The organism is Agromyces sp. GQ35 (genome assembly GCF_059758475.1).
Map to the genome: position 1 here is coordinate 2,258,786 of NZ_JCAXEO010000001.1, position 56,913 is coordinate 2,315,698.

The 56,913-nt window shown below is 68.2% G+C and carries 50 protein-coding genes and 2 tRNA genes (1 of these 52 running past the window's edge); 35 read left to right on the top strand and 17 right to left on the bottom strand.

The window, feature by feature from the left end:
• Nucleotides 1–143: 143 nt before the first annotated feature.
• The 7 genes from AC6CH0_RS10435 (at nucleotide 144) to AC6CH0_RS10465 (ending at nucleotide 7,949) form a co-directional block, all read left to right on the top strand.
• Nucleotides 144–1,925, top strand: coding sequence for an ABC-F family ATP-binding cassette domain-containing protein (locus AC6CH0_RS10435; protein ID WP_498100421.1), 1,782 nt, complete (start codon nucleotides 144–146; stop codon nucleotides 1,923–1,925).
• Nucleotides 1,926–2,020: 95 nt separating this feature from the next.
• Nucleotides 2,021–3,130, top strand: coding sequence for an Rv2578c family radical SAM protein (locus tag AC6CH0_RS10440; RefSeq protein ID WP_498100423.1), 1,110 nt, complete (start codon nucleotides 2,021–2,023; stop codon nucleotides 3,128–3,130).
• Nucleotides 3,131–3,220: 90 nt separating this feature from the next.
• Entirely contained in the window at nucleotides 3,221–4,522 is a 1,302-nt protein-coding gene (locus AC6CH0_RS10445) for a sensor histidine kinase (protein ID WP_498100425.1), read from the top strand.
• 8 nt (nucleotides 4,523–4,530) lie between these two features.
• Nucleotides 4,531–5,670: a hypothetical protein gene (locus tag AC6CH0_RS10450; RefSeq protein ID WP_498100427.1), complete on the top strand. Its 1,140-nt coding sequence runs from the start codon at nucleotides 4,531–4,533 to the stop codon at nucleotides 5,668–5,670.
• Complete coding sequence (locus tag AC6CH0_RS10455) at nucleotides 5,657–6,352, top strand: response regulator transcription factor (RefSeq protein ID WP_498100429.1); 696 nt, start codon at nucleotides 5,657–5,659, stop codon at nucleotides 6,350–6,352. The genes AC6CH0_RS10450 and AC6CH0_RS10455 overlap by 14 nt, the downstream gene beginning before the upstream one ends.
• Complete coding sequence (locus AC6CH0_RS10460) at nucleotides 6,353–6,967, top strand: thymidine kinase (protein WP_498100431.1); 615 nt, start codon at nucleotides 6,353–6,355, stop codon at nucleotides 6,965–6,967.
• A gap of 106 nt (nucleotides 6,968–7,073) precedes the next feature.
• On the top strand, nucleotides 7,074–7,949 hold the full coding sequence (locus tag AC6CH0_RS10465) for a universal stress protein (protein WP_498100433.1): 876 nt from the start codon (nucleotides 7,074–7,076) through the stop codon (nucleotides 7,947–7,949).
• An 18-nt stretch (nucleotides 7,950–7,967) separates the two neighbouring features.
• On the opposite strand, the gene AC6CH0_RS10470 is transcribed toward AC6CH0_RS10465, so the two are convergent.
• Nucleotides 7,968–8,624 carry a CPBP family intramembrane glutamic endopeptidase gene (locus tag AC6CH0_RS10470; RefSeq protein ID WP_498100435.1) on the bottom strand — a complete coding sequence of 219 codons (657 nt, stop codon included), beginning with the start codon at nucleotides 8,622–8,624 and terminating at the stop codon, nucleotides 7,968–7,970.
• Between the two features lie 175 nt (nucleotides 8,625–8,799).
• On the opposite strand from AC6CH0_RS10470, the gene AC6CH0_RS10475 reads away from it, so the two are divergent.
• The 3 genes from AC6CH0_RS10475 to AC6CH0_RS10485 all read left to right on the top strand — a co-directional run bounded on the left by AC6CH0_RS10475 (nucleotide 8,800) and on the right by AC6CH0_RS10485 (nucleotide 12,365).
• A complete protein-coding gene (locus tag AC6CH0_RS10475) occupies nucleotides 8,800–10,233 on the top strand; it encodes a tyrosine-protein kinase domain-containing protein (RefSeq protein ID WP_498100437.1) in 1,434 nt (477 codons plus the stop codon).
• The gene (locus AC6CH0_RS10480; protein WP_498100439.1) at nucleotides 10,230–10,841 is read left to right on the top strand and encodes an arsenate reductase/protein-tyrosine-phosphatase family protein; all 612 of its coding nucleotides are present in this window, start codon (nucleotides 10,230–10,232) and stop codon (nucleotides 10,839–10,841) included. The genes AC6CH0_RS10475 and AC6CH0_RS10480 overlap by 4 nt, the downstream gene beginning before the upstream one ends.
• 84 nt (nucleotides 10,842–10,925) lie before the next feature.
• Nucleotides 10,926–12,365 carry a sugar transferase gene (locus AC6CH0_RS10485; RefSeq protein ID WP_498100441.1) on the top strand — a complete coding sequence of 480 codons (1,440 nt, stop codon included), beginning with the start codon at nucleotides 10,926–10,928 and terminating at the stop codon, nucleotides 12,363–12,365.
• A 30-nt stretch (nucleotides 12,366–12,395) separates the two neighbouring features.
• Here AC6CH0_RS10485 and AC6CH0_RS10490 read toward each other — a convergent pair whose 3' ends face one another.
• The 3 genes from AC6CH0_RS10490 to AC6CH0_RS10500 are packed head-to-tail and all read right to left on the bottom strand — an operon-like array spanning nucleotide 12,396 to nucleotide 16,184.
• Nucleotides 12,396–13,910 (bottom strand): lipopolysaccharide biosynthesis protein, encoded by a 1,515-nt coding sequence (locus AC6CH0_RS10490; protein WP_498100443.1) that lies wholly within the window; start codon nucleotides 13,908–13,910, stop codon nucleotides 12,396–12,398.
• Nucleotides 13,870–15,132: a polysaccharide pyruvyl transferase family protein gene (locus AC6CH0_RS10495; protein WP_498100445.1), complete on the bottom strand. Its 1,263-nt coding sequence runs from the start codon at nucleotides 15,130–15,132 to the stop codon at nucleotides 13,870–13,872. Before AC6CH0_RS10495 ends, AC6CH0_RS10490 begins: the two co-directional genes overlap by 41 nt.
• On the bottom strand, nucleotides 15,129–16,184 hold the full coding sequence (locus AC6CH0_RS10500) for a glycosyltransferase (RefSeq protein ID WP_498100447.1): 1,056 nt from the start codon (nucleotides 16,182–16,184) through the stop codon (nucleotides 15,129–15,131). Before AC6CH0_RS10500 ends, AC6CH0_RS10495 begins: the two co-directional genes overlap by 4 nt.
• A gap of 210 nt (nucleotides 16,185–16,394) precedes the next feature.
• On the opposite strand from AC6CH0_RS10500, the gene AC6CH0_RS10505 reads away from it, so the two are divergent.
• The 7 genes from AC6CH0_RS10505 to AC6CH0_RS10535 all read left to right on the top strand — a co-directional run bounded on the left by AC6CH0_RS10505 (nucleotide 16,395) and on the right by AC6CH0_RS10535 (nucleotide 25,193).
• Entirely contained in the window at nucleotides 16,395–17,225 is an 831-nt protein-coding gene (locus AC6CH0_RS10505; RefSeq protein ID WP_498100449.1) for a glycosyltransferase family protein, read from the top strand.
• 74 nt (nucleotides 17,226–17,299) lie between these two features.
• Nucleotides 17,300–18,361, top strand: coding sequence for a glycosyltransferase (locus AC6CH0_RS10510; RefSeq protein WP_498100451.1), 1,062 nt, complete (start codon nucleotides 17,300–17,302; stop codon nucleotides 18,359–18,361).
• Between the two features lie 41 nt (nucleotides 18,362–18,402).
• Entirely contained in the window at nucleotides 18,403–20,184 is a 1,782-nt protein-coding gene (locus tag AC6CH0_RS10515; RefSeq protein WP_498100453.1) for a glycosyltransferase, read from the top strand.
• On the top strand, nucleotides 20,184–21,446 hold the full coding sequence (locus tag AC6CH0_RS10520) for an O-antigen ligase family protein (RefSeq protein WP_498100455.1): 1,263 nt from the start codon (nucleotides 20,184–20,186) through the stop codon (nucleotides 21,444–21,446). Before AC6CH0_RS10515 ends, AC6CH0_RS10520 begins: the two co-directional genes overlap by 1 nt.
• A 245-nt stretch (nucleotides 21,447–21,691) precedes the next feature.
• Complete coding sequence (locus tag AC6CH0_RS10525) at nucleotides 21,692–23,410, top strand: DUF4012 domain-containing protein (protein ID WP_498100457.1); 1,719 nt, start codon at nucleotides 21,692–21,694, stop codon at nucleotides 23,408–23,410.
• Nucleotides 23,411–23,506: 96 nt separating this feature from the next.
• Nucleotides 23,507–23,998: a hypothetical protein gene (locus tag AC6CH0_RS10530; protein ID WP_498100459.1), complete on the top strand. Its 492-nt coding sequence runs from the start codon at nucleotides 23,507–23,509 to the stop codon at nucleotides 23,996–23,998.
• Between the two features lie 109 nt (nucleotides 23,999–24,107).
• Nucleotides 24,108–25,193: a heparan-alpha-glucosaminide N-acetyltransferase domain-containing protein gene (locus AC6CH0_RS10535; protein ID WP_498100461.1), complete on the top strand. Its 1,086-nt coding sequence runs from the start codon at nucleotides 24,108–24,110 to the stop codon at nucleotides 25,191–25,193.
• Here the strand turns inward: AC6CH0_RS10535 and AC6CH0_RS10540 are convergent.
• A complete protein-coding gene (locus tag AC6CH0_RS10540; RefSeq protein ID WP_498100463.1) occupies nucleotides 25,173–25,667 on the bottom strand; it encodes a VanZ family protein in 495 nt (164 codons plus the stop codon). The two genes, AC6CH0_RS10535 and AC6CH0_RS10540, sit on opposite strands and share 21 nt — an antisense overlap.
• 93 nt (nucleotides 25,668–25,760) lie before the next feature.
• On the opposite strand from AC6CH0_RS10540, the gene AC6CH0_RS10545 reads away from it, so the two are divergent.
• On the top strand, nucleotides 25,761–27,071 hold the full coding sequence (locus AC6CH0_RS10545) for a UDP-glucose dehydrogenase family protein (protein ID WP_498100465.1): 1,311 nt from the start codon (nucleotides 25,761–25,763) through the stop codon (nucleotides 27,069–27,071).
• A gap of 70 nt (nucleotides 27,072–27,141) precedes the next feature.
• Here the strand turns inward: AC6CH0_RS10545 and AC6CH0_RS10550 are convergent.
• The 3 genes from AC6CH0_RS10550 to AC6CH0_RS10560 form a co-directional block, all read right to left on the bottom strand.
• Nucleotides 27,142–27,215: transfer RNA gene (locus tag AC6CH0_RS10550), tRNA-Pro, on the bottom strand.
• Nucleotides 27,216–27,284: 69 nt separating this feature from the next.
• On the bottom strand, nucleotides 27,285–28,256 hold the full coding sequence (locus AC6CH0_RS10555) for a metallophosphoesterase (RefSeq protein WP_498100467.1): 972 nt from the start codon (nucleotides 28,254–28,256) through the stop codon (nucleotides 27,285–27,287).
• Between the two features lie 10 nt (nucleotides 28,257–28,266).
• Nucleotides 28,267–30,825, bottom strand: a complete 2,559-nt coding sequence (locus tag AC6CH0_RS10560; protein WP_498100469.1) for a transglycosylase domain-containing protein — start codon at nucleotides 30,823–30,825, stop codon at nucleotides 28,267–28,269.
• Nucleotides 30,826–31,011: 186 nt separating this feature from the next.
• Here AC6CH0_RS10560 and sp36 point away from each other — a divergent pair, with 186 nt between their 5' ends.
• Both sp36 and AC6CH0_RS10570 read left to right on the top strand, forming a co-directional pair.
• Nucleotides 31,012–31,239, top strand: coding sequence for a Sp36 family protein (sp36, locus tag AC6CH0_RS10565; protein ID WP_498100471.1), 228 nt, complete (start codon nucleotides 31,012–31,014; stop codon nucleotides 31,237–31,239).
• Complete coding sequence (locus AC6CH0_RS10570) at nucleotides 31,239–31,709, top strand: RidA family protein (RefSeq protein WP_498100473.1); 471 nt, start codon at nucleotides 31,239–31,241, stop codon at nucleotides 31,707–31,709. The genes sp36 and AC6CH0_RS10570 overlap by 1 nt, the downstream gene beginning before the upstream one ends.
• Nucleotides 31,710–31,803: 94 nt before the next feature.
• On the opposite strand, the gene acs is transcribed toward AC6CH0_RS10570, so the two are convergent.
• Nucleotides 31,804–33,756, bottom strand: coding sequence for an acetate--CoA ligase (acs, locus tag AC6CH0_RS10575; protein WP_498100475.1), 1,953 nt, complete (start codon nucleotides 33,754–33,756; stop codon nucleotides 31,804–31,806).
• 588 nt (nucleotides 33,757–34,344) lie between these two features.
• Between acs and AC6CH0_RS10580 the strand changes: the two genes are divergently transcribed.
• The 5 genes from AC6CH0_RS10580 to AC6CH0_RS10600 all read left to right on the top strand — a co-directional run bounded on the left by AC6CH0_RS10580 (nucleotide 34,345) and on the right by AC6CH0_RS10600 (nucleotide 37,497).
• Nucleotides 34,345–35,472 (top strand): TadA family conjugal transfer-associated ATPase, encoded by a 1,128-nt coding sequence (locus tag AC6CH0_RS10580; protein ID WP_498100477.1) that lies wholly within the window; start codon nucleotides 34,345–34,347, stop codon nucleotides 35,470–35,472.
• Nucleotides 35,473–35,507: 35 nt separating this feature from the next.
• The gene (locus AC6CH0_RS10585) at nucleotides 35,508–36,470 is read left to right on the top strand and encodes a type II secretion system F family protein (protein ID WP_498100479.1); all 963 of its coding nucleotides are present in this window, start codon (nucleotides 35,508–35,510) and stop codon (nucleotides 36,468–36,470) included.
• A gap of 112 nt (nucleotides 36,471–36,582) precedes the next feature.
• Nucleotides 36,583–36,768, top strand: a complete 186-nt coding sequence (locus AC6CH0_RS10590) for a DUF4244 domain-containing protein (RefSeq protein ID WP_498100481.1) — start codon at nucleotides 36,583–36,585, stop codon at nucleotides 36,766–36,768.
• Nucleotides 36,769–36,784: 16 nt separating this feature from the next.
• Nucleotides 36,785–37,093, top strand: coding sequence for a TadE family type IV pilus minor pilin (locus tag AC6CH0_RS10595; RefSeq protein WP_498100483.1), 309 nt, complete (start codon nucleotides 36,785–36,787; stop codon nucleotides 37,091–37,093).
• Complete coding sequence (locus AC6CH0_RS10600) at nucleotides 37,093–37,497, top strand: Rv3654c family TadE-like protein (RefSeq protein ID WP_498100485.1); 405 nt, start codon at nucleotides 37,093–37,095, stop codon at nucleotides 37,495–37,497. The genes AC6CH0_RS10595 and AC6CH0_RS10600 overlap by 1 nt, the downstream gene beginning before the upstream one ends.
• Before the next feature lie 45 nt (nucleotides 37,498–37,542).
• Here AC6CH0_RS10600 and AC6CH0_RS10605 read toward each other — a convergent pair whose 3' ends face one another.
• Nucleotides 37,543–37,779 (bottom strand): hypothetical protein, encoded by a 237-nt coding sequence (locus AC6CH0_RS10605; RefSeq protein ID WP_498100487.1) that lies wholly within the window; start codon nucleotides 37,777–37,779, stop codon nucleotides 37,543–37,545.
• Between the two features lie 210 nt (nucleotides 37,780–37,989).
• Here AC6CH0_RS10605 and topA point away from each other — a divergent pair, with 210 nt between their 5' ends.
• The 6 genes from topA to AC6CH0_RS10635 all read left to right on the top strand — a co-directional run bounded on the left by topA (nucleotide 37,990) and on the right by AC6CH0_RS10635 (nucleotide 45,211).
• The gene (gene topA, locus AC6CH0_RS10610) at nucleotides 37,990–40,788 is read left to right on the top strand and encodes a type I DNA topoisomerase (RefSeq protein ID WP_498100489.1); all 2,799 of its coding nucleotides are present in this window, start codon (nucleotides 37,990–37,992) and stop codon (nucleotides 40,786–40,788) included.
• The gene (gene tmk / locus AC6CH0_RS10615) at nucleotides 40,785–41,405 is read left to right on the top strand and encodes a dTMP kinase (protein WP_498100491.1); all 621 of its coding nucleotides are present in this window, start codon (nucleotides 40,785–40,787) and stop codon (nucleotides 41,403–41,405) included. Before topA ends, tmk begins: the two co-directional genes overlap by 4 nt.
• A 60-nt stretch (nucleotides 41,406–41,465) precedes the next feature.
• Nucleotides 41,466–42,686, top strand: coding sequence for a DNA polymerase III subunit delta' (locus tag AC6CH0_RS10620; protein WP_498100493.1), 1,221 nt, complete (start codon nucleotides 41,466–41,468; stop codon nucleotides 42,684–42,686).
• Nucleotides 42,683–44,239, top strand: a complete 1,557-nt coding sequence (locus AC6CH0_RS10625) for an alpha/beta hydrolase (RefSeq protein WP_498100495.1) — start codon at nucleotides 42,683–42,685, stop codon at nucleotides 44,237–44,239. The genes AC6CH0_RS10620 and AC6CH0_RS10625 overlap by 4 nt, the downstream gene beginning before the upstream one ends.
• An 81-nt stretch (nucleotides 44,240–44,320) precedes the next feature.
• Nucleotides 44,321–44,393: transfer RNA gene (locus tag AC6CH0_RS10630), tRNA-Thr, on the top strand.
• A 146-nt stretch (nucleotides 44,394–44,539) separates the two neighbouring features.
• Nucleotides 44,540–45,211, top strand: a complete 672-nt coding sequence (locus tag AC6CH0_RS10635; RefSeq protein ID WP_498100497.1) for an SGNH/GDSL hydrolase family protein — start codon at nucleotides 44,540–44,542, stop codon at nucleotides 45,209–45,211.
• Between the two features lie 79 nt (nucleotides 45,212–45,290).
• Here AC6CH0_RS10635 and AC6CH0_RS10640 read toward each other — a convergent pair whose 3' ends face one another.
• Nucleotides 45,291–46,109, bottom strand: coding sequence for an SGNH/GDSL hydrolase family protein (locus tag AC6CH0_RS10640; protein ID WP_498100499.1), 819 nt, complete (start codon nucleotides 46,107–46,109; stop codon nucleotides 45,291–45,293).
• 123 nt (nucleotides 46,110–46,232) lie between these two features.
• Here AC6CH0_RS10640 and AC6CH0_RS10645 point away from each other — a divergent pair, with 123 nt between their 5' ends.
• From AC6CH0_RS10645 to AC6CH0_RS10660, 4 genes are all read left to right on the top strand, one after another.
• Entirely contained in the window at nucleotides 46,233–47,216 is a 984-nt protein-coding gene (locus AC6CH0_RS10645; RefSeq protein ID WP_498100501.1) for a Gfo/Idh/MocA family protein, read from the top strand.
• A gap of 67 nt (nucleotides 47,217–47,283) precedes the next feature.
• Nucleotides 47,284–48,792, top strand: a complete 1,509-nt coding sequence (locus AC6CH0_RS10650; RefSeq protein WP_498100503.1) for a D-alanyl-D-alanine carboxypeptidase/D-alanyl-D-alanine-endopeptidase — start codon at nucleotides 47,284–47,286, stop codon at nucleotides 48,790–48,792.
• Between the two features lie 106 nt (nucleotides 48,793–48,898).
• On the top strand, nucleotides 48,899–49,501 hold the full coding sequence (locus tag AC6CH0_RS10655; RefSeq protein WP_498100505.1) for an isochorismatase family protein: 603 nt from the start codon (nucleotides 48,899–48,901) through the stop codon (nucleotides 49,499–49,501).
• A 14-nt stretch (nucleotides 49,502–49,515) separates the two neighbouring features.
• The gene (locus AC6CH0_RS10660; protein ID WP_498100507.1) at nucleotides 49,516–50,283 is read left to right on the top strand and encodes an alpha/beta fold hydrolase; all 768 of its coding nucleotides are present in this window, start codon (nucleotides 49,516–49,518) and stop codon (nucleotides 50,281–50,283) included.
• Between the two features lie 142 nt (nucleotides 50,284–50,425).
• Here the strand turns inward: AC6CH0_RS10660 and AC6CH0_RS10665 are convergent, their stop codons facing one another.
• The 6 genes from AC6CH0_RS10665 to AC6CH0_RS10690 all read right to left on the bottom strand — a co-directional run.
• Nucleotides 50,426–51,628: a metallophosphoesterase family protein gene (locus AC6CH0_RS10665; protein WP_498100509.1), complete on the bottom strand. Its 1,203-nt coding sequence runs from the start codon at nucleotides 51,626–51,628 to the stop codon at nucleotides 50,426–50,428.
• Nucleotides 51,629–51,792: 164 nt separating this feature from the next.
• A complete protein-coding gene (gene hpaD / locus AC6CH0_RS10670) occupies nucleotides 51,793–52,935 on the bottom strand; it encodes a 3,4-dihydroxyphenylacetate 2,3-dioxygenase (RefSeq protein WP_498100511.1) in 1,143 nt (380 codons plus the stop codon).
• A 59-nt stretch (nucleotides 52,936–52,994) separates the two neighbouring features.
• Nucleotides 52,995–54,497, bottom strand: coding sequence for a 5-carboxymethyl-2-hydroxymuconate semialdehyde dehydrogenase (hpaE, locus tag AC6CH0_RS10675; protein ID WP_498100513.1), 1,503 nt, complete (start codon nucleotides 54,495–54,497; stop codon nucleotides 52,995–52,997).
• Entirely contained in the window at nucleotides 54,494–55,222 is a 729-nt protein-coding gene (locus AC6CH0_RS10680; protein WP_498100515.1) for a GntR family transcriptional regulator, read from the bottom strand. The genes hpaE and AC6CH0_RS10680 overlap by 4 nt, the downstream gene beginning before the upstream one ends.
• A complete protein-coding gene (locus AC6CH0_RS10685) occupies nucleotides 55,219–56,781 on the bottom strand; it encodes a fumarylacetoacetate hydrolase family protein (RefSeq protein WP_498100517.1) in 1,563 nt (520 codons plus the stop codon). The genes AC6CH0_RS10680 and AC6CH0_RS10685 overlap by 4 nt, the downstream gene beginning before the upstream one ends.
• A 61-nt stretch (nucleotides 56,782–56,842) precedes the next feature.
• Nucleotides 56,843–56,913 carry the end of an HpcH/HpaI aldolase family protein gene (locus AC6CH0_RS10690; protein ID WP_498100519.1) on the bottom strand. The gene runs 739 nt beyond the window's last position, so only the last 71 of its 810 coding nucleotides appear in the window; its start codon lies off the right edge, out of view — the gene reads right to left on this strand; it ends in the stop codon at nucleotides 56,843–56,845.

The window sequence follows — 56,913 nt, forward strand, 5'->3', positions numbered from 1 at the left end:
TGCCCGGCGGGACTTCTCTCCGCTCCCGGGCGGTCGTCGGCGCCGCGTGCGCCGCGTTCCGCCAGTTCGGTGCATCGTTCGAACGGACGCGCGCCGCGGCATCCGTCGACCGCCCGGGGGCATTCGCGCAAAGGGCGTGCCGTATGGCTGTCTCCGTCACCAACTCCATCCATCTCCGCGTCGACGGGATCTCGGTCTCATTTCCCGACCGACGCGTGTTCACCGACCTCGGCTTCACCGTCGCGCCGGGCCAACGGCTCGGACTGATCGGCGAGAACGGCGCAGGCAAGTCGACGCTGCTTCGACTCGTCGCCGGGGAATTCGAGCGAGCGGATGCCGCGGCATCCGTCGACTCGAACGCCATCACCTCGGGCAGGGTCGCACGACCGCACCGCACCGGCCTGCTCTGGCAGGAGCTGCCCTTCGCCCCGCAGGAGCGCATCGGCGGGGTGCTCGAAGCCGCACTCGCCGAGGTGCGGGTCATCGAGCGCGAACTCGATGATGCCGCGGTGGCGCTCGGAGATGCGACGTCAGCGGATGAGGATGCCGCCGCTGCTGCTCGCTACTCGGCCGCGCTCGACGCCGCCGAACGCGCCGACGTCTGGAGCGCCCACGCGCGTCGTGACGAACTCCTCGACGGCCTCGGCGTCGGCTCGATCGGGCTCGACCGCGGCATCGCCGAGCTCTCGGGCGGTCAGCGTTCGCGGTTCGCACTGGCCGCGCTGCTGCTGCGCGCGCCCGACGCGTTGCTGCTCGACGAACCCACGAACCACCTCGACGACTCGGCGGCGGCGTTTCTCGAGGATCGACTCCGCGCCTGGCGCGGCCCGGTGATCTTCGCGAGCCATGACCGCGAGTTCCTCGATCGCGTGGCGACCGGGCTGCTCGACCTCGACCCGGGGCGCGCGGGTGCAATCGCGCTGGCCGGGCGCGGCACCCCGTCGGATCGCGGCGGGGCGTCGCGGGAGGCGTCGCTCGCGGCGTCCGGCGGTACGGTCTTCGGCGGGAGCTTCTCGGAGTTCCTCGCCGTGAAGGCCGAGGAGGAGGCGCGCTGGCTTCGCCAGTACGAGGACGAGCAGGTCGAGCTGCGGCGGCTACGCAGCGGCATCGCGGGCGCGTCGCGTCGCGTCGCCCATGGCCGGGCGGCGACCGACAACGACAAGTTCATCCGGCACTTCAAGGGCGAGAACGTCGACCAAGCGGTCTCGCGACGGGTGCGCAATGCCGAGCTCCGGCTCGCCACGCTCGAGCGCGAGCAGGTGCGGAAGCCGCCGGCGCGGCTGGAGTTCGCCGGCATCCCGTCGGGCTCGCACGCGCTCGAGGCGACGGCCGGCCTGCTGGTGCAGATGACCGATGTCGCGGTCGACGGCCGGCTCGCGCTCGACGCTTTGCAGGTCGAGCCGCTCACGACGTTGCTCGTGACCGGAGCCAACGGTGCCGGCAAGTCGACGCTGCTGAACGTGCTCGCCGGCACGCAGCGCGTCGATCGCGGCACCGTGCAGCGACACAGAGGGCTTCGGGTGCAACTGCTCGAGCAGGATGTTCGCTTCACGGATGCGGATGCCTCGCCGCGCCGCCTCTACGAGCGGGTGCTCGGCGAGCGGCGTGCCGAGCAGGTGCCGCTCGCCGGTCTCGGGCTCATCGCGCCCCGCGACGAGTCGCGGCCGATCGGGTCGCTCTCGGTGGGGCAGCAGCGACGGCTCGCGCTCGCGCTCGTGATCGCCAGGCCGCCGCACGTGTTCCTGCTCGACGAACCGACGAACCATCTCTCGCTCGCCCTCGCCACCGATCTCGAGGCGGCCCTGGGCTCCTACCCGGGCGCCGTCGTCATCGCGAGTCACGATCGGTGGTTGCGGCGTCGATGGACGGGACGGACCCTCGAACTCGTCGCCGGGCGGGCGGTGCGCGAGGCGGCGGTGCGGTGAGCCGGGCATGAGTCGGAACGAACGGATGCCCCGGTGCGCACGCTGCGCCGGGGCATCCGCTTGCTTCCGAATCGAACATGTGTTCGAATGTCGGTATGCGGTGGAGCGGGCAGGAGCTGGGGGTCGATCAGCTCGGCGCCCTGCCCGGGCTCGCGCGGCTCAACAACCTCGTGCGTTCGGTGCAGACACCCGACTTCGCGGGTGTGACGTTCCACGAGGTGCTCGCGAAGTCCGCGCTCAATCGCGTTCCGGGCCAGTCGGCGATGCCGTTCGGGTGGACCATCAACCCCTATCGAGGGTGCACGCACGCCTGCACCTATTGCTTCGCTCGCCCGACGCACACCTATCTCGATCTCGACGCGGGTGACGATTTCGACCGGCAGATCATCGTGAAGATCAACGTGGCCGACGTGCTGCGGCCCGAGCTCGCGAAGCCGTCGTGGCGGCACGAGCCGGTGGCGCTCGGCACCAACACCGACCCCTACCAGCGCGCCGAGGGGCGATACGCGCTCATGCCGGGCATCATCGAGGCGCTCGCCGAGAGCGGCACGCCGTTCAGCATCCTCACCAAGGGCACCCTGTTGCGACGCGACCTGCCGCTCCTCGCCGATGCCGCGAAGCTGGTGCCGGTCGACCTGGCGATGTCGATCGCGATCTACGACCACGAGCTGCAGCAGTCGGTCGAGCCCGGCACTCCGAGCACCGCAGCCCGCCTTGCGACGGTCACCGCCGTGCGCAACGCCGGGCTCGACTGCTCCGTGTTCCTGATGCCGATCTTGCCGTACCTGACCGATTCGAAGGCCCACCTCGATGCAGCATTGCGCAGTGTGAAGGCGGCGGGGGCGACGAGCGTGCTCTACACGGCGCTGCACCTTCGGGGCGGCGTGAAGCCCTGGTTCATGCAGTGGCTCGAGCAGGCTCACCCCGAATTGGTGCCGAAGTATGCCTCGATGTACTACGGTAACAACGCCTACGCGCCGAAAGCGTACCGCCGGTGGCTCGGCGAGCGTATTCGCCCGTTGATCAGGGCGCACGGTCTCGAACGCGGGCGCGAAGACCCGGTCACCGGGGGAGTCCGTTCCTCAGCGCTCGCGCACGGCCCCGCCACCGGGCGACGGCAGCCGGGGCGGTCGCCCGCGCTCCTCGCCGGCACTGAACTGCCCGACGCGTTCGGTCGCCCATCCGACCCATCGGCCCTGTTCTGATCGAGTCCTCCACGCCGCGGGGCCCGAAACTGGGATAATCCGCAGGAAGCCCGAACCTCGGTTCGCGCGCGGCACGAGCGGAGGACGACGATGACCCTGGGGTTGCCGGGCCACCTCGCGCGGGAATCGCTGAGCCGAGCGCTCGCCAACGCCGGCCACTGCGCTGCGTTCGCCTGCCTCGGCATCGCGCTCGTCCTCGGCGTCGTCATGGCGACTGTCGGCGGCGATTCCGGGGCATGGATCGGCATCGCGCTCGCGGTCGTCATGATCGTGCTGCTCGCATTCGTGGCGCGGTACCCCACGGTCACGCTGACCGTGATCTACCTCGTCGTCGGAACGGGCATCGTCTTCGCACTCACCGTGGTCGTCATGGATCCGAGCGGCATCTTCACGACGACGAACAACTCGGTGCTCGCCCTGCCGCGCATCGCATTGATCCTCGTCGGCGGCGCCGGCAGTGGATCTGCCATCGCGGTCACCTGGGCGGCCCTCGGCTACGGCCTGGGCGAGGCCGCCATGTTCCTCGGAGTCGCACTCGTCGGCGGCGCGTACGCCCCGAATACGGCGACCGCGCTCGCATTCGGCGTGGTGATCCTGGTCCGCGTCTTCGACGGCGTCAGTCGCCGCCCCGACATGCGGCGTGAGACCGGCCTGCACCGGGCGAGCCAGCAGACCCGTGAGCTCGCGATCCGCCACGACTACGAACTGCGCGCCACGGCGCGGCTGCACGACACCGCGCTCAGTCACCTCGTGGCGATCGCCGCCGCCGGTTCGGGGCCGGTCGATGAACGCCTGCGCCTCGGCATCCGCCAAGACCTGGGGCTCATCGTGGGCCGCGACTGGGCGACCGATCACGCGCCGGGTTCCACCGACGCCGTGCCGAGATCGAACACCGACACGGCGCGCGGCCCGCGTCAGTCCGCAGGCCGGCGCGGTCGGCAGCGCGACGCCCATGAGTCGGCTGCCGACTCGACTGCTCCGATCGACGACGCCGCGCAGTCGCCCACGCCCTCGCTCGAACACGCGTTCTCGGCGGCAGCGAACGCCGGTCTCGAAGTGCGTGTGACCGGTGATTTCGCCGTGCTGGCCACTCTCGGTCCCGATCGTGCCGCTGCGCTCGACGCTGCGGTCGCCCAGTGCCTCATCAACGTCGCCCGACACGCCGGCGTCGATGAGGCCGAGCTCGCGGTCGGACTGGGCGGTGGCGAAGTCACGGTCGCCGTGATGGACAGCGGCGTCGGGTTCGACGAGAGTGAAGTTCCGCCCGACCGCATCGGCCTGCGCACCTCCATCCGCGCCCGCATCGAGCAGGAGCAGGGCACGGTGCGCCTATGGTCGACGAAGGGCATCGGCACGACCATCGTGCTGACGGTGCCCGAGGGCGGCGAATGAGCGGGCGCATGCGGCTGACCCAGCAGGAGGCCGACCCGATCGGGGCGATCACCGCGTCGCCCATCGTGACGATCGGCGCCGCTCTGGCCTTCGCCTTGGCGGTCGTCATGACCTGGTCGCACTGGGGCGAGGTCGGGTCGCCGGTGGCGGCCGTGCTGGCGATACTGCTCGTCGCCGCGGCGGGCGTCGTGGCCGCGGTGTCGGCCACACCCGCGCGCGCCCCATTCGCGGCCGAACGTCTCTGGCTCGTCGTCACGCTCTCGGTCGGTGCCGCGATTGCGGAGTACGTCAGCTCGATCGGCAACAATCGCTACCTCTACGATGATTTCGGCCCTGCGGTGATCGGCATGCTGATCCTCTCGCTGGCGCCGTTCAGCACCTGGGTCTCCTCGGCGCTGGCGGGTGTGCTCTCGGCGGCCGTGCTGTCGATCCTGGTCGTCGGAGCTTCGGCCTACACGGTGTCGGATGCCCCGATCGCCGCGCTCATCGCGGTGAACTCCGCCCCGGTACTGGCGATGTCGGCTGCTGCCGCGGGATACTCGTACGGCATCATCGCCGAGACGCTCGCCTGGCAACGGGAGGCCAATCGTGCGGCACTGCAGCGCGATGCCGAACTCCGCGCCGGCATCGCGCGGTCGGTGCAGCAGGGCCGGGTGTCGGTGCTCGGGCGTGAGGTGCTCCCGTTCCTCGCCGGCGTGATGACGGCCGATCGCATCTCGGTCGCCGACGCCGACCGTGCCCGCGAACTCGCTGAGGCGCTCCGGCGAGCGCTTCGTGCGGGCATCGAGTCGACCTGGCTCGACGACCTCGCCGCCAACGTGCGCCTGGGCCACGGCATCGACACCATCATCGACGATCCCTCGGGCGCCGCCGCCGACCTCGGTCCCGATCAACGAGCAGCGCTGACGGCACTCATCTCGTGGCTCGGCGACGCCGCGCGGTCGCGTCTGATCAGGGTCACCTTCACGAGCGAAGGTGAGGAGGGCGAGCGCGGCTCCATCACGCTCGTGACCGAGACCGGAGCCGCCCCGCCCACTCGACGTGAACTCGATCGGTTCGTCGCAGTGGCGCGTGCGGTGGCGTTACGAGCAAATTCGGCGCTGACGCGAGAGAATGTCACTGTGGAGTTGAGCTATGACATCGACTGAGCCGGTTCCGGCACCGGTCGCCCCTGCGCCGCGGCATCGGCTGGCGCTGCTCGACGACCACGAACTCATCGTCGACAGCCTCGCGCGGTGGTTCACCGATTTCGCTCCCGATTTCGACGTCGTCGTGCGTGCGACGAGCTGGATGGAGCTCGTGCGCCACCCCGAATTCCCCGTCGACCTGGTGCTGATGGACCTCCAGCTCGGAGACACCGTATCGATCGAGTCTCGCATCAGGGCGTGCCGCGCCGCCGGCGCGAAAGTGCTGGTCGTCACCGCGATCGACGACGAAGATTCGCGGCAGCGATCACTCGTGGCCGGTGCGGCGGGCTTCGTCTCCAAGACGATGCCCGCTGAAGAGCTCGTCGACAACGCACGACGAGTGATGCGCGGCGAGCGCCTGCAGCGGCATCCGGCGGGTGATGGGGCGCATGGCGGCGATTCCGCAGGCGGGACTGAATCCGGGCCCGAACCGGTGGCGCTGAGCGCCGCCGAAGAGAAGGCGCTTCGGTACTACGCACAGGGTCTCAGCACGGTCGAGGTCGGCCGGCGCATGGAGATCGGCTACGAGACGGCGAAGACCTACCTGCGGCGAGTGCGCGAGAAGTACGCCAAGGCCGGGCGTCCGGCGAGCCGCAAGTCAGAACTGATCCGCCGCGCGGCGGAAGACGGGTATCTCGAATAGATGGCGAAGCTGTACTTCCGCTATGGGGCGATGAACTCCGGCAAATCGACGGCGTTGCTCCAGGCGGCGTTCAACTATGAGGAGCGCGGCCACCAGGTGCTCCTCGCGAAGCCGGCGATCGATACCAAGGGCGATCGCGACATCGTGTCGCGACTCGGGGTCGTGCGAGAGGTCGATTTCACCATCGCGCCCGACACGAGCGTGATCGACCTGTTCCAGTCACTGCGCAATCGGGTCGTCGAGCAGCACGGGCGCGACGTGAGCTGCCTGCTCGTCGACGAAGCGCAGTTCCTGAACTCCGACCAGGTCGACGATCTGCTGCGCATCGCGCTGATCGACGGCGTGCCGGTGCTCGCCTACGGCATCCGCACCGACTTCCAAACCGTCGCCTTCCCCGGCAGTCGCCGTCTGCTCGAAGTGGCGCACAGCCTCGAAGAGCTCAAGACGATCTGCCGCTGCGGTCGCAAGGCCATCTTCAACGCTCGGCTCATCGACGGGCAGTTCGTCTTCGACGGCGATCAGGTCGCGATCGACGGCGAGGCGGTCACCTACGAATCGCTCTGCGGCGTCTGCTATCTCGAAGAGAGCGGCGGGGTGCTGAGCGGTCGGCACTGAGCGACCGGCGCCGTGCCGCGGGATCGTCTCTCGCGATTCCCTCCGGAGGGCTGGCGTCATCGGGTACCGCGCGTGAAAATGGAGGCAGAACCCGCGGAGGTGCGTCATGAACGAGATCGCGGTCGGTGTCAGCACCGGAGGCTCGGCGACGATGCGCGCCGTCCGGTGGGCAGCGGAGCGGGCGTCGGCGCGCGGCATCCCGCTTCGGCTCGTGCATGTCGTCGACGAGTCCGAAGGGCTCGGCGCTGGGGTCCCGGGCGGTGAGGCCTCGGGCGGTGAACTGCTGCGCGCCGCCGACGACCGGGCGCACGCATGTCTCGAGGAGGCATCGTTCGCTGCGACCGGCGTCGATCCCGTGCTCGAGGTCGTGACCACGCTCGAGCGTGGATCACCCGTCGAGGTCTTCGAGCGCATCTCCGAAGGCGTCGCGATGCTCGTCGTCGGCAGCGACTGGCACGGCGGTACGCGAGCCAGCCGTCGTCGCGTGCACAGCCTGCGCATCGCAGCGGCGAGCCACGCACCGGTCGCCGTGATTCCCGACCTCGACCTGGCCGGACGCAGCGGCGTCGTCGTCGGCGTCGACGGCTCGCACATCTCCGACAATGCGCTCGCGTTCGCTGCCGAAGAGGCCGACCGCCTGCACGAAACGCTGATCGCCGTGCACTCGTGGGACGTCGTGGCGATGGTCGGCGGAGAGTACGGCTACGGTGCGCCCGTGATCGCCACCGACGACCTGGCGCAAGCGGAGTCCGAGATCCTCGACGCCGCCCTTGCGCCGGTTGCCGTCGACCATCCGGGGCTCGAGATCAGGCGCATCGTCGTCGCCGGCGATCCGGTGCACGATCTCTCCGATGCGGCAGCCGGTGCCGCGCTGCTCGTGGTCGGCAGTCACGGGCGAGGCGCCCTCGCTCGCTTCCTGCTCGGCTCCGTCAGTCAGGGCGTGCTCGCGAACCTCGAGGCGCCGACGGTCGTCATCAGGTGAGGCCCGGCGGAAGCCGATTCAGAACGCGAGCAGTGCCGCAACGAGCAGGCCGTTGAACACGACATGTGCGACGATGGCCCCGCCGAGACGCCCGGTCGTCACTGCGAGCACGCCCGTGGCGAGGCCGAGCGCGAAGGTGCCGGTGAAGGTCACGGTCGCCGCCGTGGCTGAGAGCCCGACGCTCACCGTGAGGTGGGCGAGCGCGAAGAGGAGCGCGCTGACGATGACGGCCACGGATGCCGCAACGCGTCGCCCCCCACCGGTGCGCCGTGCGAGTGCCCGAAGTACGAGGCCCCGGTAGAACGACTCCTCGATCACGGGTCCCAGGAGCACGGGCGCGAGGATCATGCCGAACCACAGCGCGAACCCGGTCGGCGATGCGAGCACCCCTCCGTCGAGCGAGGTGCGACCGGTTGCGGTGAGCTCGAAGAGGCTCACGACCCCGCGTGCGAGCAGGCCCGCGCCGGCACCCCACAGCAGGTCGAGCCAGGTGAAGCGGAGACCGAAGTCGGCCCAGCGTGAACGGCGGCCCCGCACGGTGTCGGCGACGCTGAGCACGACGACGAGCGGGAGCCACACTGCGAGGTACCCGACGAGCACCTGCATCCACTCGTCGACGACGACGGTGCGGGTGACCCACGTCCAGCCGATCGAGCATGCGGTGGCGAGGAGCATGCCGATCGCGGCATCCGAAAGCCCCCAACGCTGGCCCGTCGCGTCGAATACGACAGATCGGCGAGTGTCGGTTGTTGACAGCCCCCCACCCGGCGGGGCATCTTGAGAGGGTGCCACGGCCCAAGCGTATCCGTGTCACGATTCAGCACGCTCGGGGGAACGGGGACTGAACAACGTGGAATTGCGCGACTACATCCGTACATTGCGGCAGAGCTGGGTGTTGATCGTGTTGCTCACGTTCCTCGGCCTGGGGGCTGGAGTGGCGCTCTCGATTGCGCAGACGCCGAAGTTCAGCTCGTCGGCGAAGGTGTTCGTGTCGACGTCGAACGGCGGCACGATCGGCGAATTGCAACAGGGAAATGCGTTCACCCAGCAGCGCGTGAAGACGTACGCCGACCTCGCCACGACGCCCATCGTGCTGCTGCCCGTCATCGCAGAACTGCAGCTCGACCTGACGAGTGACGAGTTGGCCCGTGAAGTGACGGCGGGGATCCTCCCCGACACGACCCTCATCGAGATCACGGTGATCCATGAGGATCCGGCGCTCGCGGCCGAGGTGGCGACCGCGATCTCCGAGAGCCTCACGACGGTCGTGGAGTCGATCGAGACGACGGGAACGGGCGAGACGGATGCAGCAGGTGAACCGACGACCGCTTCGCCCGTGAGCCTCACGCTCGTGCAGCACGCCGCCGTGCCCCAGAAGCCCGTGAGCCCGAACATCGTGCTGAACATCGCGCTCGGCGGCCTCATCGGAATGGTGCTCGGCGTCGGCGCGGCGGTCCTGCGCGAGACCCTCGACACGCGCATCAGAAACCAGCGCGACATCGAATCCGTCACGAACGTTCCCGTGATCGGCGGCATCGTCTTCGACCCGAAGGCGAAGGATCGGCCGCTCATCGTGCATGCCGATCCGCACTCGCCGCGAGCCGAGTCGTTCCGGGCACTCCGCACGAACCTGCAGTTCCTCGATGCCGGACGGCCCGAGCGTTCCTTCGTGGTCACGTCGTCGATCGAGTCCGAGGGCAAGTCGACGACAGCTGCGAACCTCGCGATCGCACTGTCGGATGCCGGTGCGAGGGTGCTGCTCGTCGATGCCGACCTGCGCCGGCCGAAGGTCTCGTCGTACCTGGGGATCGAGGGGGCAGTGGGCCTGACCGACGTGCTCATCGGTCGCACCGAGCTGGTCGACGTGATCCAGCCGTGGGGGCGCAGCCAGCTGTATGTGCTGCCGTCCGGGCGGGTGCCACCGAATCCGAGTGAGCTGCTGGGCTCCTCCGCGATGGTCGACACGGTGGCCGAGTTGAACGCGGCATTCGACGTGGTGCTCTTCGATGCGCCGCCACTGCTGCCGGTCACGGATGCCGCGGTGCTGACCCGGGCCGCGGGCGGAGCCATTCTCGTGGTGGCCGTGGGGCGCGCCCACAAGGGACAGGTCAAGGGGGCGTTCTCGGTACTCGAGAACGTGGACGCGAAGGTGTCGGGCATCGTGCTGACCATGCTGCCCACGAAGGGACCCGACGCGTACGGCTACGGGTACGGCACGTACGGCTACGGCTACGGCTACGGCTACGGCTACGAACCCAAGGAGGAGACGGTGGGCGGCGCGTGAACGTGCTCGTCGTGTGCACCGGGAACGTGTGCCGATCGCCCCTGGCCGAACACTTGCTCGCCGCGAGACTCGCGGAGTCGGGCAACGACGACGTGCGGATCTCGAGTGCCGGCACGCGGGCGCTGGCGGGCCGGCCGATGACTCCCGAGGCCGCTGCACTCTCGCGTCGCTACGGCGCCGAACCGGGCGAGCACCTCGCGCGTCAACTGACTGAGCAGATGGTACTCGCTGCCGACCTGGTACTCACCGCCACCCGTGCCCAGCGCGCTGAGGTCGCGGAACTGGTGCCGCGCGCCGCCCCACGTGCGTATACGCTCCGAGAGTTCGCCAGAGTGCTCCGGTTCCTCGTGAGTGATGACGCTCTCGACACGCAAGCTCCTCTCGGCCCCGGCTCCGAATCCCGCCTGCAGCGGGCTGCCGATGCCGCTGTCCGATCCCGAGGCCTCGCGCCACCGCCGTCCGACCCGAACGACGACGACATCCTCGACCCGTACCGCGCATCCCAGGCGGTCTACGACGAGGCCGGCCGACTCATCGACGATGCCGTCGATGTTGTCGTGGCCGCGCTCGCTCCTCCATCGGTGTCGGGTGGTCGCGGTGGTTCATAGCGATTCAGCGAACCGGAATCAGCTCGTGCTCGACCGGAGCGGGGGCGGCTCATGGTGATGGGTCGGTTCTACGCGGCTGCCACGATGACGACGTCGGCGTGGGCCGCGAAGCTCGCGACGCGAGTGCGGATCACCGACCTGCTCGTGCTGTTGTGGGTGGTCTTCGGCACCCAGATCGGCTGGGTGGGTCTCGACCGGAGCGCGAGGGGATTCAGCGGTTCGCGCGGCGACATCACCGTCAGCTACACGATCGTCTCGTTCGTCATCGTCGTCGCCTGGATGATCGCGCTCGAACTGTTCGATACTCGATCCCCGCGTGTGCTCGGGCTCGGAACGCAGGAGTATCGCGCGGTCGCCGATGCTGCGGTGCGCCTGTTCGGACTGGTCGCGATCGTGGCGTTCCTGTTCAAGGTCGACATCGGTCGCGGATACATCCTCATCGCCTTCCCGCTCGGGGTTCTCGTGCTGGTCTTCTCGCGATGGATGTGGCGGCAGTGGCTCGGCGTGATGCGCCGGCGAGGCGAGTACGCCTCTCGGGTTCTGCTCGTCGGTTCCGAAGTGTCCGTCAGCGTGATCGCGCGCGAGTTCGCGCGGATGCCGGAGGCGGGCTACCGGGTCGCCGGCGCGTGTCTGCCCGGAAGCGGCGGCGATCACCTGCCGGGAACCCGTATCCCTGTGGAGTACGGGGTCGAGCATGCGCTCGCCGTGATGCGGGACTTCGGCGCCGACACCGTCGTGATCACGAGCGCCGACGAGCTCGGGCCAGATCGAGTCCGCGAGCTCAGCTGGGGCCTGATCCCCGGCGCGGAACACTTGGTCGTGGCGCCGAGCCTGATCGACATCGGCGGCCCGCGCATCCACACGCGGCCCGTCGCCGGCCTGCCGCTGATGCACGTGGAGACCCCGAAGTTCGAGGGCCGGAAACTGGTGGCGAAGCGGGTCTTCGACCTCATCATCTCGTTCGCCGTGGTGGTGGCGCTCTCGCCGCTGCTGGCGGTGCTGGCGGTGTGCGTCAAGGCGACGTCTCCGGGCCCGGTCTTCTATCGGCAGGTTCGGGTGGGCCTCAAGGGCCGCCCGTTCACGATGTTGAAGTTCCGGTCGATGACCGATGGTGCCGACGCCCAGCTCGCTGATCTCCTGGCTCGGAACGGCACCGATACGACACCGCTGTTCAAGGTGCAGAACGATCCGAGGATCACGCCCATCGGCCGGACGCTCCGCAAGTACTCCCTCGATGAGCTGCCGCAGCTCTTCAACGTGCTGCACGGGAGTATGAGCCTCGTCGGACCGCGTCCGCAGCGCAGCGCCGAGGTCGAACTCTACGATCGGGCTGCCGGCAGGCGGCTGTTCGTGCAGCCGGGAATGACCGGCCTCTGGCAGGTGGGCGGCCGGTCGACCCTGTCGTGGGAGGAGAGCGTGCGCCTCGACCTCTACTACGTCGAGAACTGGTCGATCACGGGTGACCTCACCATTCTCGTGCGGACGTTCCGCGCGGTGATCCTCCCAGGCGCCGAGTCTCCATGATCCGCCTCGGAACCCCAAGCGCTGCGCAGGTCAGCCACGGCTGAACGAGCGACGCGCCACGGCGATGACCCCTGCGTACTCCGTGCGGATCGCCGGAATCAGCGCGGCGGCGGTGTACGTCGCGACCACAGCCGAGACGGCAAGAAGGAGACCGACGAAGGCGGGCGCCTCGGGCAGGAGCAATGTGGCGAGCCACGCAACGCAGGATGCCACTGCCGCGACCGTCATCTGGGTCAGAGCGTTGAGGAACAGGGGCGCCACTCGTATCCCCGCGGACCGGGTGGCCCAGATGAGGGCGATCGGGGCTGCAAGGACCAATGCCGCGGTCAGACCGGCGGCAACACCGAGCGGCCCCGCCCATGCGAGGGCGAGAACTCCGCCCACTTTCAGCACGAGTGAGACGAGCGAGTAGGCGCTCAGCGAGCGACCACTGCCGGTCGAGACGAAGATCCAGTTGGCGACCACTGCGAACCCCTGCATCGCCGCTGCCACCGAGAGCACGGCCACGACTGGCGCTGCTGTGATCCACTGCGGGCCGAGAACGACCTCGACGACCTGGTGAGGTGCTGCGATCATCGTCGCCGTGATCGGTAGCGTGACGAGCAGCAGCGCGGTCTGACCTGTTCTGACGAACGACGCGAGCCGGCTTCTCTCGCCCTGAAGCTTGCTGAGGACCGATGTTGCGACCATGGTCGCGGGCGCCCGGATCTGCGACATCGGCAACACGGCCAGTTGATAGGCACGGTTGTAGTAGCCGACCGCGCTCGCCGAGCTCGTCCATCCGACCGCGAGCGTGTCGATCGAATTGCCGACCTGGATCAGTATCTGTGACGCCGACACGTGCATTCCGAACGCGAGCAGTGCGCCCGTTCCGGGTGCCCGGCGCGGGAGACCCGGAACCCACCGACCGACCGCGATCGAACCGACCATCGTCACCACGGGAATCACCACCGCCTGCGCCACCAGTGCCCAGTATCCGGCCCCGGCCAGCGCGAGCACGATCGCGGTGGCCAGACCCGACACCGCTGCGAGCACATCGATCGTGGCCACGGCGCGAAAGCGCATCGACCTCTGCAAGTTTGCTCGGTACTGGGTCGTGGCACCGTTGATCAACGGCACGACCGCGATCGCCTGCACGACCCCGACGAGCGCCGGCTCATCGAAGAGGCCGCCGAGCCATCCCGATGAACCGAGGAGGAGCGCGCCGATCACGGCGCCGATGCCGGTGTTGATCCAGAAGAGCGCGTCCCGCTGGCCCTGGTTCAGTTCGGGTGCACGGATGGCCGCGGCAGACAGTCCCAGGTCGCGCACGGTCTCCGTCACCGCGAGGATCGTCGTGGCGATCGCCACGTATCCGAAGTCCTCGGGTGGCAGCAGCCGGGAAAGGATGAGCAGGCCGGCCGCGTGAAGCGCGAATCGTGCGATCTGCCCGGTACTGAGATGGCGGGCGCTGCGGGCGGCGCGATCTCCTAGATCGCTCGTCACGGTGCCGACCTCGGAGAATTCACCGGCAGGGCCGCCGCCCGCGAAGACGACGACGGACATCCGACGCGAGATCGATGAGCTGTGTTCGCGGTCCCGAGAGTTCGCGGGCCACGCGCTGCCTGCTCGCCATCCGCTCCGCGGCTCGTTCCCCACTCGTCGGTGCCTCCACCGCGGCGACCGCGAGTTGTGCGTTCGCCATCGCAAGCTTCGTCATCTCCGCCGCGCGTTGGAGATCCGAGCTGGATCCGCCAAGACGCAGGGCGGTGCGAGTGGCCTGCGCCAGGTCGCCGAGCTGGACCATCGTGGGGGACTCGTCATCCCACGTTCGGGCATACGCGCGAACTTTGTTCAGCAGAAGGGAGACTCGGGGCACGCCGTACGCGGAGGCAATGATGTGGCCGTGCAGCGAGGTGCCGACGAAGAGTTCGGCGCCGGCAACCAGGTCCGCCTTCTTCAACGGGTCAGCGTCATCGGAATACTCGACCTCGAGGGTCGGCGATCGTTCGAGGAGGCGCTCGCGAATCCGTGAATAGCTGAGTGACGAGTCGTGGCCCGGCGCCAAACCTGCCGGCATGAGTGTCAACCGGCCGATCTCCGCGAGTCCACTACCGAGAATCGCCGAGACGACCGAGTCCGTGCCCGCCTGGGCGACCCACTTCTCCTTGATCTGGAACACCGCGTACGGAGGTGTGCGCGCCCTGCCGAGGCGCTTCGAAGCGAGCAGCGAGATCGCCTGCACGAGATCTGGAGCGAGGGAGTGAGTGATTCCCTCACGCTCGAGGAGCCTGCTCGACGCGACATCCCGAACGCCGATGAAATCCGCCTCGCGGAGCGCCGCCACCGCCTCGATGCGTCGCGAGCCCTTGAGGCCGTCGATACCTGAGAGCCCCGCCGAGTTCACGATCAACGGGATGTCCATGCTTCGCCCGAATGCCGATGGCCGAGGGAGGTACGGCGATGCCCAGCGGCTGTGCGCACGCGGTGCGGCCGTCGTGCCGCCGGCCATATGAAGCGCGGACTCCATGGACGTTCCACCGACCTCGCCGCCGACCACCCACAGTGCACGTGCCGCTCTGTCATGCAGCAATGGCCAGTACTCGAGGACCTCGCCCGGGACGACCCCCAGCGCCGAGACATCCGCCGAAATCGGCGCGGTCGCGAGGGTCTCTCGAGGGTGAAGCAACGTTCGGGTGAGCTCGAGGAAGAGCAGGTCTCCGAAGTTGTCGCGTTCGTACGCGCCGACGAGCGCGATCGCTCCGTTCGACCCTCCCGCCTCGCTCACGAGCTTCGCTCGCTCTCAGGGTGCACCAGGGCCGCCGCTCGGCACGCTCGTTCGAACGGTCCTGCGAGGGCATCGACGGAGAACCGATCGATGCCGGACTGTCGGGCCCGTTCGCCGAGCGTGCGTCGAAGGCTGGGATCTGCAAGCCTCGCGAGTGCGCCGGCGAGTTCGTCGACTGAACCCGGCGCGACGAGCAGACCGCTCCCATCGAGCGCCCAGCCCATCGGGGGAATATCCGAGGCGACGACTGCTCGGGCGGCGAACATCGCGTCGATCGCCTTCGCAGGAAGCTGGCCGCGGGCGAAGGCCCGATCCAGACTGGGAATGGCAACGATGTCCGAAGCTCGCACAAGTGCCAGTCCATCGGCCATCGACGTCTGCCCGACCCAGCGTTCCCAGGGGCTCGCGTCGGCGGGCGGAGCTGCGGTGATGACGAGGCGAAACCCGCTCGACGCCAGCCTCGCGACAGCGGCACGAAGTACCGCGAGGCCCTTGTGCGGGTTGTCTGTGCCGACGAAGGCGACGGTCGGACTCGTCGTGTCGCGGATGTCGCCCGGCAGATCGGGGGTCCTGGCGTGCCCGACCACCGTTCCGCCGTATCGTGCCTGAAGCACCGGATTGCTGACGAGGACGGGAACGGTCTTCGTCAGGCGTCGAAGCTCACGGATCGCGGACTGTCGTCGGAAATAGCGCAATTCTCGCGCAAGTGCCCGGATCGGACGCTCGAACGAGAGGCGGCCTTCGAGATCGGGGTCGTCGATGTCGAGGAGCAACGGTCGTCCGGCTCGAGCGGCGCCGACGTGTGCAAGGCCGAAGGTCTCCCTGAGCGGCTTCACGGCGATGATCAGATCGACGTCCGAGAAGACCTCGCCCGCAGTGATGGCGGTCGGGTCGACACGGTGAACGGTGTTCGCGAAGTCCGTGCCCTGGAGCGGCCCCCAGACGGAGGATCCGTGCGTTGCGTAGACCCGCGCCCGCCAGCCCAGTCGCTGTGCCAGCAGCCACAAGCTGTATGTGCGACCCAGCGAGTTGTCTGCGGTGCTTCTCGTCACGAATGCCACAGACAGTAACCGCATGTGCGTCCTCACGTGTCGGTTCGATCGGCGGAGCCCCCCTACGCCTGCGATCAGCCTATCCATGACGACGATGACATCGTAGGGTGGCGATCGGGTGGGTTGTCCATTCACTGAACCGGGGGAGGTTGAGTGGCCAAGAATCCGTTGCGCGCATATTGGTGGTCGCCGAAGCGATCGGCGACGACGATGAGCGCCGAGCTCAGACATCATGTCTCGGCATGGATGGCGCTCCGGGGTGCGTCCCGCTCGTTCACGAACTTCGGCGACGAGCTGAGTCCGTTGGTGCTCGAAGCCGTCACCGGGCGACGGGTCGCCTGGGCGGCGATCGGTCGGGAGGACGTGGTCGCCGTCGGTTCGGTGATCGCGGCGTACCTTGCTGGGAACGGGCGCGGCTACGTCTGGGGCAGCGGACTCAACCGTCCGCTCGGGGAGCTCGGCCTGACGCCGCCGACCAACGACGCGCGATTCGTCGCCGTGCGAGGACCCATGTCCAGGCGTGAACTCCGTCTCGATGTCGGCGTTCCGGTCGGAGATCCCGGGCTCCTCGCGAACCATCTCGTCATCGATCGCCCGGCCCGCACGGGCGGTTCAGCGGTCATTCCGCATTTCACCGTGTACAACAACCGTTCGGGGCGGCAGCGGATCGGGATGCTCAAACAGCGGGGATATCGAATACTGTCCCCGACCACCGAGCCGCGAGAAATGCTCAGGGGGATTCTGTCCGTCGACCGGGTCTACAGTTCGGGTCTGCACGGAGTGATCCTCGCGCACTCTATGGATCGGCCCGGCCGGCTCATCGATTTCGGCGACCACCGCACGCAGGCGAGTTACAAGTACCTCGACTACTACGCCTCGGTGGGCTCGGAGAATCCAGACGTCGCAGGGTGGAGGGACCTGTTGGGGAACGGCACACGACAGTCAGATCCGAACGGGATGGCGGCCGAGCTCGATCGGCTTCGTCCCGGCATCGAGTGTGCTCGGTCCGCACTCGTCGAAGCAGCGGAGGTCTTACGGTAGTGGCGACGACAGCACCAGACCGGGGGGAATCTGATGCACGATCGCGACAGCCGGTCCGTCGCTATCTCCGGTTCATGCCTGCGATGCGAAGCGCGTACATCGAACGCTTCCAAGGCTCGCCGGACTCCACGACGCTCTACCTGTACGGCGAGTACATCGATGAGTCGATCATCGATCGAACACGGTATCGACGAGCGCGAAGGCCCGCCGTCCTGCGGGCAATCCTGCGCTGGGAATACGAGACCCTTGCGTTGCCCGAGCCGTTCTGGATCACGCAGCTCCCGTTCGTGACGCTCCTCGCTCTGGCAGCGCGACTTCGAGCGACCCTCACCCGACGACGACTGGACATCGTCACGTACGCCATCGAGAACGCCGACAGCTCGCTCCTGCTCGGACTTCCGAGCCGGCTGCCCGCTCTGGTTCGGCGTCGGCTCCTGTCGTTGGTCGCATCTCCCTACGTTCATCTTCTGGATCGCGTCGCCTTCGGCACGGACGGAGCGCGGCGAAACTACCTTGAGGGACTCAACGGGGCTGTGCGCGAGCGGGTCTCGGCGCGCTCTCGCGTCTTCGAACCGCTGGCGCCGAACTGCTCCTGCATGTCAGGCGTCGACAAGATCGCGCACTCCGTTCTGTTTCTCGGTCCGTTCGAGGAACGAAAGGGCCTCGACGTGGTGCTGGAAATCTGGCCGGATGTCCTGAACGAGGTCCCCGATGCGATTCTCACCGTCTGCGGAGACGGTCCACTTCGAAGTGATGTCGAGTCGATGGCGCGACGCTACCCGGGCGTGCATCTGATCGCGGGAGCCTCCCGTTCGCAGATGCATCGACTTCTGGCTGAGGCAGGCATCCTCGTCACCCTGCCCAGACCGATGCGACGTTGGCGCGAGCAGATCGGTTTGAGCATCACCGAGGGACTCTCTCATGGCTGCCATCTCGTGACGACCGACCAGACGGGGCTGGCCGAGTGGTTGCGGAGCCACGCCCAAACCGTCGTCCCCGCTGAAGACGTCGTGGCAGCGAAAGAGGCGTTGACGTTCGCCATCCGCACCGGGCTCCCCGGCGCAGGGCCTGCGATGCCGACGACCGGCGGCCGAGCGCTCGCGGAACGGTGGATGTACGGAGGGCACGACCGATGAGGGAATGGCAAGGTCATGGCGATGAAGGGGCGCGAAGCGAGATGAGATGGTCGATCATCACCGTCTCGTTCAATAGCGCCGAGACTCTTCGCGCGCACTGGACCGGTTCGCTCCCCGAAGGAGTCGAGTGGTTGGTCGTGGACAACGACTCCGCGGATCGCTCGGTGGATGTCGCACGCAGCCTCGGCGCGCACGTGCTGCCGCTCGGCGAGAACATCGGCTTCGGGGCAGCCAACAACATCGGCTTCCAGGTGGCGAGAGGCACGTACGTCGCGTTCGTGAATCCCGACGTCACGGTCGACTTCGACTCCTTGCCGGTGCTCGAAAAAGCGCTGGGGGATGGCGGCGGGTTGGTCTCGCCGCAATTGACGTTCGGCGGCGGGGCCCTCCAGCCGAACGGCCGGCTCGCGCCGTCGTTCAGTAACAAGCTCCTCAGCCGCCTCGGACGGCGCCGCGCGATCGAGCGCTATCACGTCTACGCCGGCGCCGGCGAGAACGTATACGTCGCCTGGTTCATCGGTGCATCGGTGGTCGCGACGAAGGAGGATTTCATGAAGTTGGGCCCGCGCGGCCCGTGGGACGAGACCTTCTTCGTCTACTACGAAGACTCCGATCTCGGGCTCCGCGCGTGGCGCGAGGGCCTGACCGTCAGAATCATCGGGGATGCGAGGTGGGAGCATTCGTGGTCGCGCGACACGATGCGCCCGAGCCTGCGACCCTGGCTGCTGGAGTTCGCGTCCATGGCGAAGTTCTACTCGCGGTACCCCGACCTCGTCATCGGCTCGGGTCGATCGAGATTCCGACCGCACCACGAACGCTGGGGAACCACGGTGAAGGAGATCGCACGCGAGAAGCGCGAGTCTCCGGAGATCTCGTTGTGCTTGACGGTACTCGACGAGGCTGCGACGATCCCCACGTTTCTCGCCGCTCTGGAGCGGCAGACACTGATGCCCACGGTGGTCATCGTCGCGGACGGTGGTTCACGCGACGAGACGGTGGCGCTCCTGCACGCGTGGAATCCTCCGTCGGGAACGCGTCTCGTGGTGATTGAAGCTCCCGGGGCGAACATCTCCGAGGGCAGGAATCGTGCGATCGGCGAGGCTGAAACCGAGTGGATCGCCGTGACCGACGCCGGGACCGATCTGATGCCGGATTGGCTGGAACGGCTGTCCGAGGAGATGGAACCCGGCGTCTCCGTCGTGAGCGGCTTCTTCGAGCCGCAACCCGGCACATTCATCGCTTCGACCATCGGGGCGGTGATCACTCCGCTTGCGTCGGAGGTGGATCCGGAGACGTTCCTGCCCTCGAGCCGTTCGGTCGCGTTCCGGCGTCAGGTATGGGTTGATGCAGGGGGATATCCGGAGTGGTTGGACTACTGCGAGGACCTGATCTTCGATCTTCAAGCGAAGCACAACGGGGCCGTCTTCGCATTCGCAAGGACGGCAGTGGTTCGTTGGGACGCTCGCCCGACGCTCGCCGCCTTCGGTCGACAGTACTACCGGTACGCGCGTGGTGACGGGAAATCGGGGTTGTTCGCGCGCCGCCACATCGCGCGGTACCTGGCCTATGTCGTGGGTGCCGTACTGCTCTCGAGTGCGTGGCGCAAAGGATCAGGTTGGCCGATCGCGGCGTTGGGCGCCGGCGGAGTGGCGTACCTGGCGAAGTTCTTCCGACGGGTCGAACGGCGTCGAGGTCCAGTCGTCAGCCATCCGACCGCATCATTCCTGTTGACGCCGTTGGTCGTCGTCATCGGTGATGTCGCGAAGATGCTCGGCTACCCAGCCGGCCTGATCTGGCGGAGACGTCGGGGGGAGGCCGAGTGATGGTCGTTCGCCACGATGCCGTCGTTGCTGAGAAGCGTACGCTCGCCGTTCCCGGACACTCCGCTCCGCTGACGGCGCTGTTCTTCGTGACGCTCCTGACGACGGTGTCCCGCGGCGCAATCGAGCTGATCGTCGGCAAGTCGCTCGCATACGGCATTCAGGTCGCCGTCATCGCGCTGTTCCTCGGAGTCCTGCTCGCCACAGGCGCTCGATCCACGAGGCGGCTCACGCCGAACCTGGTCGCCGCGTACCTCTTCCTGCTTGCGGCATTGGCATCGATGGTGGTCTCGTCGGTGGTGAGCGGCATCGACTATGCCTGGCTCTACGTCGTCGTCATGTGCTTCTACGTGGTCATCCTGATCGCCTGCAACAGCTTCGAGTTCGCGGCTGTCGTTCGCATCGCCGTCGGGCCTGTCGTCAGGGCGGTGGCCGTCATCATGATCGGTGTCGCCCTGAGTCAGCAGTATCTCGGCTTCCGAGTCTTTCAAGGCAACGATTCCGGCACATTCGGAACGACGCTGAGACCTGCCTCGCTGACCGGGAGCTTCCTGCACTACCCGATCGCCCTCTCCCTCCTGGCATTCGCACTGCTCGGCATCTACGCGCAGACGCGGCGGCCGAGCTATCTCGTCGTCGGACTGCTCAGCTTCGTCGGGGTCGCCGCCAGCCTCTCCAGGTCCGGGCTGGTGCTGTGCATCGTCGGCCTGGCAGCAGGCTTCGTGCTGATGCGAGACCTGAACGGCAAGCTCAAGCTCCTCGTGGTGGTGGTGGTCGGCATACTGCTGCTCGCGCTCGCCGGGCCATCCGATCTGCTGTTGAGTCGCATGCTCAGCATCTTCCAGGCGGATGGCGCTGGAAATGCGGTTCGCCTGGGTCAGTGGAGTCACCTGCTCGGCGAGTGGTTCGCGTCGCCGCTCGTCGTCGGGAGTCAGACCGGTGTCTACACCAACGTCACCGGGAACTTCGCGAGCGTCGAGAGCAGCGTGGCGGAGTCGAGCGTGCTGCAGCAGTTGATCAACTTCGGACTCGTCGGCTTGATCGCCTTCTACGCGGTGATGATCGGAAGCGTGCGTGCCTGTCCGTCGAAGACTCCGTGGTTTCGTGCGGGACTCGTCGGCGCGTTGGCGCAGAGTTTCGTCTATCAGTCGGTCGAGGTCCTTCCATTCATGGTGATCTTCGCGCTCATGCCGGTCATCGCTGCACGGTATCGCTCCATCGGAACGGCGCCTCCCCTTCTCCGCGCACCAGGGCTACGCTACTGATCGTGACGCCGTCTTCCGGGGGTGGGGAGTCGTCGAGTCGGAACCATGGGGATGGGTCGTCCGATCGACGCAGCGAGTCGAGCCATGCACGAGCATCGCGTCGACCCGCTTCGGCACAGGATCGGCATCATTCGAGTTCCGGCCGCTCCCACCACCACCACCACCACCGATCGAGGCGGGCACGCCGCGCCAAACGTCGCCGACGCATCCTCGTCTGGTCCGCCGTCGGGGTTGGGACGCTCCTCGTGCTCGCCGCCGCCTGGGTGGGCATTCGGGCTTTCCTCGCCAAGGGCGAACTCGAGGCCGCTGTTCCCCTTGCGACGACGATTCGGCAGTTGGTGATCGACGGCGACGCCGATGCCGCGCAGGGTTCGGCAGGCGAGTTGGCCGGCCGCGCGGCATCCGCTGCCTCGTTGACGGGCGACCCGATCTGGCGCGGCGCCGAACTCGTGCCGTTCGTCGGGCCGAACCTCGAAGTGATGCGCGTCATGGCGGCATCCGTCGATCTCATCGCCCGCGACGCCGTCGTGCCGTTGGCGACCAGTGCGGGCGCCGTCGACGTTGCCGCGTTCGCCCCTTCGGGCGGGGGCGTCAACCTGCAGCCGCTGGTCGAGATGCAGCCTGCCGTGCACGCCGCGCGAGTGGCTTTCGATGGAGCAAAGGCGGCGCTCGCGGTCGATACTGTCGCCGAAGCGCAGGTGATCGGACCGCTCGCCGATGCGCGCGACGAACTGACAGCGATGGTCGTCGAGACGGGTGCGACGATTGCCGGGCTCGATCGTGCTGCGCAGCTGCTGCCCGCGATGCTCGGTGCAAACGGACCTCGTGACACGCTGCTCCTGTTCCAGAACAACGCCGAACTGCGCTCGACAGGTGGCGTCTCCGGAGCTCTTGCCACACTCCACGCCGAGGGCGGGGCGGTCACGATGGCACAACAGGCGAGCTCGAGCGACTTTCCGAAGTACACCCCGCCGGTCGTGCAACTCCCGATCGAAACGCGCGCGCTGTGGGGCGACAACACGGCCAGCTACATCCAGGACGTCAACTTCACGCCGCAGTTCCCGCTCGCTGCAACGATCGCCCGCGAGATATGGAAGCGGAAGTTCGGCACCGAGGTGCAGTCCGTCGTCGCGGTCGACCCGGTGACGCTGAGCTATCTGCTTCGGGCGACCGGGCCGATCGCTCTCGGCACCGGCGAGGTGCTCACGAGCGAGAACGCCGTGCAGTTCCTCTTGCGCGATGTCTATGCGCGGTACCCGGTCGGACAGCAGGATGCGATCTTCGCAGAAGTCGCGGCCGCCGCCTTCGGCGCCATCACGGCTGGAGGCATCCAACCGGAGCCGCTCATCCAGGCGCTCGCTCAGGCGGGCGCCGAGCGCCGCATCCTGATCTGGAACGCGAATGTCGATGAGCAGGCGATCCTCGCCGACACGACGCTCGCCGGCGGGCTGCCGGTGAGCGATGACGGGCGTCAAGCGTTCGGTGTCTATCTCAACGACATGACCGGGTCGAAGATGGACACATATCTCGACGTCGAGTTCGGCGTCGGCTCGGTCACCTGCCGGAACGACGGCTTGCCGAACTATGAGATCGTGGTGCGGTTGACGAATACGGCGCCGGCGGACGCTGCAACGAGCCTGACCGCGTACGTGACCGGGGGTGGCCGATTCGGCACACCACCGGGCTCGATCACCACATCCGTGCACGTCTACAGCGCTCAGGGCACATACAACCTCGGCGTCATGCTCAACGGCGAGCCGACGGGGTACCACCCGACCTCTGACGCCGGATACACGCTCAGCAAGGTCGTCGCCCGGCTGGCGCCGGGGGAGAGCGCCGAGTATCGGTTCGGGTTCCTCGGCGGCGAAGCGGGTGAGAAGAAGCCCCTCATCGAAGCGACACCACTCGTTTACACACCAGTAACATCCGGGGTCGCGCTTTCCTGTGACTCTGCCCTATGGTGATGGAGTGTCATCTTTCGGGGAGGTGGCACCTCCGGGGGGACTCCGATCAGGCGTTTCTCCGCGCTCATGAAGCAATACTGGGGGGTAAACGCAATCATGATCAGAAAGATTCTTGCGACCGTCGCCATTGCGGCTGTCGCGCTCATCGCAGCGCCGACTGTCGCTCAGGCAGCCGGCTACACCGGCCAGGGAACCAATCTCACGCTCACGGTCGGCGAAGTCGGCACCATGACGTTCAGCGGGCTGCCGGCCAGCACACCGTCGACGGCAACCGCGCCAGACGCCGTCACCTTGGCGGTACTGAAGGCATCGAGCGCCGCGAAGCCGACGGATGCGTCCGGCTCGGTGACGTACAACGTTTCGTCGAACACACCGGGCACTTACACGATCACCGCGACAGCGGGTCAGTACGTCGCCACGGGGACACTGACCGTGGTTCCCGCCGACTCGGCCGCCAGCACCGGTATCGCCGCGACGGGATACGACATGCCGATGCTGTGGCTCTGGATCGCCGGCGGCGCGCTGCTGCTCGGCGCGGCACTCATCGTCGTTCTCAACACCGTGCGGCGTGGCCGCAACCAGGCCTGAGTCTGCTGCAGCGCACCGCTGAGCAGTCCCGCGGCCTCCCGCTCGCGCGGTGGAGTCCCGGATCAGCTGATCCGGGACTCCACCGCGCGCTGGCGTTCCACCACCACCGATGGCGCTGACGGCGACCACGTCGCGCGTCATCGGCGTCGACACGGCGCGAGGGCTCGCGCTGATCGGCATGTTCGTCGCGCACGTCGCTCCTGCCGCCGACGACGCCGGAATCGCCGCGCTTCTCGCCGTCGCCGATGAGCGGCCCCGACTTCTCTTCGCTCTCACCGCCGGCGTGGGGCTCGGATTCATCACCGGTGGCACCCGTCCGATGCCCGATGAGGGGCGATCCCGCGGCATCCTGCGCCGGCAGATCGCGATCCGTGCGATCGCGCTGATCGTCTTGGGGCTGACCATCGCGTACACGTTGCACCCGCTGGTATACATCATCCTCGACGTCTACGGCCTTGCCTTCCTCATCACGCTGCCGCTGCTCTTCCTGCCGCCCCGAGTCACCCTCGGACTCGGCATCGGCCTGCTCGCGGTCGCGCCCGCGCTGGCCGAGATCGCCACGCGCACCGAATTCGCCGGTGACGTCCGTGCAACTCCGTTCGGCATCCTCGCCGATTGGGTCGTCGGTGGTGCGTACCCGGTGATCGTCTGGGTGCCGGTCATGCTCATCGGACTCGCGCTCGCACGGCTGGACCTCGGGTCCGCCCGAACCGTCGCGCTCACCGGCCTCTTCGGTCTCGCAGCCGCATGGGTGCTGTTGCCGCTCGCGGCGACATTGCCCGCGCCGGAGTTGGCGTCGGATGCCGCGTGGTCCGTGCCGTTGCGCGCCTCGCTCGAAACCTTCGCCAACGTCGGCGTCGGCGCCGCCGTGCTGGCCGTGCTGCTCTGGCTCACCGGTCTCGCGTGGTCCGGTGTGCGCCGAGTCGCGACTGCACTGGCGTCACCCGTCACCGCGATGGGCTCGATGCCGCTCACGATCTACACCGTGCACCTCGTCGTCATCGCGTCGGCGGTTCGCACGGACCCCGAGACCGGAGTGCTCACCGACAACTCGTGGGCCCTGGTCGTTGGCCTCATCGTCGGATCGATGCTCTTCGCGTGGCTGTGGCGGCGGTTCATCGGCCGCGGTCCGCTGGAGTGGGCGCTGGGCGTGTTGAGCGGGCGGTCGCGCCGCTCAGCCGGCGACGTGACGTGAACCGCCGGTCGAGCGTGCCACGACCGCGAATGCTGCGCCCAGTGCGACCCCGAGGGTGTTGGCGATGACGTCGGAGACCGTGGCCACCCGCGAGGGGATTGCGAGTTGAACGAGCTCGATGACCGTGCTGCCGAGGCATCCGGCAGCGATGATCATCCACACCGGTACGCGGTCGAACGCCAGCCTCGCCAGCAGACCGATCGGTGCGAACAGCACGATGTTCGCGGTGAACTCGAGCGCCACGGCCGCCGGTTGGCGAGGCACGCCGAACGAAGCCAGCGAGTCTGCTGCCCACCACACGAACCCAGTGACCCGAGCGGCGTCCTGGGCGGGGGAGAAGACGATGAGCGCGACCACGACCAAGTACGGCACCAGCAGGATGCGGGCGATCCGGTGCAGGCGATCGCGCGGCGGGTCTGCCGGGTCGACGACCCCCGTCGCGGCATCCGATGTTCGCTCGTCGTTCGACTCCATCCCAGCCATGTTAGGCGGCGCCACGGGGACTGGAAAGGAGAATGGGCGGCTCGTACGAGAGAATGAGAATCCACCCCGAACGAAGGGCTCTCAATGCGCATCTCGGTCATCGGCTGCGGGTATCTCGGTGCAGTGCACGCTTCGGCAATGGCCGAGCTTGGCCACGAGGTCGTCGGCATCGATGTCGACGAACGCAAGATCGCAGCGCTGACGGCCGGCCGGCCGCCGTTCTACGAGCCCGGTCTGCCCGAGATCCTGAAATCGGCGACCGCCACCGGGCGGCTGCGATTCAGCACCGACATCGCGGACGCTGCGGATGCCGAGGTGCACTTCGTCGCCGTCGGCACGCCGCAAGCCGCCGGTACGACAGCGGCCGACATCTCGTTCGTCGATGCTGCGTTCAGTGGGCTGCTGCCGTACCTCGCCGAAGGCTCGCTGGTGGTCGGCAAGAGCACCGTGCCCGTCGGTACGGCCGCGCGTCTCGCCGCGCGCCTGGCCGAGGAGGCACCGCACGCGAGCCTCGCGTGGAACCCGGAGTTCCTACGTGAGGGGTTTGCCGTGAAGGACACCCTCGAACCCGATCGGTTGGTCTACGGGGTCGCGACGAACGACGAGGGACACGCGGCATCGGTGCTCGATCACGTCTACCGTGCCGCTATCGAAGCGGGCACACCTCGAATCGTCACCGACTATGCGACGGCCGAGCTCGTGAAAGTCGCTGCGAACGCGTTCCTCGCCACGAAGATCAGCTTCATCAATGCCATGTCCGAAATCGCCGATGCGACCGGCGCGGATGTCACGGCCCTTGCCGACGCCATCGGGCACGATGTGCGCATCGGGCGGCGCTTTCTCAACGCGGGCGTCGGGTTCGGGGGTGGCTGCCTGCCGAAAGACATCCGCGCGTTCACCGCACGCGCCGAAGAGCTCGGACGCGGAGACGCCGTCGCTTTCCTCAAAGAGGTCGACACGATCAACCTGCGTCAGCGTCAGCGCGTCGTCGACCTCGCAGTGGCAGCGCTCGGGGGTTCGGTGTACCGCAAGAAGATCGCGGTGCTCGGGGTCACCTTCAAGCCCGAATCCGACGATGTGCGCGACTCGCCCGCCCTCGACGTCGCCGTTCAACTGAATGGCCTCGGCGCCGACGTCATTGCGACCGACCCCCACGGTGTTGAGAATGCGCGCGCGCGGCACCCACAGCTGGAGTACGCGTCGACGACGCGCGATGCACTCCACGGCGCCGAACTCGTAGTGCTCGTCACCGAATGGCGAGAGTACCGATCGCTCGACCCTGCCCATGTCGCGACGCTCGTCGCGGGGCGCCGCATCATCGACGGCCGAAACGTGCTCGATCCAGCTGCGTGGCGCAGCGCCGGCTGGGAGTTCCGCGGCCTCGGTCGCCCGTAGCCCGAGTCTCGCTCGATCCACCGGACGGAAACAGAAGAACCCCCTCCGTGAGGAGGGGGTTCTCACCCGGTCGGGGTGACAGGATTTGAACCTGCGACCTCGTCGTCCCGAACGACGCGCGCTACCAAGCTGCGCCACACCCCGGGTCGGCCCTTGCGGGCCTCATCAAGAATAGCCGATAAATGACGGTGGCCCGACCACCGCCCGATCACACTATTCGGTGGGTACGAGCGTCAGCAGCGTGGCCTCGGGCGGGCACGCGAACCGCACCGGAGCGTAGATCGAGGTGCCGAGTCCGGCCGAAACGTTGAGGAACGCAGAGCGGAAGCCGTGCCGCCAGACGCTGAGCCCCTTCACCTGGTCGCGAGGGATGTCGCAGTTCGTCACGAGTGCACCGAACCCGGGCACGCACACCTGCCCGCCATGCGTATGACCGGCGAGCATCAGCTGGGCGCCGTGATTCACGAACGAGTTCAACACGCGTTGATACGGAGCGTGGGTCACGCCGACGGTCACGGTGGAGCGGGCGGCGGATGCCTCGTCGGGCCAAGTCTCGTCGCCGAGCGGGTCGTCGGCGCGCAACTCGTCGATCGCCGCCGTGATGAGATCGAGCCGGTCGTATCCCTTGTGCGGGTCATCGACGCCGAAGAACTCGAAATGCGTACCGCGAAGGTCGAGCGCGACAGCGGTGTTGTCGAGATCGTGCCAGCCGAGCTCGTCGAAGAAAGCGTGCAGCTCGGCGATGTCGAGTACCTTCGCCCGTGGCCCGAGTCGTGACGGGCCGGTGAAGTACGCGAACGGGTTCTTCGGCTGCGGCCCGAAGTAGTCGTTCGAACCGTTGACGAAGACTCCCGGCACACCGCGGAACGCCTCCAATGCGAGACGAATGCCCTCGATGCCGCGCTCGTGGCCGAGATTGTCACCGGTGTCGACGATGAGGTCGGGCTTCAGGTTCGCGAGACTTCGCACCCACTCCTGTTTGTCGCGCTGCCACGGCGCCATGTGCAGGTCGGAGAGGTGCAGCACGCGGATCGGCGCAGCGCCTGGAGGGAGCACCGGAACGTCGGCCTGTCTGAGCGTCCAGCGTGTGCGCTCGACGAGGCTGCCCCAGGCGAACGCGGCGGCGCCGGCTGCGGCGATCGCGATGGCGATCGCCGCAACCGGTGAGGTTCGAGTCTTCGTCACCGGTTGCCGGCTAATCGTCGGCCGGGGGCAGAGTGGGGAGTCCAGCAGCATACGTCACGCTGACAGTCTCACCCTTTTTCGTGGCGGTGCCCGCCGCAGGCGTCTGGCCGTTGACGGTACCGCTCTGGCCGCCGCCGCCGCCCTGGAATTTCAGCCCGACCTGTTCGACCGCGGCCTTCGCCTGATCCTTCGTCATGCCGGTGAGGTCTGGCACGGTGACACCTTGACCGTTGCTCGTAGAAACGCGGACGGTCGAGCCTCGACCGGCCAATCCGCTGGGGTCTTGGCTGGCGACGGTGCCCGGCGGAAGGTCTGAATCGACGTCGCCCGCGTGTTCGAAGCCGAAGCCGGCCGATTCGAGCGCTTGCTTTGCGGCGTCGAGTGAGAGCCCGACCACGTTCGGCACTTCGGTCTGTACGTTCTTCAGGGCGCCCTCGGCAGGATCAGGGAATTCGTCGCCGCCGTACTTCGCGTTCGCGACGGACATGACGCGCGGCCAGATATAGTGTCGGATCTGCGCGGCCTGCCCGGCGTCGAAATACTCGTTCCGTAGGTTGACGTGGCCACTCGCGTTGAACACCCCGGCGACCGTGGCAACCTTCGTCGACGTGCCGCTCATCCAAGTGGCTTCGTTGTTGTCGGAGGTTCCGGTCTTGCCGGCCATCGGGACCCACGGCTCGGTGCGTCCATTCGAACTGGTGGCGGATCCCTGACTCAGCACGCGTTCCATGGCATATGCCATGCCGGCGGCTACATTGGGGTCGACGGACTGCGCGCAATCCGCCGTCGGGGGAGCAACCTCGTTGCCAGCACCGTCGATGATCTTGTCGATCGCGATCGGCTTGCAGACGTTGCCGTTGCCGCCGACACCGGCGAACGCTGCGGCCATGGTGAGCGGCGCGATCTCGTTGGTGCCGAGGATCGTAGCCGGGCTCTGTACGAGCGGGGCGCTGTCTGCGCGGTGCACCCCGAAGGACTCCGCCGTCTTGCGGATACCGCAGAGGTCGAGTTCTTTCGCCATGGCGACGAAGCCCGTGTTCGTGGAGTTGATCGTCGACTGCAGGGCGGTCATGCTGCCGCCGTTGCCGCCCTCGTCGTTCTTCGGGTTCCATCCGGGCGCTGACTGGGGGCCGTTGCAGCTGTCTTGGAACGTGCCCCAGTCCGACTTGCGGCGCCCGTCGACGCTCTCATTCAGCGAGTGTCCTTCGGCGAGCCATTCGCCGACCGTGAAGATCTTGTACGTCGAGCCGGGCTGGAAGCCTGACGAGCCGCCGTAGGCCTGGTCGGTATTGAAATTGACGGCCGACGCGGTACCGCCGCTTGCGGCGATCACGTCAGGATCGTTGGAGTAATCCTTGTTCTGCGCCATGGCGAGAACGCGGCCGGTGCCGACCTGTACCGAGACGGAGACCGCGCCGACATCGAATGATGAGGCGAACGGCACGAGTTCGCGGATCGCGGTGTCCGCGGTGGACTGCAGGTCCATATCGAGCGTCGTGTACACCTGCAAGCCGCCCTGTTCGAGCATCTGCACGCCTTCGTCAAGATCTTCGGTCTCGGGCTTGTCGTAGTGCTGAAGGATGACGTTCTTGACGTAGTCGCAGAAGAACCCGGCGCCGTTCGGCGCTGACTGGCAGCCGGTGCTCGGTTCGGTGATCACCGGGGCGATCGGCGTGGCGACGGCGGCGTCGTGCTCTTCCTGCGTGATCTTCTTGTACTCGAGCATGCGGTCGAGGATGTAATCACGCCGCTCCTTGTTGGCCGCGTACGGTGTCGGGGTTCCGGCCGCATCGACGCTGGCCGCGCCGTTCTCCTCGTCTTCGGGGCGATCGAGTCGGAACTTCTCGGGGTTGTTCGTCATCGCGATGAGGCTCGCCGCTTCGGGCAGGCTGATGTCGACCGCATGTTTTCCGAAGTAGTACATGGCTGCGGATTCGACGCCGTAGACCCGCCCACCGAAAGCGGCGATGTTGAGGTAACCCCTCAGGATGTCGTCTTTCGGATACTCCTTCTCAACCGAGATCGCGAGCCGGATCTCTTTGAGCTTCCGATCGGGCGACGTCTTCGTCGCTTCTTCGATCGCCTTCTCGCGCTCCTCTTCGTTGGCGTACTTTCGGACGGCATTGTTGATGAGCACGTTCTTGACGTACTGCTGCGTGATGGAGGAACCACCCTGGGTGGCTCCGCCGATGACGTACTCGTTGAGGGCCGCGCGAAGCGTGCCCTGCACGTCGACGCCGCCGTGCTCGTAGAACCGGGGGTCCTCACCGGCGATCGCGGCATCCTTGAGGTATTGGCTGATCTGCTCCCAGGCGACCTCTTCGCGGTCCTGGTCGAAGAAGGAGGCGAGGAGCACTGGGGAGCCGTCGGCCGCCGTCGCGTAGATGTCGGACTTCTCTGCGAGCGCGCCGATCTCGAGATAGCTCGGCATGTTCTCGAACACGGAGATGCTGTTGTTCGCGGCCATACCGGTGACGGCGAGGGCCGGAGTCACGGCGGCCGTGACGAGCACGCCGGCGAGAGCGCTCATGCCGACGAAGCCGAGAATTCCGACGCCGACGTCGCTCATCGTACGTTTTTGGGCAGACATATAGTGGAGCTTAACGGAGAAGGCTGACAAATCCCGCTATGCAGGTCGTCGGCCGTTTCGTGGCGCAGGCGCGCCGATCCCCGCGGATTCCGCGCCCAATCGACCTCGCCGGAACGTGCACGATCACTCGTCGCGACCGAGCGACCCTAAAGAGATGAGGAACCCATGGCGACTTGGGAGTACATCACCACCCCGCTGCTGATTCACAACACGGCGGCGATCCTGAACAACTGGGGCTCAGAGGGGTGGGAGCTCGTGCAGATCGTGCAGGGACCAGAGGGTGGGCTCGTCGCCTACTTGAAGCGCCCGACCGGTGGCGAGTCGTCCGCTGCGGCATCCGCCGGCGCTGCCGCGGCAGCCCAGGCCGCAAAGCAGTTCGAGGGTCAGGCCTGATGGCCGCGATCGAAGCGCGCCTGGCGGAACTCGGCATCGACCTGCCCGAGGTCGCACCACCCGTCGCGGCCTACGTGCCCGCCGTCATCACCGGCGCGCACGTCTACACCTCGGGGCAGTTGCCCTTCACCGCGGGCGCGCTGCCAGCCACCGGCAAGGTCGGCGACGGGCCCGGACTGGTTCCCGCTGCCGACGCGAAGGCGTACGCTCGCACCGCCGCACTCAATGCCCTGGCGGCGGTGCGCGCCGAGATCGGTTCGCTCGACCGCGTCACCCGTGTCGTGAAGCTCGTCGGCTTCGTGGCATCCGACCCGGCCTTCACCGGCCAGCCGGGTGTCATCAACGGCGCGTCCGAGGTGCTCGGCGAGATCTTCGGCGATGCAGGGCGCCACGCCCGCTCGGCCGTCGGCGTCGCCGTGCTGCCCCTCGACTCGCCGGTCGAGCTCGAGCTCGTGGTCGAGTTCGAGTAGCAGGCCGACACGGTACGAACAACAGGCACGAACGACCGATGCCGCGGCGGGATCGCTCCCGACGCGGCATCCGTCGTTGGTAGCGGTGGTTGCCCTACTTCACCTGCTCGCTGATGACCTGCATGATCGAGGTGTCGGCGAGCGTCGTCGTGTCGCCGATCTCGCGACCCTCTGCGAGGTCGCGCAGCAGTCGTCGCATGATCTTGCCCGAGCGCGTCTTGGGCAGCTCGTTGACGATGAACACCTGGCGAGGTCGGGCGATGGCTCCGATCTGCTGCGCGACGTGCTTGCGCAATTCGTCGCTCGCCTCCGCGATGTCGGTGACCCGGTCGGCCTGGCTCGTCTTGAGGATGACGAAGGCGACGACGGCTTGGCCGGTGGTCTCGTCGGATGCCCCGACGACGGCAGCCTCGGCCGTCCACGGGTGGGCGACGAGCGAGGACTCGATCTCGGCGGTCGACAGACGGTGGCCCGAGACGTTCATGACGTCATCGACCCGGCCGAGCAGCCAGATGTCGCCGTCTTCGTCGCGGCGCGCGCCATCGCCGGCGAAGTACTTGTCGCCGAACTTCTCCCAGTACGTCTCCTTGAAGCGCTCGGGGTCGCCCCAGATGCCGCGCAGCATCGACGGCCACGGCTCGGTGATCGTGAGCAGGCCGCCGCCTTCGCCCTCGATCGGGGTGCCCTCGTCGTCGACGATGTCGAGCGAGATGCCGGGGATCGCCACTTGCGCCGAACCTGGCTTGAGGTCGGTGATGCCGGGCAACGCCGAGATCATGATCGCGCCGGTCTCGGTCTGCCACCACGTGTCGACCACGGGGATGGAACCGCCGCCGATGACGTGGCGGTACCAGATCCACGCTTCCGGGTTGATCGGTTCACCGACCGATCCGAGCACGCGGAGCGAACGCACGTTGAAGTCGCGAACGACGTCGCGGCCCTGCTTCATGAAGGAGCGGATCGCGGTCGGCGCCGTGTAGAGGATCGAGACCTTGTACTTCTCGATGATCTCCCACCAGCGGCCGGGGTGCGGCGTGTCGGGCGTGCCCTCGTAGAGCACCTGTGTCGCGCCGTTCGCGAGCGGTCCGTAGACGACGTACGAGTGGCCGGTGATCCAGCCGACGTCGGCGGTGCACCAGTACACGTCGCGCTCGGGGTGCAGGTCGAACACGTTCTTGTGGGTGAACGCGGTCTGCGTGAGGTAGCCGCCCGAGGTGTGCAGGATGCCCTTGGGATTGCCGGTCGTGCCCGAGGTGTAGAGGATGAACAGCGGATGCTCCGCATTGAAGCCCTTGGCCTCGTGCTCGGCCTCGACGGTGGCGAGTTGCTCGCTCCACCAGACATCCCGACCCTCGGTCCAGGCGACATCGCCGCCGGTGCGGTTCACGACGAGCACGGAGCGCACTGTGGTCTCGGCTGCCTCGATGGCCTCGTCGACGGTCGGCTTCAGCGGGAAGGCCTTGCCTTTGCGGTAGCCGCCGTCGGCGGTGATGACGACCTCGGCCTGAGCGTCGTCGATGCGCGCCTGAAGGCTCTTCGACGAGAAGCCGCCGAACACGACGGAGTGCACGGCGCCGATGCGTGCGCACGCGAGCATCGCGACCACGGCTTCGGGGATCATCGGCAGGTAGATCGCGACGCGGTCGCCGTCGTTGACGCCGAGTGCGAGCAGTGCGTTCGCGGCGCGCTTGACCTCTGCGGTGAGTTCGGCGTAGGTGATCGCACGGCTATCGCCGGGCTCGCCCTCGAAGTGGAGGGCGACGCGATCGCCGAGACCGGCCTCGACGTGCCGGTCGAGGCAGTTGTAGGCGACGTTCAGCTCTCCGTCGTGGAACCACTTCGCGAAGGGCGGGTTCGACCAGTCGAGAGTCTGCGTGAACGGGGTGCTCCATGTCAGGAGCTCTCGGGCCTGTTCGGCCCAGAAGCCGAGGCGATCGCTCGCGGCTTCCTCGTAGAGTCGTGCGTCGGCGACGGCTTGGGCGGCGAACTCGGGACTCGGGCGGAATCGCCGGATCTCTTCGAGTGCGTGGTCGATCTGAACGGTCATGGTTCTTCAGTCGCTCCTTCGCGAGTGCTACTTCTGATGGGTCGCCTGCCCACGCAGCAGACTACCGGCCGCTCGAGTGCATGCGGAATCGCGTCGTCGCAGTGCGTCGCGGGGCGTTCTGGTGGATGATTGGACCAGCTTCCTGTGTGCAAGCGCAGAGAAATCTGTATGTCGGCACAAATGAGGACAAAAAATGCTTGCGCATCCTTCTGCAAGCCGTATGCTGATTACCGCCCGAACACTCGTTTCGAGGCCTGCAGCGCTCGTGATTCCCCCCAATCCTTGCGCTGCCGAGGCGGCACCTGTTCCCCCCAATGGGTGCCGCCCCCTTTCGTTAATGGGCCGCCGCGAAATCGGCGGCCGACGGGTCGAGTCCTTCTCCACAACGGTGTGGGGGAGGCTCTTTCCGTCTCCGGGGCGGCAAACCGGCGATCCAGCTGCGCGATACGTCAGGGCAGCACTTCCTGCAACCGTGTCCCGGTGCGTGTGAGCCTCGAGTCCTCCTCCACAACCGCGTGAGCGAGATTCCTTTCCCACCTGCGGTCGATCCCGTGTCTTCTGCCGGTCGTCCCTTCCTACGCTCGCCACATGACCCTTCCCTTCGTGGCGTCGCCCTCCTGGCAGCACGAGCCCCCGGCGTCCACTGCGGCCGAACTGGCGTACGCGCCGCGCGGCACCGGTCAGCCGGGGGCAGAGGTGGCGCTGGCTTCGGGCGAAACGTCGGCCGACGCCGCAATCTCGCAAGGTGGAGCGCTCGACGCGGCTGCGCGTGCCGACCCTGCGAGGGCCGGCGCCGTGGATCTGTCGCTCCTCGGCCCGCTCGAGCCGTTCGCCTCGACGGGTCCCGTCACCGATCTCTTCGTGAACGGCGACCGAGGCCTCTGGATCGACCGGGGTTCGGGTGCCGAACACGAGCCCTCGTGGGCGGCCGACGAGTCCGAGGTGCGCGCGCTGGCTGTGCGTCTCATCGCACGCGGCGGTCGGCACATCGACGAGGCGACGCCGGCCGTCGATGTGCGGCTGGGTCGCGGCATCCGAGTGCACGCCGTCTTGCCGCCGGTGTCGTCGACGGGCACGACGATCTCGGTGCGGGTTCCACGCCCCGGCGGGTTCTCGCTCGCCGCGCTCGCGCGGGCCGGCATGGTCGATGCCGCGCACGAGAGCGAGCTCCGCGTGGCCGTGGCGTCGCGCAAGAACCTGCTCGTCACCGGTGCCGGCGGCACCGGCAAGACCACCCTGCTCGCCGCGCTCCTCGCTGAGGCACCGTCGCATGAGCGGCTCGTGATCATCGAAGATGTCGCCGAGCTTCAGGTCGAGCACCCGCACGTCGTCTCGCTCGAGGCGCGACAGGCGAACCTCGAGGGCAGCGGTCGGGTCGGTCTCGATGCACTGCTCCGTGAGGCGCTCCGCATGCGTCCCGATCGACTGGTGGTGGGCGAATGCCGAGGCGGCGAACTCCGGGAACTCCTCGCGGCACTCAACACCGGTCACGACGGCGGCGCCGGCACCCTGCACGCGAACTCGCTTGCCGACGTGCCGGCGCGCCTCGAGGCGCTGGGATCGATCGCCGGGCTCTCGCCCGATGCACTCGCCCGGCAGACCGTCAGCGCCTTCGACCTCGTGCTGCATCTCGAGCGGGTCGACGGCAGGCGCAGGCTCGCGCAGATGGGGCGGTTCGAGCAGCGCGGCGACCGACTCGTCGTCGAGGCGATGTGAGCGAGCGGATGCCCCGGGCGACGCGGTTCCGCGCAATGACCCGGCTGCAACGACGGTTCGCGCGACGACGGCGCGATCCGGCGGGTGAGGTCGACGCGATCGCCGCGATCACCGAGCGGCTTGCGGTGCTGCTCGCGGCGGGCGTACCGGCGTCGAGCGCGTGGCGTCACGTCGGCGTCGACTCGGCAGCCGACGCTGACGCCGGGGTGCTCGCGATGGCTGCGTCTGCGGCGCACGGCGGCGACCCGGTTGCCCCGGCCATCGCCACAGCGCGACGCGAGCACCCGGAGGCATCGACAGCCTGGCCGGTGCTCGCGGCGGCGTGGTCGGTCGCGGCCGAGTCTGGAGCTCCGCTCGCCGGCAGCCTGCGCGCCCTCGCGGTGGTGCTGCGCGACGAGGCGCAGTTGCGGCGCGAGGTGCGGGCGGCACTCGCCGGTCCGGCCGCGAGCGCCCGTCTCGTCATGGCGCTGCCCGCGATCGCGCTGGTGTTCGGGGCCACACTCGGGTTCGACACGATCGGGGTGCTCTTCGGCAACCCGATCGGCATCGCTTGCCTGCTGCTCGGAATCGTGTGCCTCTGCATCGGCCAGCGCTGGAATTCCGCGCTCGCCGCCCGTGCCGGGCGTTCACGGCTCGATGCCGGGCTCGAACTCGAGCTGCTCGCGATCGCGATGTCGAGTGGAACGTCGATCGACCTCGCGCGAAAGCTCGCACGTCGTTCGATCGAGGAGCACGTTCCGCACGCGGGCGACGGGAGCGAAGTCGAGGCGGTGCTCGGTCTGGCTGCTCGCGCGGGCGCCCCCGTCGGTGAACTCCTCCGCGCAGAGGCGTTCCGTCTGCGTCGAGCGGCGCGTTCCGCCGGGGCTGAACGCGCCGCCGCGCTCGGCGTACGGCTCATGCTCCCGCTGGGACTCTGCGTGCTGCCGGCCTTCGTGCTGCTCGGCGTCGCGCCCCTCATGATCTCGGTCATCACCGGCACTCTCGGAGACGCCCTGTGACCGTACCGACTCGTGCCACTCGAATGCCGGTCCGCCGGCACCATAGGAAAGGAACACCATGCACGAACATCCATACAGTCGAGACCGACGCGCGGCAGCGCTCCGGAGTCGAATGCGCCACGTCGCTGAGCGAGTCGCCCGACGCGTCGCCGGGGAGCGCGGCGCGGCGACGGCGGAGTACGCGGTGGCCACGATGGCTGCAGTCGGGTTCGCCGGACTCCTGGTGCTCATCCTTCGTGGCGACGAGGTGCGCGGCATTCTCACCGACCTCGTGCGGAATGCGCTCACCGTCGGTTGACGGCGAGCGCGGTGGCGTGACCGCGGAGTTCGCGGTCGCGCTGCCGGCCATCGCGCTCGTGCTCGCCGCGTGTCTCGCTTCAGTGCAGCTCGTCGCACAACAGGTACGGCTGACGGATGCCGCAGCCGACGCCGCTCGAGCACTCGGCCGCGGCGAATCCGCGGGCGTCGCGGCGGCCATCGCCGATCGGGTGTCGGGCGGGGCGGATCTCTCCGTCGCCACCGATCAGCAGTTCGTCTGCGCGACGCTCGACGCCTCGGGCGCGGGCTTGCTCGCCGCGATCCAGCTGCGCGCCGAATCCTGCGCCGTCACCGGTGGTCGCTGATGGGTGCGCCGACCGGTTCGGGCCCCGCACCTCGACGGCGAACGCTGCGCAGCCTGCACCGTGCCGGCGATTCCGGTGCAGCATCGGTGCTCGCGCTCGGCATCATCGGGGCGGTCACCGCGTTGACCGTGGCATTCGTCGCGGTGCTCGGCATCTTCGTACTTTCGCAGCGAGCGGCCAATGCAGCCGATGCTGCTGCGCTGGCCGCGGCCGACGCGACCTCCGGTGCCGTCGTGGGCGTGCCCTGCGAACTGGCGGCGGCGATCGCCACGCGCAACGGTGCGCGACTCGGATCCTGCGGCGGCGATGGGCCGGTGGCATTCGTCACGGTCAGCATCGCCGCGATGCCGGGCTTCGAGCTCACGGCGTCTGCTCGCGCAGGACCTCCCGGATGGCGCGGCTGATGCGAGTGCGCGCTTGCCGTGCGTCGGTCACGACCGGCGCGGGGCTCAATCGAAAACGGTCTCCACGAAGCGGTACTCCACTGCGGTGGGACGCTCGTCGTCGGATGACGCGAACTCGAGTCCCGCTCCTCGTGCGTACACGTAGTGCTTGCCGTGTTCAGTGGGGAGTTCGATGCGTGGGCGAGTATCCCCGGTATCGAGGAAGGCGGTGGCCACCGTCTTGCCCTCCAGCGGCCCGTCGATCAGCTTCGCGGTGTACGAACTCGTCGTTGAGGTGTCCATGAGGCCAATTCTCCTCGGCGGGGCGCGAACCGCAAGGGGGCTCGCACGTCGTGGACGAAGTGCCTCGCGCGCCGTCGAGTACGTGTCCTCCCGGCCAGTGTGTGTATGGTGTGGCTGTCGGCGCAGCATTTCGCCGACTGACGGCACACCGCTCGGGGGCGCGGCAACGAATGTGCGTTTCCGTCTCAATCGTCAACAAAGAGGAGTCTGGTGTCAGGCGCGAAAAAGCTGGTCATCGTCGAGTCGCCGACCAAGATGAAATCGATCGCCCAGTACTTGGGCGACGGGTACCAGGTGCTGTCCTCGGTGGGCCACATCCGCGACCTCATCGAACCCAAGAACCTGCCGGCCGAATTGAAGAAGGGCCCGCTCGGCAAGTTCTCGGTCGACGTCGACAACGGCTTCGAGCCGTACTACGTCGTCTCCGATTCGAAGAAGAAGACCGTCGCAGAACTGAAGCGGGCGCTGAAAGACGCCGACGAGCTCCTGCTCGCCACTGATGAGGACCGCGAGGGCGAGGCCATCGCGTGGCACCTGCTGCAGGAACTGAAGCCCAAGGTCCCGGTGCGCAGGATGGTCTTCCACGAGATCACCAAAGACGCCATCCAGAAGGCGAAGGACAACACCCGAGAGCTCGATACCGCACTCGTCGATGCGCAGGAGACGAGGCGCATCCTCGACCGTCTCTACGGCTACGAGATCTCGCCGGTGCTCTGGCGCAAGGTCGGTCCCGGGCTCTCGGCCGGTCGAGTGCAGTCGGCAGCGACTCGCCTCGTCGTCGATCGTGAGCGCGAACGCCTCGCCTTCGTCGCTGCGGGCTACTGGGATCTCGCGGGGCGCTTCGCCGCCGAGGCATCCGCGGACTCGACCTCGTTCGAAGCGAAGCTCGTGCGGCTCGGCGGAGAGCGCGTTGCCACCGGCCGCGACTTCGACGACGCTGGCACGCTGAAGAGCAAGGCCGTCGTGCTCGATGAGGCGACCGCCGCCGCGCTCGTCACCGCCCTCTCGGACGATGCCGTCTCGCGCACGGTGTCGAAGGTCGAGTCGAAGCCGTACTCACGTCGCCCGGCAGCACCGTTCACGACGTCGACGCTCCAGCAGGAGTCCGCGCGAAAGCTCCGTCTCTCGGCTCGCGACACCATGCGCGTGGCGCAGTCGCTCTACGAGAACGGCTACATCACCTATATGCGTACCGACTCGTCGTCGCTGTCGCAGCAGGCGATCACCGCCGCCCGCACGCAGGCGACGAAGCTGTACGGTGCCGACTCGATTCCCGAGAAGCCCCGTACCTACGTGGGCAAGTCGAAGAACGCGCAAGAGGCGCACGAGGCGATCCGCCCCTCGGGCGAGGTGTTCCGCACGCCGTCCGAATTGCAGAGTGTGCTGCGCGGCAGCGAGTTCAAGCTCTACGACCTGATCTGGAAGCGCACCGTCGCCTCGCAGATGGCCGACGCGAAGGGGCAGACGGCAACCGTCACGATCGAGGTCGGCCCCACCGCGGCAACGGCCACCGCTCCCGCCGAGACATCGACGCTCGTGGCCGGTGCGACCGCCGAGTTCACCGCGAGCGGTACCGTGATCACCTTCCGCGGCTTCCTCGCCGCCTACGAGGAGAGCCGCGACGAAGAGCGCAACGCAGAGGAGACGCCGGGCGAGGCCAAGCTGCCGCCGCTGAAGGAGGGCCAGTCGCTGCACATGGCCGACCTCGAGGCCAAGGGCCATGAGACCTCGCCGCCCCCGCGCTACACCGAGGCGAGCCTGGTCAAGCGACTCGAGGAGCTCGGCATCGGCCGCCCCTCGACGTTCGCATCGATCATCTCGACGATCCTCGACCGCGGTTACGTCACCCAACGCGGCCAGGCGCTCGTACCGAGCTGGATCGCGTTCTCGGTCGTCAGACTGCTCGAGGAGCACTTCGGCGACCTCGTCGAGTACGACTTCACCGCAGAGATGGAAGACGACCTCGACCACATCGCCGCAGGCGAGGCCGATCGCGTCGACTGGCTCTCGAGCTTCTACTTCGGTTCCGACAAGCACCGGGGCCTCCGGCAGGTCGTCGACAACCTCGGCGAGATCGACGCGCGCGAGATCAACTCCGTCGTCATCGCGCCCGACATCACCCTGCGCATCGGCAAGTACGGCCCGTACCTCGAGACGGTCGACGAGACAGCCGCACCTGACGCACCGCCCCGCCGGGTGAATCTGCCGGAAGGCCTTGCACCCGACGAGCTGACCGAGGCGAAGGCCCGCGAGCTCATCGAGGCGCCGGTGCAGGAGGCACGTGTTCTCGGAGTCAATCCCGAGAACGGCAAGGAGATCGTCGTGAAAGACGGCCGATTCGGGCCGTACGTCACCGAGCTCGAGCCTGCCCCGGTTGCAGCGCCCGAACCCGAAGCCGCGGCATCCGTCGTGGACCCCGCCACCGGTGAGGTGGTCGACGCACCGAAGCCCAAGGCGAAGCGCGCTGCGAAGAAGCCCGTCGCTGAGAAGCCGCGCACTGCGTCACTGTTCAAGAACATGCAGGTCGGCGAGATCGACCTCGACACCGCGCTGCGGCTGCTCAGCCTCCCGCGAACGGTCGGCCTCGACCCCGAGTCGGGAGTCGAGATCACGGCGCAGAACGGTCGCTACGGCCCGTACCTCAAGAAGGGTACCGATACGCGCACCTTGCCGAGTGAGGACGACATCCTCGAGATCGGCCTCGACGGTGCACTCGAGCTGTTCGCCCAGCCCAAGTACGGCGCCCGCGCGGCGTCGAGTGCGCTCAAGGAGTTCGAGGCGGATCCGGTGAGCGGCAAGCCGATCAAGGTGAAAGACGGCCGTTTCGGCCCCTATGTCACCGACGGCACCACGAACGCGACCATCCCGCGAGCCGAATCGGTCGAAGAGATCACCTTCGAGCGTGCCGTCGAACTGCTGCAGATCAAGCGAGACAAGGGGCCGGCCACGCCGAAGAAGAAGGCACCGGCGAAGCGCGCCCCCGCCAAGAAGGCCGCGACCAAGAAGTGAGCGGCGGGCTCTTCATCACCTTCGAGGGCGGCGACGGGGCGGGCAAGACGACCCAGGCCGAGCTGCTCGGTGCCTGGTTCGGCGAAGCCGGGCGAACCGTGGTGCGCACTCGCGAGCCGGGCGGCACCGAGGTCGGCGTCGAGGTGCGCGAGATCGTGCTGCACCATCGCGGCGACATCGCGCCCCGCGCCGAAGCGCTGCTGTATGCGGCCGACCGCGCTCATCACATCGCGACCGTCGTTCGGCCGGCGCTGGAGCGCGGCGACGTCGTCATCCAAGACCGGTACATCGACTCCTCGGTCGCCTATCAGGGTGCCGGACGGGTCCTCGATCCCGACGCGGTTCGCGGTCTCTCGGAGTGGGCGACCGAAGGGCTCCGCCCCGACCTGACGATCCTGCTCGATCTCGACGCCGACGCGGCACGCACCCGTCTCGACAGCGCGCGAACCCGCTACGATCGCCTCGAGGCCGAGGCATCCGAGTTTCACACTCGGGTGCGTGGCGCCTTCCTCGAGCTGGCGGCGGGGGAGCCCGACCGGTTTCTCGTCGTCGACGCATCGTTGCCGGTCGATGAGATCGCCGCGTCGATCCGAGCCCGCGTGGCCGGCCTGCTCTGAGCACGGCGTGCTCGGCGCAGTTCGCACGTCCTCGTCAGTCGCTGACGGTAGCGTTGAATCGTGACCGTGTGGAGTGAGCTGACCGGGCAGGATGCCGCGATCGCGCTGTTCCGCGCGGCCGCGGAGTCCGCCGGAGCGCCGACCGTCAACCCGTCGACTGCCGACGGCGGAATTCCCGCAACCGTCGGGCAGGGCGCGCAGCAGATGACCCATTCCTGGCTGGTCACCGGCCCGCCCGGCTCGGGGCGCTCGAATCTCGCCTACGCGTTCGCGACCGCCCTCATCTCGGGACTGCCCGACGGTGATGAGCGCACGCGCGCCCAGGTCGATGCGCGCAGCCACCCCGACCTGCACGTGCTCGCCACCGAGGGCGTCATCATCAAGCGAGACGATGTGCGAGACATCGTGCGTCGTTCGCACTACGCGCCGTCGATCGGGCGCCACCGGGTCATCATCGTCGAAGACGCCGACCGCATGACCGAGCAGACCTCGAACTTCCTGCTCAAAGAACTCGAAGAGCCACCAGAGCGCACCGTCTGGATCCTCTGTGCGCCGAGCGAGGCCGACCTCATCCCCACCATCCGGTCGCGCGTGCGGTCGGTGCGACTCCAGGTGCCGAGCGTCGCGGATGTCGCGGCACTTCTCGTGCGCCGCGACGGCGTCGACCCCGTGCTCGCCGAGCGGGCGGCACGCGAGGCGCAGAGTCACATCGGCATGGCGCACCGGCTCGCGACCAACGAAGAGGCCAGGCGCCGCCGGTCGGAGACGCTCGAACTGGCGCTCGCCGTGCGCTCGACATCCGGTGCCGTGGCGACCGCGGCCAGGTACATCGAGATCGCCGGTGAAGACGCGAAAGCCATCAGCGAGCTGCGCGACGCCGAAGAGCGCGCGCACGCGCTGCACTCGTTGGGCATCGCGCCGGGCCAAGCCGTTCCCAACGCCCTCCGGCCGCAACTGAAGGCACTCGAAGACGACCAGAAGCGCCGAGCGACCCGCAGTCTCCGCGACGGCATCGATCGCATCCTCGTCGACCTCGCGTCGCTCTACCGCGACATCCTGCTCATCCAGCTCACCGCCGACGTGGCGCTCGTGAACCGCGAACTCGAATCCGGCATGCAACGGGCGGCGGCATCCGCAACGCCAGCGCGCACCCTCGCGACGCTCGACGCCATCCAGCAGGCGCGCATCCGAATCGACGGCAACGTGCAGCCGGCACTCGCACTCGAGGCGATGCTCGTCTCCGCCATTCGACGACCGACCACCGAACGAGGGGCCGCATGAACGCCACGACCACCACCCGACGACGCAGGCCGCGTGGCGCTCGTGCCATCGCCGTCGTCGGCGCCCTCGCAGCGCTGCTCGCGATGAGCGGCTGTGCGCCCTCGTTCCTGAACCCGCAGCAGCCCGTCTCCACGCCGACCGGCGAAGAGGTCGACGCCGAGCTCGAGCCCTTCTACACGCAGGTGCTGAAGTGGGAGCGCTGCGGAGACGGCATGGGCTGCACGACCGCGAAGGCGCCGCTCGACTGGAGCGATCCGACGGCCGGCGAGACCGAGCTCGCGCTCGTGCGGCACGTGGCGACAGGGGAGCGCATCGGCTCCCTGCTGATCAACCCCGGCGGGCCGGGCGGTTCGGGCTACGAGTTCGTGATGGACTCGCTCGACTACGCCGTCGGGCAGCCGCTGCAGGAGCGCTTCGACGTCGTCGGGTTCGACCCCCGAGGCGTCGGCCGATCCGACGGCGTCGCCTGCTACGACGCACCCGAGATGGACGACTATCTCTACGGCATCACCCCCGGCGAACGCGGCAGCGACGAGTGGATCGCCAGCACCGAGGCGATCGAGCGCGACTTCGGGCAGGCGTGCAACGACCGCACCGGCGAGTTGCTCGGCAATGTCGACACCGAGAGCGCTGCGCGCGATCTCGATCTGCTGCGCGCGATCCTCGGCGATGAGAAGCTCAATTACCTCGGGTACTCCTACGGCACCTTCCTCGGTGCGACCTTCGCCGAGCTGTACCCCGACAAGGTCGGCCGGCTCGTGCTCGACGGGGCGATCGACCCGGCAGCGAGCGAGTCCGAAGTCTCCCAAGCCCAGGCCATCGGGTTCGAGAACGCCCTGAAGGCGTACCTCGAGTTCTGCCTCTCCGGCACCGACTGTCCGTTCAACGGCACGGTCGACGAGGCGGCAGACGAGATCGGCCGCCTCCTGGCATCCGTCGACGCGAGCCCGCTGCGCGGCACCGACGGCCGTCTCGTGGGCGCCGACACGCTCGTCACGGCGATCATCTACCCGCTCTACAGTGCGGATTCGTGGCCGTACCTGGGCGACATGTTCGAATCGGTGATGTTCGGCGACGCCGACCTGGCGCTCACCTTCGCCGACGGGTACAACGGCCGAAACGAAGACGGTACCTACCTCGACAACTCGGCCGAGGCGTTCAGCGCCGTCAACTGCCTCGACTACACGTACCAGCCCGACGTCACCGTGATGCGGGAGAAGGCGGCCTCGGTCGCCGAGGTCGCCCCGATCATCGGCCCCTACTTCGGATTCGGTGACCTCGGCTGCGTCAACTGGCCGTACGAGGGCGACCGGGAGCGCGCTGAGATCCACGCGGCGGGGGCCGATCCGATCCTCGTCGTCGGCACGACCGGCGACCCCGCCACGCCCTACGAGTGGGCCGTCGCCCTCGCCGAGCAGCTCGAGAGCGGCGTGCTCGTCAGCTACGAAGGCGAAGGCCACACGGCCTACAACAAGTCGAACCCGTGCGTGAATGACACGGTCGAGTCGTACCTGATCGACGGCACCGTGCCCTCGGCTGACCCGAAGTGCTGACGGTGGTCATGGGCGTGCTCGAAACCCGCTAACATTGATTCTCGTGCCACTCGGTGCGCTTCGCAGCGCGCCGCATGTCACGCCGCCTTAGCTCAGTCGGCAGAGCGTCTCACTCGTAATGAGAAGGTCGTGGGTTCGATTCCCACAGGCGGCTCCGCACATGCAGAAGGGCCCCGAACGATCCGGGGCCCTTCTGTGTTCCCGGGGCATCGTTTGAGCGCACGAGACACGCCCGAGCTCCCAATCGCCGACTTCGTGGTGGTCGAGAAACTGACCGAGCCGACGGTTAGATTGGTCGACATGTCGAATCGGCGGAACGTTGCCGGCGTGGTTGCGGCGCTCGCGGTACTGGTGATGTCGGGTTGCGCAGCAGATCGACAGGCGCCGAGCGACTCTGCGCCACCGAGCCTCAGCTCGGGCGATGCGCTGGACCCGTGGGCCGATGGAGTTCTCCGCCTCGGCATCGTCGGCGACAGCCTGACCGTGGGTTGGACGGCGACGACCGAAGACCGTTCGTACCGTGCCCAACTCGACCGCCACTCTGACGAGCGGGGACGTATCGCCGTCGAGTGGGTGGCGACCGCAGGGGCGACATCGGGCGAGATGGCCGCCGTCGCCGCCGACGTCCTTCACGACGCCGAGGTGGTGTTGATCGAGACCGGGACCAATGATGTTGCGCGCGCTCCGGATCTGTCCATCCTCCGAGCCGAGTACCCCGAACTTCTCTCCGGGGTCCCCGACGATCGCCGGCTGTTGTGCCTGGGCCCGTGGCTGGTGCCATCCGATGCCCAGGCATTCATGCGCGCCGAGTGCGCGGCCGCCGGCGGCGAATACCTCGACATCGCCGACCTCTTCGAGCTCAGAGGCCCCGCCGGCGACCCTGGATTCCCCGTTCCGCAAGACGACTTCCACCCGAACCAGGCGGGCCACGATGCGATCGCGGCGAGAATCCTCGATGCCCTCGCCCCGTAGACCAGCGGCTTCGCACCGCGCACGAACGGCCCGGGTTCTCCGGGCCGTTCGTGTTCGCGCGGGAGAAACGCTGCGCGCGTCAGAGGGCCGCCAGTACGGCGTCGCGATAGGCGACGTAGCCGGCGGCGTTCGGGTGCAGGAAGGTGAGGGGGTCGGCGGGATTCGCTCCGAGCCACGGATCTTCGGTTCCCACGGAGTGGGCGGCGAAGCTCGCCGAGACATCCGCATAGACCACCTGAGCCCCTTGCGATGCGGCCACTGCGACCGTCTGGGCGATCAGCGTGTTGAGCGCCGCGGCGAGTGCGTTCGCCCCATCGGTGACTGGGCCGAGACCGGGTGCGAACGGGATCGGGTAGCCGGTGACCACCGTGAGCGCCCGTGGAGAGCGTTCGGCGATGGCGGCCAGAAGCGCACCGAGTTCGAGCGGCAGCTCTCCCGACTCGAGGTACCACTGGGCCGCGGCGAACGCCGCGGCGCATTCCGGGGTGAATCCGGTCAGGCAGGCGTTCAACGTGCCGGGCAGGTCGATGCCGTTCGCGCCGATGGTCACGGTGACGAGGGTGGTGCCTCGGTTCAGTTGCGAGAGCTGGATCGATGAGACATCGGCGATGGTGGCGCCCGAGCACGACGGGTTGCGCAGCAGATTCACTCCCTGCTGCGCATCGAGGAGTGCCGGGTATCCGGCTGGACTGCGCAGACAGTCGTCGACGTAGCCGCCGCCGCCTTGGCCGGCGGCGACCGAATCGCCGAGTGCCACGTACTTCTCGATCGGGGATGACGAGGGCGAGGAGGGCACGGCCTGGGCCGGTCCGACGATTCCCATGGGAATCGACACGAAGGCGATGATGACCGCGGCGACACTGCCGAGTACGCGGCCCATTCGGGTTGAAGCCGTCATGCGCCAACGCTAGGCCGCCCCGTGCGCATTCTCCAGCACCCAGAACAGGGGTGGGGCGCCGGGCGCGTGCGGTGCCGTCGCCGGCGGCCCACGCCGGCGCCGGCGCCCAATAGGCTGTCGACCATGACCGAACGACTGCGCTGGGGCATCCTTGCGACTGGCGGCATCGCCCACGCCTTCACCAACGACCTGAAGCTCAACGGATTCACCGTGCAGGCGGTCGGATCCCGCTCGCAGGCCGGCGCCGACGCATTCGCCGCGGAGTTCGGCATCCCGAATGCGCACGGCAGCTACGAAGCGCTCGTGGCCGACCCTGAGGTCGACGTGATCTACGTGTCCACGCCGCACCCCATGCACGCCGCCAACGCGACCCTCGTGCTCGAGGCCGGCAAGCACGTGCTCGTCGAGAAGGCCTTCACGGTCAACGCCCGCGAGGCTCGCGCGGTCGCCGAGCTCGCGGCAGCGAAGAACCTCCTCGTGCTCGAGGCGATGTGGACGCGGTACCTGCCGCACATGGCGCGCATCCGCGAGATCATCGCCGCCGGCACCCTCGGCGAGGTTCGCACCCTCATCGCCGATCACACCCAATTGCTCTCCGACGACCCTGCCCACCGCATCAACGCGCTTGAGCTCGGCGGCGGGGCCCTCCTCGACCTCGGCATCTACCCGATCTCATTCGCGTGGGACCTCTTCGGCGCACCGCGCACGATCCAGGCATCGGCGACGCTCAAGCAGACGGGCGCCGATGCCCAGATCGGCACGATCTTCGGCTACGACGGCGCTCGCATGGCCGTCACGCTCTCAGCGAGCGACACGAAGGGCCCGAACACCGCGGTGGTGCTCGGCACCGACGCGCGCATCGAGATCGATCAGGTCTGGTACACGCCGACGACATTCCGGGTCATCGCCGCCGACGGCACGCAGCTCGAGGAGTTCCACGCCGAGGTCACCGGGCGGGGCATGCACTTCCAGGCCGAAGCGGTCGAGCGACTCGTCGCCGCAGGTACCCACTCGGGCGACCTGCTGACGATCGACGAGACGATCGGCATCATGGAGACGCTCGACGAGATCCGTCGGCAGATCGGGTTGGTCTACCCGGGCGAATGATGCCGCCGGCGGGCGATCCGGCCGCATGGTCAGGTTCTCTTGAGGATGGCTGCGTAGGCTTCTCCGGATGAGCGACGAGACGGATGCCGCGGGGGAGACCTCCGACTTCGGTGACCCCTCGACTGATACCGCCTCGGCCGGTACCCGGCCGAAGACCGGCGCACTGCGCCGCATCGCGGACTTCGCACGCGCCCACCGAATGCCGCTCATGATCGCGGGCGGCGTGCTCGCGTTCGCCCTGCTCGGCGGGGGTGCGATCGCCGTCGGAGCCGCGAACGGCAGCGGCGGCGCGGCATCCGATGCGGTCATCGAGGCACCGACCCCGACGCCGTCCGTCGACCCGGCCCGGCCGATGCCGGCCGCGGCGGCAGCGGCCAGTCGGCTGCGCACCTGCTCGGTCGCCGATCGCGCCACAGACGGCCGGCTCGCGAGCTTCCAGGCGCAGGTGATGAACGCGTCGACGGGCGAGGTGCTCTACGACCGGGGCGGTACGACCTCATCGCGCACCGCGAGTGTCATGAAGGTGCTGACCTCGGCGGCTGCGCTCTCGGTGCTCGGCCCCGACTACCGCACCCCGACGACCGTCGTGAAGGGCACCGAACCCGGTTCGGTCGTGCTCGTCGGCGGTGGCGACGTGACCCTCTCGCGCACCTCGAGCGGCACCGAGACGGTGTACCCGGGTGCGGCGCACCTCGACGACCTCGCCGCGCAGGTCGAGGCGACATGGGCCGCCGACCCGGCGAATCCGCCGCTGACCAAGCTCATCCTCGACTCGAGCTACTTCGGCGGCGACGAGTGGGAGCCGAGCTGGAACCTCAAGGAACGCGACGACGGCTACATGTCGAACATCACCGCGCTCATGGTCGACGGCGACCGCGACGAACCCGGCTCGAACACCTCGTGGCGCAGCGCCGACCCCGTGGGTCGCGCCGGCGACGCGTTCGCGAGCGAGCTCGGCGGCATCAGCGTCATCGAGCGGGGCACGGCTCCCGCCGGTGCGCAGCAACTCGGGCAGGTGCAGTCGCCGACGGTCGCCCAGCTCGTCGACAAGGCGCTCGTCGTCTCGGACAACACCGCGGCCGAGATGCTCGCGCGGCTCGTCGCCATCGAGACGGGATCGGGCAACACGTTCGGCGCGATCAACGCGGGCGTGCTGCAGGGACTCGCCGGCTACGGGGTCGACACGGCCGGCATCACCGTCGTCGACGGTTCGGGTCTCTCCGACAACAACGCCGTACCGCCCTCGTATCTCACTCGGTTGTTCGTGAAGATCAACGCTCGCGAGGGCAATCTCGGTGTGCTCATGGACGGCCTGCCGGTCTCGGGCGAGCGCGGATCCCTCGGCTACGACGACCGGTTCTCGGGCGACAACTCGGCCGCCGACGGCGCGGTGTCGGCCAAGACCGGCTGGATCGACACCGGCTACACGCTCTCGGGCGTGGTGCGGGCGCAAGACGGCTCGACCCTGACGTTCGCGATCTACGCCCTCGGCGACGTCACCGACGAGGCGAAACAGGCGATCGACACCCTCACGACCGGCTTCTACCTCTGCGGCGACAACCTCTCGAACCTGTGATCGGCGGATTCGCCGAGCGCTGAACCGCTGTGCTCGAGCGCCCGTCGCTGGGACAATGGATGCAGCGGCACGACCGAGCCGCGACCGACGTGCGAAGGAGCAAGCCATGACCCGGGCCCTGTTCATCATCGACGTGCAGAACGACTTCACCGAGGGTGGTGCGCTCGGCGTCGAGGGCGGTGCCGCGGTCGCCGCCGGCATCAGCGAGCTGCTCGCGCGTCACCGCGGCGAGTACGACCTCGTCGTGGCATCCCGTGACTGGCACTCGGGCGACGATGACAACGGGGGCCATTTCGCGGTCGACGCCGAACCCGACTTCGTCGACACCTGGCCGCGGCACTGCGTCGCCGGCACGCCCGGCGCCGAGTACCACCCCGATCTCGACACCTCGAGCGTCGACGTGCACATCCGCAAGGGCCAGGGCGTGCCCGCGTACTCGATCTTCGAGGGCACGGATGACTCAGGTGCGGGCATGAGCGAACTGCTCGTCGCCCGCGGCATCACCGACATCGACCTCGTCGGCATCGCCACCGACTACTGCGTGCGCGCCAGTGCGCTCGACGCCGTCGAGCACGGCCAGCGCGTTCGCATCTTCACCGATCTCGTCGCCGGGGTCGCTGCCGAGACATCAGACACCGCGCTCGCGGAGCTCGGTCACGCCGGTGTCGCCATCACCGAATCGGTCGTGCTCGACGAGGCCGCGCAGTGAGGCGGGCCGGTGCCGTGGCCGCACCGACCCTCTACGCCGAATCGCACGACGGGGTGCTCATCGGATACCGGGTGCACGTGAGCGAGACGGGTGATGCCACCGGGTTGCCGCCCGTGCTGCTCGTGCACGGGTTCGCGTCGAACGCCGCCGTGACGTGGGAGGGCACGGGTTGGGTGTCGGCACTCGACGACGCGGGTCGCACCGCGATCACGCTCGACCTGCGCGGCCATGGTCGGAGCGACAAGCCCGTCGACGCCGCCTCCTACGCGCCCGCCGTGCTCGGCGCCGACCTGATCGCGGTGCTGGACTCCGCCGGGGTCGGGGTGGTCGACGTCGTCGCGTACTCCATGGGCAACCGGGTGGTCTCGGCACTTGCCGAGAGCGCCCCCGACCGTGTGCGTCGGGTCGTCGTCGGCGGTGCCGGTCCGAACGAGCTGTTCGCCTCCTGGGACCTCGAGGAGGCCAGGGCGGTGCTGCTCCGCGACGAGGCATCGATCGATCCGCTCATCGAACAGGTGCTCCGCCCGGCGATCGCGGCGGGCGCCGACCGCGAGGCGCTCCTCGCTGTGATCGAGGGCGTGTCTGGCGCGCCGCTCACGATTCCCCGAAGCATCCCCGTGCTGTTCGTCGCCGGCGAGAACGACCCCGTACCAGACGGTGTGCAGCAGCTCGCACGCGAACGGGGAGCCGACTTCGTCGCCATTCCGGGCCGTGACCACGTGTCGACGCTCACCGCCCGGGCCTTCAAGAACGCCGCGATCGAGTTCCTCGCCGCGCGCTGACATTCCGGCCGGATCAGCCAGCGGCGCGCGGCGTGCACTCTGACTGCACACACACATTCGGCCCTGCGCCCGCGTCATGCGACGCGAGATGACACGAGGCGGGAACTTCGCCCGCCCCCGCCCCGTGTCATGAGTGTCGACCTCAGATCGCGGCCTGCTTCGGCGCCAGGGGCGTCGGCTCCATCGGCTGGTCGTTCGCCGTCAGGTCGATGCCGAGGTCGCGTGCGTAGACCACGCGGGTGGCGATGTCGACCTCCGCTCCGGCCTGCGTGAGCTCGAAGACGCGCCCGCCGCGCATGCGGTTGCGCTCGGCACCGCCGAGCCCATAGGCGCCGAATCCGGTGCCGGGGGCGTAGCCGAGCAGCACGCCGTAGTAGTTGCCGACGTAGTCGTTGACGTGATCGTGCCCGACGAACACGCCCTTGACGTCGCCGCGCTCGAGGATCGCGTTGTACATGCCCGAGTTGAACGGCCCGGGGCACTCGTCTTCGTTGCGCTCGCCGACGATGCCGTGACGGGTGCGTCCGCGCGCGGCATCCGCTTCGGTGCGGGTGTCGACGCCGCCCCACCACATGAAGCGGTGCTCCCAGAGCGCGATGTGGATGAACATCAGGCCCGGTACCTTGCGCTTGAACTTCTTCTCGAGCCGCTGCGACTCCGAGCGGTACCACGACACCTGGTCCATGCGCAGCCAGTCCCAGGCGGGGTAGCCGTCGAAGTCCTGGCCGTCGATGGCGTCGGGCGCGTAGCGGCCAGAGTCGAGCAGCCACAGGCTGAAGGCGGTGTCATTCCCTCGGCCCGCTGAGCGGATCGGCACGATCGTGTTGCCGGTGCCCGTGACGCCCGCGATGTTCTCGGCGTTCATGTTGAAGTCGTAGCTGCGGTAGAAGTCGAGCATCATCGCCTCGTTCACGCCGGACTGCGGCAGCGAGTCCTCGTCGTGGTTGCCGTACGTGACGGCCCACGGGATGCCGCGGCTCTCCATCGGCCAGACGACGTTGTTGATCGCCTGCTTCACCGCGAGTCGCGTCTCGCACCCGCCCGTGATGACGTCGCCGTTGATGAGCACGAAGTCGGGCTGCTCGGCGTCGAGGGTCTTCTCGATGAGCTCGACGGTGCGCCGGTCGATCATCTCGTCGTCTTGCGTGTCGTTGAACTGCACGACCTTGAAGGTGCCGTCATCGCGAAAGCGCAGCTTCGGCGCCTTGGGCTTCGGCTGGCCCGTGGCCTGCAACTGGTCGCCCGACTCCTCGGCGTGCGCGACCGTCGGCAGGGCGGCGCCCAGCACGCCGAGCCCGCCCGCGGTGAGGATGGTGCGGCGGCTGAACGGTGTCTTCTCCGGCATCGTGCGATCTCCTGTTCGTCAGTGGTGGCGTGGCGGAGCACGCCGCCACCGACGGTAGGGATTCCGGATGTCCCGGGGGCGACCGCGAGGTGAACGAGCCCTTGCGTCAGCGCGCCGCGCGATCGCGGTCGGGCAGGACTCCATCTCGCGCGCGGGTGCCGAGGCTACAGGGTGTTGCCGAGCTTGAAGCCCTGGGCCTCGTCGTCTTTGCGGGTGTACGAGAAGCCGTCGGCGCCGATCGTGACCTCCATCTCGGAGTCGTCGGTGCGGGCGACCACGGGCTTCGGGTTGCCGTCGAGGTCGAGCACCGGCGAGGCATCCGTGTACCAGCTCGGCACCACGGGGTTGCCCCACCAGTCGCGTCGCTGGTTGTCGTGCACGTCCCAGGTGACGACCGGGTTGTCGGGGTCGCCTGTGTAGTAGTCCTGCGTATAGATCTCGATGCGATGACCGTCGGGGTCGCGCAGGTACAGGTAGAACGCGTTCGAGACGCCGTGCCGGCCGGGGCCGCGCTCGATCGCATCGCTGCGACGCAGCGCCCCGAGCTTGTCGCAGATCGCGATGATGTTGTGCTTCTCGTGGGTCGCGAAGGCGACGTGGTGCATGCGGGGTCCGTCGCCACCGGTCATGGCGGTGTCGTGCACCGTGGGCTTGCGGCGCATCCACGCGGCGTAGGTCGTGCCGTGCTCGTCTTGGATGTCCTCGGTCACGCGGAAGCCGAGGTCTTCCATGTACGCGACCGCGCGCGGCACATCGGGGGTGACTTGATTGAAGTGGTCGAGACGCACGAGCGCCCCGGGCGTGTAGAGGTCGTAGCGCCAGGCAAGGCGCTCGACGTGCTCGACGTCGTAGAAGAACTCGTAGGGGAATCCGAGCGGGTCCTCGACGCGCACGGAGTCGCCGATGCCCGTCGTGAACCCCTCGGCGCGGCGCTCGACACGGCAGCCGAGCTCCTCGTAGAACGCCACGGCGCGGTCGAGGTCTTCGGGGCTGCGTACGCGGTACGAGAACGCGGCGACCGCGGCGATCGGGCCCTTGCGGAGCACCAGGTTGTGATGGATGAACTCCTCGAAGGAGCGGAGGTAGACGGTGTTCTCGTCTTCCTCCGTGACGACGAGGTCGAGCACGTCGACGTAGAAGGCGCGCGAGGCGGCCAGGTCGGTGACGATGAGCTCCATGTACGCGCAGCGCAGGATGTCGGGGGCGGGCGCCGACGGGGTGGGGATCCGGTTCGCCGGGGCGGGGATCGGGTCGGCGGTGGTCACGACCGGCTCGGGCGATTCGCGGCTGATGATGGGTTCGGTCATGGTCGTGCCTTCTCTTCGTTGAGCGGATGAAGCGGGGTGGCGGGTCTCGAGACGCTTCGCTACTCGACCCTCGCGGCGCCGAAGCGCGGCGAATGCGCCTCGTTCAGCGTGATGTGCACCGCCTGCTGGTCGGTGTAGAAGTCGATCGAGCGGTAGCCGCCCTCGTGCCCGAGGCCCGAGGCCTTGACGCCGCCGAAGGGCGTGCGCAGGTCGCGCACGTTGTTGGAGTTCAGCCACACCATTCCGGCCTCGACCGACTGGGAGAAGTTGTGGGCGCGCTTGAGGTTGTTCGTCCAGATGTAGGCGGCGAGCCCGTACCTCGTGTCGTTCGCGAGTGCCAGAGCCTCGTCGTCGGAGTCGAACGGGGTGATCGCGACGACTGGCCCGAAGATCTCCTCCTGGAAGATGCGGGCGTCGGGGGCGACATCCGCGAAGACGGTCGGGGCGACGTAGTTGCCCTGTTCGAGGCCCTCTGGGCGACCGCCGCCGGCGACGAGGCGACCCTCGGTCTTGCCGATCTCGACGTAGCTCATCACCTTCTCGTAGTGCTCGGGGTGTACGAGTGCGCCGACCTCGGTCGCGGGGTCGTACGGGTCCCCGACGACGATGTTGCGAGCCCGCTCGGCGTAGCGTTCGACGAACTCGTCGTAGATCGCCCGCTCGACGAGGATGCGGGACCCCGCAGTGCAGCGCTCGCCGTTCAGCGAGAACACGCCGAACACGGTCGCATCGAGCGCGGAGTCGAGGTCGGCGTCGGCGAAGACGACGGCCGGCGATTTGCCGCCGAGCTCCATCGAGAGGCCCTTCAGGAACGGAGCCGCGTTGCCGAAGATGATCTGACCGGTGCGGCTCTCGCCCGTGAAGGAGATGAGCGGCACGTCGGGATGCTTCACGAGCGCGTCGCCCGCTTCCTCGCCGAGCCCGTTGACGAGGTTGAACACCCCGTCGGGCACGCCGGCCTCGCGGAAGATCTCGGCCCAGAGCGACGCCGACAGCGGCGTGAACTCGGCGGGCTTCAGCACGACGGTGTTGCCGGTCGCGAGCGCGGGGGCGAGTTTCCACGACTCGAGCATGAACGGGGTGTTCCACGGGGTGATGAGGCCCGCGACGCCGATCGGCTTGCGGTTCACGTAGTTCACCTGGCGCCCGGGCACCTTGTAGGTGTCATCGCGCTGGGCGACGATGAGGTCGGCGAAGAAGCGGAAGTTCTCGGCAGCGCGCTGAGCCTGGCCGAGCGCCTGCGTGATCGGCAGGCCCGTGTCGAAGGTCTCGAGCTCGGCGAGGCGCCGGTCGCTCGCCTCGACGAGGTCGGCGACGTTGTGCAGCACGCGGGAGCGCTGCCGCGGCAGCATCCGCGGCCAGGGGCCGTCGGTGAAGGCGCGCCTCGCGGCGGCGACGGCGAGGTCGATGTCGGCCCGCTGGCCGGCGGCTGCCTGTACGTACGTCTCGTTCGAGACGGGGTCGAGCACGTCGAACGTCTCACCGCCGACCGAGTCGACGAACTCGCCGTCGATGAAGTGGCGGATGCGGTCGGGCAGGCCCTCGGGAATGTGATGTGTCATGATGCTTCCTCGTCGGTGGTGGCGGCGAACGCCGGAACTGGGGGAGACGCGGGGAGGGCGCTCGCACCGGCGGGCCGGTGCTCGGCCTGGTAGGCGAGCATCGCGTCGAGTGTCGCGGTGCGGTGCGCTCGCGAGGCGAGTTCGATCTCGAGCGGTGCGGCGCCCGCCTCGATGAGTGCGACGATGCGCTCGTGCTCGTCGACCGACTCGTGGGCCCGCCGCGGCACGAAGCTGAACGAGGAGTCGCGCAGCACCTTCATGCGGCTCCAGCCGCGATGCACGAGGTCGAGCAGGTGCGGATTCGGGCATTCCTCGAACAGCACGGCGTGGAACTCAAGGTTCAGCACGGTGAAGCGGCGCGGATCGAACTCGTCGAGGCTGCGTCGCATCCGCTCGTTGATCGCACGCGCTCGCCGGAGGTGGTCGGCGGTGAGGTACGGCGCCGAGAGCGACGTCGCTGCCCCTTCGACGATCGACAGGGTCTGCATCGTGTGCAGGTACTCGGTCTCGTTGATGAGCGCGACCTGCGCACCCACGTTGCGCTCGAAGCTGACGAGCCCCTCGGCCTCGAGCCGCCTGATCGCCTCGCGCACGGGCACGACGCTCACGTCGAGCTCGCGGGCGATCGAGCCGAGCACGAGGCGGTACCCGGGCACGTAGCGACCGTCGTCGATGCGCTCGCGCAGGAACCGGTATGCCTGCTGCGACTTGCTCTCGACGTTCATCGCTCTCCGCCCGGTGCGTTCTCGGGTGCTTGAGCCGGTCGCCGGGTGATCTCCGCCCGGTATCTGGCGAGCCACTCGGCGTTCATGGGGAACAACCCGTCGACGGATGCCCCGGTGGCGACCTGCTCGGCGACCCAGGCCTCCTGCCGCTCCTGCTCGACCGCCTCGGCGACGACCTCTTCGACGAGCTGCGGCGGGATCACGATGACGCCGTCGCCGTCGCCCACGATGACGTCGCCCGGCTGCACGGCAGCGCCGCCGCAGGCGATCGTGACGTCGACCTCCCACGGCACGTGCTTGCGGCCGAGGACGCTCGGGTGCGGGCCCTGCGAGAACACCGGGATCTCGAACTCGGCGACGGCGTCGAAGTCACGGACACCGCCGTCGGTGACGATGCCGGCGGCGCCGCGCACCTGGGCGCGGAGCGCGAGCACGTCGCCGACGGTGCCGGTGCCGCGCTCGCCGCGGGCGTCGACGACGAGTACCTCGCCGGGGGAGACGGTGTCGAACGCGAGCTTCTGCGCGTTGAACCCTCCGCCGTGGCTCTGGAAGAGGTCGGGCCGGAACGGGATGAACCGCAGCGTCTTCGCGAGGCCGACGATGCGATCGCCCGGATGGTTCGCATGCACGCCCTCGATGAAGACGTCGTGGTAACCGCGCTTGCGGAGCGCCACCGAGAGCGTCGCGACCGCGACTCCGCCGATCGCCGTCTTCAGCTCGTCGGTGAGGATCCCAGTCGGCGGCGTCGGTGAGGCGTCGGATGTCGGCGGGTCGAGCTCATCTCCGGCGGGCTGTGCGGCACGACCCTCGAGGACGGCGGCGGCCAGTGCGTGCTCGGAGCCCCAGGCCTCCACGCGCTGCTGCTCGTCGACCATGGGCTTCGCGCCGAACTCGCCGAACGGTGCATCGCCGGCGGTCACGGTGGTCACGAGCCGGCCGCTGCTCGGCGTCCCCGGCGCATCCGGTGCATCGACCTCGACCTCGACGACGTCGCCCGGCACGACCACCGAGGAGCCCGCCGGCGTGCCGGTGAGGATCACATCGCCCGTCTCGAGGGTCAGGTGCTGCGAGAGATCGGCGACGAGCCGGCCGAAGGAGAAGAGCAGCGTGTCGCTCGTGTCGTCTTGCGCGAGCGAGCCGTTCACCCAGGTGCGCACGCGCAGCCCGTCTGAGGTGATGGAGTCCGCAGGGATCATCCGCGGGCCGAGCGGAGTGAACCCGTCGCCGCCCTTCGAGCGCACGTTCGAGCCCTTGTCGGCGGCGCGCAGGTCGTAGAGGCCGAAGTCATTGGCCGCGGTGACGGATGCCACGTGGCGCCAGCCCTCGTCGGGGGAGACCCACCGAGCGGGCTCGCCGATCACGAGCGCGATCTCGCCCTCGAACGCGAGCAATTCGGTACCCGCGGGGCGCTCGATCGTGCCACCGCTCCCGGCGAGCGACGACGCGGGCTTCAAGAAGTAGCTGGGCTGCGCCGGCGTACGACCCCGCTGCGCGGCCCGCGACGGGTAGTTGAGGTGCACGGCGATGATCTTGCCGGGGGTGATGCCGGAGTCGGTCATGGACATCCTCGTCAGTTGGTATTTGAAATGATATACGATTACTCGCTCCGAGGGAAGCGGGTCAGGAGCCGGGGCGAGCTGCGGCGTCCGAGCCGGTCCCGAAGCGATCGGCGAGCGCCTCCGCCGCGCGGG

Coding starts and splice junctions, on each gene's coding strand:
- AC6CH0_RS10435 (WP_498100421.1), top strand. CDS start 144: ATGGCTGTCTCCGTCACCAACTCCATCCATCTCCGCGTCGACGGGATC.
- AC6CH0_RS10440 (WP_498100423.1), top strand. CDS start 2,021: ATGCGGTGGAGCGGGCAGGAGCTGGGGGTCGATCAGCTCGGCGCCCTG.
- AC6CH0_RS10445 (WP_498100425.1), top strand. CDS start 3,221: ATGACCCTGGGGTTGCCGGGCCACCTCGCGCGGGAATCGCTGAGCCGA.
- AC6CH0_RS10450 (WP_498100427.1), top strand. CDS start 4,531: ATGCGGCTGACCCAGCAGGAGGCCGACCCGATCGGGGCGATCACCGCG.
- AC6CH0_RS10455 (WP_498100429.1), top strand. CDS start 5,657: ATGACATCGACTGAGCCGGTTCCGGCACCGGTCGCCCCTGCGCCGCGG.
- AC6CH0_RS10460 (WP_498100431.1), top strand. CDS start 6,353: ATGGCGAAGCTGTACTTCCGCTATGGGGCGATGAACTCCGGCAAATCG.
- AC6CH0_RS10465 (WP_498100433.1), top strand. CDS start 7,074: ATGAACGAGATCGCGGTCGGTGTCAGCACCGGAGGCTCGGCGACGATG.
- AC6CH0_RS10470 (WP_498100435.1), bottom strand. CDS start 8,624: ATGCTCCTCGCCACCGCATGCTCGATCGGCTGGACGTGGGTCACCCGC.
- AC6CH0_RS10485 (WP_498100441.1), top strand. CDS start 10,926: ATGACGACGTCGGCGTGGGCCGCGAAGCTCGCGACGCGAGTGCGGATC.
- AC6CH0_RS10490 (WP_498100443.1), bottom strand. CDS start 13,910: ATGTCCGTCGTCGTCTTCGCGGGCGGCGGCCCTGCCGGTGAATTCTCC.
- AC6CH0_RS10505 (WP_498100449.1), top strand. CDS start 16,395: ATGAGCGCCGAGCTCAGACATCATGTCTCGGCATGGATGGCGCTCCGG.
- AC6CH0_RS10510 (WP_498100451.1), top strand. CDS start 17,300: ATGCCTGCGATGCGAAGCGCGTACATCGAACGCTTCCAAGGCTCGCCG.
- AC6CH0_RS10515 (WP_498100453.1), top strand. CDS start 18,403: ATGAGATGGTCGATCATCACCGTCTCGTTCAATAGCGCCGAGACTCTT.
- AC6CH0_RS10520 (WP_498100455.1), top strand. CDS start 20,184: ATGGTCGTTCGCCACGATGCCGTCGTTGCTGAGAAGCGTACGCTCGCC.
- AC6CH0_RS10530 (WP_498100459.1), top strand. CDS start 23,507: ATGATCAGAAAGATTCTTGCGACCGTCGCCATTGCGGCTGTCGCGCTC.
- AC6CH0_RS10535 (WP_498100461.1), top strand. CDS start 24,108: ATGGCGCTGACGGCGACCACGTCGCGCGTCATCGGCGTCGACACGGCG.
- AC6CH0_RS10540 (WP_498100463.1), bottom strand. CDS start 25,667: ATGGAGTCGAACGACGAGCGAACATCGGATGCCGCGACGGGGGTCGTC.
- AC6CH0_RS10545 (WP_498100465.1), top strand. CDS start 25,761: ATGCGCATCTCGGTCATCGGCTGCGGGTATCTCGGTGCAGTGCACGCT.
- AC6CH0_RS10560 (WP_498100469.1), bottom strand. CDS start 30,825: ATGAGCGACGTCGGCGTCGGAATTCTCGGCTTCGTCGGCATGAGCGCT.
- sp36 (WP_498100471.1), top strand. CDS start 31,012: ATGGCGACTTGGGAGTACATCACCACCCCGCTGCTGATTCACAACACG.
- AC6CH0_RS10570 (WP_498100473.1), top strand. CDS start 31,239: ATGGCCGCGATCGAAGCGCGCCTGGCGGAACTCGGCATCGACCTGCCC.
- acs (WP_498100475.1), bottom strand. CDS start 33,756: ATGACCGTTCAGATCGACCACGCACTCGAAGAGATCCGGCGATTCCGC.
- AC6CH0_RS10580 (WP_498100477.1), top strand. CDS start 34,345: ATGACCCTTCCCTTCGTGGCGTCGCCCTCCTGGCAGCACGAGCCCCCG.
- AC6CH0_RS10585 (WP_498100479.1), top strand. CDS start 35,508: ATGACCCGGCTGCAACGACGGTTCGCGCGACGACGGCGCGATCCGGCG.
- AC6CH0_RS10590 (WP_498100481.1), top strand. CDS start 36,583: ATGCGCCACGTCGCTGAGCGAGTCGCCCGACGCGTCGCCGGGGAGCGC.
- AC6CH0_RS10600 (WP_498100485.1), top strand. CDS start 37,093: ATGGGTGCGCCGACCGGTTCGGGCCCCGCACCTCGACGGCGAACGCTG.
- AC6CH0_RS10605 (WP_498100487.1), bottom strand. CDS start 37,779: ATGGACACCTCAACGACGAGTTCGTACACCGCGAAGCTGATCGACGGG.
- AC6CH0_RS10625 (WP_498100495.1), top strand. CDS start 42,683: ATGAACGCCACGACCACCACCCGACGACGCAGGCCGCGTGGCGCTCGT.
- AC6CH0_RS10635 (WP_498100497.1), top strand. CDS start 44,540: ATGTCGAATCGGCGGAACGTTGCCGGCGTGGTTGCGGCGCTCGCGGTA.
- AC6CH0_RS10640 (WP_498100499.1), bottom strand. CDS start 46,109: ATGACGGCTTCAACCCGAATGGGCCGCGTACTCGGCAGTGTCGCCGCG.
- AC6CH0_RS10645 (WP_498100501.1), top strand. CDS start 46,233: ATGACCGAACGACTGCGCTGGGGCATCCTTGCGACTGGCGGCATCGCC.
- AC6CH0_RS10650 (WP_498100503.1), top strand. CDS start 47,284: ATGAGCGACGAGACGGATGCCGCGGGGGAGACCTCCGACTTCGGTGAC.
- AC6CH0_RS10655 (WP_498100505.1), top strand. CDS start 48,899: ATGACCCGGGCCCTGTTCATCATCGACGTGCAGAACGACTTCACCGAG.
- AC6CH0_RS10665 (WP_498100509.1), bottom strand. CDS start 51,628: ATGCCGGAGAAGACACCGTTCAGCCGCCGCACCATCCTCACCGCGGGC.
- hpaD (WP_498100511.1), bottom strand. CDS start 52,935: ATGACCGAACCCATCATCAGCCGCGAATCGCCCGAGCCGGTCGTGACC.
- hpaE (WP_498100513.1), bottom strand. CDS start 54,497: ATGACACATCACATTCCCGAGGGCCTGCCCGACCGCATCCGCCACTTC.
- AC6CH0_RS10680 (WP_498100515.1), bottom strand. CDS start 55,222: ATGAACGTCGAGAGCAAGTCGCAGCAGGCATACCGGTTCCTGCGCGAG.
- AC6CH0_RS10685 (WP_498100517.1), bottom strand. CDS start 56,781: ATGACCGACTCCGGCATCACCCCCGGCAAGATCATCGCCGTGCACCTC.